The organism is Aurantimonas aggregata, from assembly GCF_010500835.1.
In the GTDB taxonomy this organism is placed as follows: domain Bacteria; phylum Pseudomonadota; class Alphaproteobacteria; order Rhizobiales; family Rhizobiaceae; genus Aurantimonas; species Aurantimonas aggregata.
In genome coordinates this window covers 54,621-109,453 of record NZ_JAAAMJ010000004.1, presented here as the reverse complement: position 1 = coordinate 109,453, position 54,833 = coordinate 54,621, and the positions used below count along the sequence as shown (strand labels likewise).

Genomic DNA, 54,833 nt, shown 5'->3' with positions numbered 1-54,833 from the left:
CCGACCCGATCTCGTTCCAGCTCTACTCGGCCCGCAACTTCCCGCCCGACGCGGCAGTGCTGCCAATGCTCGCCGCCTGCGGCTACACCAATGTCGAGACCTACCGGCCGCAGTACGACGACGCCGAGGGCTTCCGCCGGCTGCTCGACGAAAACGGCCTCACCGCCAAGAGCGGGCATTTTGCCCTCGCCATGGCCGAGACCGAGTTCGACCGCGTCGTCACGATCACCCGCACGCTCGGCATCGAGACGGTGGTGATCCCCTATATCGTCCCGGAAGAACGCCCTGCCGACCGCACCGGCTGGGAGGCGGTCGGCGAGCGCCTGGCCAAACTCTCCACCGACTTTGCCGACGAGGCGCTTCAGCTTGCCTGGCACAACCACGATTTCGAGTTCGTCGCCCTGCCGGACGGCTCCTATCCGATAGAGCATCTGCTGGCGCCGGGCGTCCTCTGGGAGGCGGACGTCGCCTGGATCGCCCGGGCGGGCGCCGATCCGGAGCCCTGGCTGAAGCGCTATGCCGGGCGGATCGCGGCGGTGCACGTCAAGGACATCGCGCCGGAGGGCGAGAAGCTCGACGAGGACGGCTGGGCCGATGTCGGCGACGGGGTCGTCGACTGGGCGAAATTCTGGCCGCTTGCCGCACGCTCCGGCGCAGCCCTGATGATCGCCGAGCACGACAACCCGTCAGACCTTAAGCGCTTCGCCCGCACCAGCGCCGAGCGCATGGGCGCCCTCGCCGCCTCCAGCAACTGAACCGGAAGAACCGCCATGGTCACGCGCATCGGCCTCATCGGCTGCGGCAACATCTCCGACATCTATCTCCTCAACGCCGCCCGCTTTCCCGGTATCGAATTCTCGGCCTGCGCCGACCTGCGGCCGGCGGCGGCAGCGGCGAAGGCCGAGAGCTATGGCATCGAAGCCCGCAGCGTCGATGAACTGCTCGCCAGCGACGACGTCGACATCGTCCTCAACCTGACCATCCCGGCCGCCCATGCCGAAATCTCGCTGGCGGCGCTGGAAAGCGGCAAGCACGTCTATTCCGAAAAGCCGCTGGCGACCTCGGTCGCCGACGGCGAGGCGATCCTCGCCGCTGCCGGATCCCGTGGCCTGCGCGTTGGCGCCGCGCCCGACACCGTGCTCGGCGCGTCGATCCAGGAGGCGCGCCGCCAGATCGACGCCGGCATCATCGGCAAGCCGCTGCTCGGCGTCGCTTCGGTGCTGTCGCACGGCATGGAGAACTGGCACCCCGACCCGACCTTCTTCTTCAAGCCGGGCGGCGGACCGGTGCTCGACATGGGCCCCTATTACCTCTCGACCCTCGTCAACCTGCTCGGGCCGGTGAATTCCGTCCAGGCGAGCGGCCAGGTCGGCTTCGAGACCCGAACCGTCACCACGCCGCATTCGCCGATCCTCGGCCAGACGATCCGCGTGGAAGTGCTCTCGACGGTACAGGCGCTGCTGGAATTCGACAGCGGCGCACAGGTGACGTTCCTCGCCAGCTGGGACGTCTGGAAGCACGGTCTGCGCCCGCTGGAGTTGCACGGCACGGACGGCTCGATGCGGGTCCCCGACCCGAACTGGTTCGGCGGCGTCGTCGAGACCGCCGTCGAGCGCGGCGACTGGAGCAGCACCGCCACGGACCATTTCGTGTTCGGCGCCGCCAACTGGCCACTTGCCGACCCGGTGCACGCCAACTATCGCGGTGCCGGCATCGCCGAGATGGCGCAGGCGATCGCGCAGGGCCGGCCGCACCGGGCGAATGGCGAGGTCGCGCTGCACGTGCTGGCGGTCATGGCCGGCATCCTGGAAGCCGCGGGCAGCGGCGCGCGCGTCGCCATCGGCCCCCGCTGCACCCGCCCGGACGCGCTGGGCGAAGCCGAGGCCCTGACCCTGACCGGCGGCACCCGTGCCGGCATGACATCGCAGCCGAGCCTGCCGTTCGCCGAGCAGGACGCCTAGACCAACCGGGTCGTGCCGGGAGGGATGATCGCGACACCAGCGCTGCCGTTGCCGGCGCCTACCCGGCGCCGCGCGCCGTGCTTCGGGCCAGTGCCGACAGCAGATCGGTGCGGGTGACGATCCCCACGATCCGGTCGCCCGCCATGACGGGCACTGCTTCTTCACCACCATCGGAGAGCAGTGGCAGCAGCGCCGCCACAGGCGTCTCGGGCGTCACCGAAGGAAGCCCCGTGGTCATGACGTCGTCCGCATGCAGGACGTCGGGGGTGCGGTCCCGCCGGATGGCCGCCATCGCCCTGCCGAAGCCGGCCTTGTTGCGCAGAGGCTCGTGGCGCGCCTGGCGGATCAGGCCGAGCTGGAAGACGACGCCAAGCAGGATGTCGCCAGGACCGACCACCGGGATCGAACTGAACCCGTGCCTGCGAAACAGGTCCGTGACCGCCGCCAACCGTGTGTCGGAAGGCACGGTGACGAGATCGCGCGACATGATCGCGCCGCAGGTCATCTCGCGAAGCGCGTGTCCCGCGGCCACCTGTTCGGCAGCGGCGATCAGCCGAGCGAGGTCCTCGACGCCGAGATTGGCGGACTGGCGGTAATTGGCGAGGATGCGCGCCAGTTCGTCCGGCGACAGCCCCAATCGCTGCTGCGGCGCCTTGTCGGCCGTCGCGTGCGGACCATCCGATTGCGCCTGCCGGAACGGATAGACCCGGCCGTTCAGGCGATGCCAGACGATCGCCAGAAGCACCAGGGACACCGTGCCGAGCAGGACCGGTCCGACCACGAAGTAAAGGCCCAGCGTGTCGAGCATGGCGGGATTCAACGCGGCGGTCAGCGCCACCGCTCCGCCCGGTGGATGCAGCGCGCGGGCGAGATACATGCCGCCGATCGCCAGGCCGACCGCCGTCCCGATGGAAAGAGCCGGGTCTCTCGTCACCTGGTGGACGGCGAGCGCCGCAAGCGCCGAGATGGTGTTGCCGACGATGGCGGACCACGGCTGGGCAAGAGGGCTGTTGGGCAGGGCGAAGAGGATGACCGCCGTCGCCCCCATCGGCGCGATCAGATAGGCGCCGCCAGCGAGCCTGGCGCCGAATCCGTGAAGCAGCGCTGCGCCGAGGAGCAACGCCAAACCGGCGCCGAACGCCCCGATCGCCGCATCCCGCAGGCGGGCCGGGCCGATCACCGGACCGAAGGGCCGCAAAGCTCGGCGCAACCCGACGCCCGGCCGGTCGTCGGCGTCCCTCGTCCTGCTGATCATGTCGGTCCTTTGCGCGGATGAGCGCCCAATGACCGGTCATCTAGCCTAACAATTGAGCAGACAAAACCGATTATGTGCCCATGCGTTGATCAGCCGACAGCTGTCGGCCGCGCCGGGGCGCGCGACACCGCGGCCACCGCGGACCTTGCGTCGCGGGTGGCGGGGCGCCGGCCTCCTCAGCGGCTCAGCAGGCGGTCGTAATCGGAAACCAGCAGGTGCAGCGGCGGCTCGTCTTCCTCGATGGCGGCGAAGCGGCCGATCGGCTCGTGGAAGACATTGTCTGTGAGGTCGTCGTTGACGGTCGAGACCTCGCCGATCAGCACGTCCGCGCCCTCGCCCCAGAAGGCGTGCCAGACACCGGGCAGCAGCGTCACGCTCTCGCCCGGGGCAAGGGCCAGCAAGCCGCCAGCCGGCAGCGTGCGCGGGATACCGTCGGTCATCACCGACACTTCGGCCGTCCTGTCGGGATCGCCGTCCGCATCGGACATGAACAGCTCCAGCACGAGTTTTCCACCGCCGCGGTTGATGATGTCCTCCGCCTTCACGACGTGGCGGTGCATCGGCGACAGCTGCTCCTTGCGGCTGATCATGATCTTCTCGGCGTAGAGCATGCCGCGGCCGCGCATGAGGTCCTCGGCCCGGCCGTTGCGCACGGTGAACAGGAACAGGCCGAGTTCGTCGAATCGACCCTGGCCGTAGTCGGTGATGTCCCAACCGAGCCGCGCCTCGACGATGCCCGAAAGATCGTGCCGCCGCCGCTGCATCTCGTCGGGCGCCAAATAGGCGAAGGGCGGCATGACATAGCCGAAGGAACGGATGAAGGCGTCGCCCTCCTCCAGGATCTGGTTCACACGCGAACGCTTCATGCCCGTCTCTCCCCCACCGCACGCCGGCAGCGCCCGCCCGGGTACCGCCGGGCGGGAACATGACGAGCCAGGGCCGCCTTGTCGAGGCCGCGCCGCCTTACAGAGACGGCTGCTGCGCCGGCAGGTCGGACGGCGGGATGACCGGGGTCGTGCCAGGATCGGCATCCGGCGCCGGCGCCTCGATGCCCGTGTCGCCCGTCGTCGGCGGGGTCAGGACGCTCTCGCAATCCTGCAACTGCATCGTCAGGTCGTCCTGCCCGGCGGCGCCCTCGCTCGGGGCGGCGCCGGGCGCGCAGGGATCGTCCTCGGGCGGCATGTCGGGCGCAGTCGATTCCGGCGCCGGAACCTCCGGCGGCGCGTCGGGCAGCGGCTGGCTCTGGGCGAACACGGGGCCCGCCGCGAAGGACAGGCAAACGGCCGCAAGTGGCAGGGAAAATCGGCGAAGGGTCATGTCGGCTCCTCGGATCATACGTCCGCCGCGCGGCGAACCTTGCGCCGGCAATCCGACGCGGTCCCAAGACCAACGCTCGACCGGCATCGAGGCTCCCTCGCGCAAGTCAATGATCTGTCATCGATTTAGCCGGCGTGGCAGACGGCAGCGGCGTCGCGCGCGATGACCGCCTCCTCGTCCGTCGGCACGACCAACACGGTCACACGGCTGCTGTCGGCGCTGATCCGGCCGTCACCGACGTCGTTGCCGGCCGGATCGACGACGACGCCCAGAAAGGCGAGCCGCCGGCCGATCGCCGCGCGGATGTCCGGCTGGTGCTCGCCGATGCCGCCGGTGAAGACCAGCCGGTCGAGGCCTGCAAGGCTCGTCGCCATGACCGCAATCTGCTGCGCCGCGCGATGGACGAACAGGTCGACCGCGTCCCTTGCCCCGGCGCTGTCATGGCCGAGGAGTTCGCGCATGTCGCTCGACCGGCCGGAGACGCCGAGCAGGCCCGAGCGATGGTAGAGCATCTCCTCCAGCTGGTCGGCGCCGTAGCCGTGCTCGCGCATCAGGTAAATGAGAACGCCCGGGTCGAGCGTGCCGGGACGCGTGCCCATCAGCAGCCCGTCCAGCACCGAGAACCCCATCGTCGTGTCGACGCTCCTGCCGTCCTTCAGCGCGCAGAGGCTGGCGCCGTTGCCGAGATGGGCGACGACCGTCCTGAGACCCCGGCTGCCCGGCTCGAGCGCTTCCAGGCGATGGGCGACATAGTCGTAGGAAAGCCCGTGAAATCCGTAGCGGCGGATCCCCTCCGCCTCGAGTTCACGCGGCAGGCCGTAGCGCGTGGCGGGGCCGGTCATGGTCCGGTGGAACGCTGTGTCGAACGACGCCGTCTGGCGCAGGTCCGGGCGGATCGCCGCCAAGGCGCGGATCGGGCCGAGGCAGCGCGGCTGGTGCAGCGGCGCGAGCGGCGTCAGTCTGTCGATCGCCGTAATGCGCGCCGGCGTCAGCCGCACCGGGTCGGCGAAGTCGGGCCCGCCGTGGACGACGCGGTGGCCGACGGCGATGAGGCCGCCGCTCGCCTCCTCCGCCCAGGCGAGCAGCCGCGCGAAGGCCGGTGCCGGATCATCCGACGCACCGGCCAGCGTCTCGTCGAGCCCCGGCGTTCCGTCGGAGCCCTCGGCGGACAGGCGCCACGCCCCCGCCTCGGCCTTCACTGCGCCGCGTGCCACCGCCTCCGGCATCGTCGCTGCGTCGGAAACCCGGTGCAGCCCGAACTTGACGCTGGACGAGCCGGCATTGAGGCTGAGGACCAGATCCGCCATCAACCGGCCGTCCCGCAGAGCAGCACGCCGTCAGTCGCCGGCATCGGCCGCCGTCGCATAGGGCCAGCCCCAGTCCTGGATCTCCGGCATGTCGACGCCCTCCGCCTCGACATAGAGCCGGTGCGCGGCGAGCCGCTCCTCGCAATGGCGGATCGTCGCCCGGCCTTCCTCGCCGCCCTGGTCCGGCAGCCGGCGCACCGCCGCGATGACGAGATGGAAGCGGTCGAGCTCGTTCAGCACCGTCATGTCGAAGGGCGTCGTGGTCGTGCCCTCCTCCTGATAGCCGTGGACGTGGATGTTGCCGTGGTTGGCGCGCTTATAGGTCAGCCGGTGAATGAGATACGGGTAGCCGTGATAGGCGAAGATCACCGGCCTGTCGGTGGTGAACAGCGCGTCGAAATCGGCGTCGTCGAGGCCGTGCGGGTGGCGGTCCTTCGGCTGCAGCGCCATCAGGTCGACGACGTTGACGAAGCGGATGCGCAGGCTCGGCATCTTCTGGCGCAGGATGTCCACCGCCGCCAGCGCCTCGATGGTCGGCACGTCGCCCGCCGCCGCGATGACCACGTCCGGCGTCTCCCCGTCCGCGACGTTGCAGGCGAAGGGCCAGCTGCCGACGCCGGTCTCGCAGTGCCGCTTGGCTTCTTCCATCGTGAGCCATTGCGGCGCCGGCGCCTTGCCGGCGACGATGACGTTCACGCGGTCGTAGGTGGCGAGGCAATGGTCGGCGACGCAGAGCAGCGTGTTGGCATCGGGCGGGAAATACAGCCGGACGACGTCGCTCTTCTTATTGGCGACGAGGTCGACGAAGCCCGGGTCCTGGTGGCTGAAGCCGTTATGGTCCTGCTGCCAGACATGCGACGAGAGGAGATAGTTGAGCGAGGCGATCGGCGCCCGCCATTCGATCCCGCGCGTCACCTTCAGCCATTTGGCGTGCTGGTTGAACATCGAGTCGACGATGTGGATGAAGGCCTCGTAGCAGGCGAACATGCCGTGCCGGCCGGTCAGCAGGTAGCCTTCCAGCCAGCCCTGGCAGAGATGCTCGCTGAGGATCTCCATTACCCGCCCCTCGTCGGCGAGATGCACGTCGTAGGGCTCGATCCGCTCCATCCAGGCGCGCTCGGTCACCTCGAACACCGCGTCGAGGCGGTTCGACGACGCTTCGTCCGGGCTGACCAGGCGGAAATTGCGGGCGTCCTTGTTGCGCACCATCACGTCGCGGAGATAGGCGCCGAGCACCCGCGTCGCCTCGCCGCGCGCGCCGCCCGGCGTCGGCACGTCGACGGCATGGGCGTCGACCGGCGGCAGGTCGAGCTCGACCCGCAGCCGGCCGCCATTGGCCGCCGGGTTCGCGCCCATGCGCCGGTCGCCGTCGGGGACGAGCGCCGTAAGGTCCGGCATGAGGCTGCCGTCCTCGGCAAACAGCTCCTCCGGCCGGTAGGAGCGCAGCCAGTTCTCCAGGATCTGGCGATGGCCCGGATCGCTGTGGACCCCCGACACCGGCACCTGGTGGGACCGCCAGAAATCCTCGACCATCTTGCCATCGACGACGTCCGGGCCGGTCCAGCCCTTGGGCGAGCGCAGGACGATCATCGGCCAGCGCGGCCGCTCGTTGTCGCCGCCGGAACGCGCCGCCTGCTGGATCGCGGCAATCTGGTCGAAGGCCTCGTCGAAGGCTGCCGCCATCAGCTGGTGCATCACCGCCGGATCTTTGCCCTCGACGAAGATCGGCTCGTGGCCGTAGCCGACGAGCAGCGAGCGCAGTTCCTCGGGCGGCATGCGACCGAGGATCGTCGGGTTGGCGATCTTGTAGCCGTTGAGGTGGAGGATCGGCAGCACCGCGCCGTCGACGCGCGGATTGAGAAACTTGTTGGAATGCCACGAGGCCGCCAGCGCGCCGGTCTCGGCCTCGCCGTCGCCGATGACGCAGGCGGCGATCAGGTCGGGCGAGTCGAAGACCGCGCCATAGGCATGCGCCAGCGCATAGCCGAGTTCGCCGCCTTCGTGGATCGAGCCGGGGGTCTCGGGCGCCGCATGGCTCGGGATGCCGCCGGGAAACGAGAACTGCCGGAACAGCTTGTGCATGCCCGCGGCGTTCTGCGGCACGTCCGGATAGATCTCGCTGTAGGTGCCCTCGAGCCAGGTATTGGCGACCATGCCGGGGCCACCATGGCCAGGCCCGCAAATGTAGAGCACCGACAAATCCCGGTCGCGGATGATGCGGTTGAGATGGGCATAGACGAAGTTCAGGCCAGGCGTCGTGCCCCAGTGCCCGAGCAGCCGCTTCTTGACGTGCGTGACAGCCAAGGGCTCGCGCAGCAGCGGGTTGTCGAGCAGGTAGATCTGCCCGACCGAGAGATAGTTCGCGGCGCGCCAGTAGCGGTCGATGCGGTCGAAGTCATGATCGGTCATGGGCGGGAACGTCTCCGTCTCTGGCTTCGGGACAGTGGCGCGGCGAGATCGCGCTGCTGCCTGTCGTTTCGACGACTATTTCGCGATGCACGCGCCGTCGTTGATCTGGATCAGGCGCTCGCCGCATCAACCGGCCCCTCTCGGTGGCTGCGACGAAATACACCGGGGCGTCGCGGAACCAGCCATGGCGTCGTTGCTTCCTGTCCTGTCGATCGCTCCGCAGGAGTGCGCCATCGGCCTGACAGACTGGTGAATGCGAGGAGCGGCGAATGCGGGAGATGTATGTCCGCGCGGTTTCCAGCGCCAGCCGTCGCGCCGTGCCGGCATCGGCCTGCGGCAATGGAAAGTCGACTGGCCAACCAGCTCGCGCTGCTGCCCGCCGATCTGCATGACGATGGCGGCTGTTCGCTCGCCCCGGAAGCCTTGATCGAACGTCATGCGCCGGACGAGCCGGATGCGCCCGCAGCCGTGCCGGTCGAGGCGGCGATGGCGGACGTTAGCTCGACTGATCAACGAAATGATGGTTGCCGCCCATGCGGGCGGCGAAGGCCCGGCAGCAGCGCGGCTGACCGCCATGGCCAACGCCACGCGTTCGGCCGTCGAGGCCGCGGCGATGACAGTCCTCGAGGATGCCGAGCGCGCCGTCGGCGCCGGCGGCTTCATCGTACCGCATCGGCTCGAACGGCTGGTCCGGGACCTGCGCACCTATCTGCGCCAGCCCAATCCGGACGGGGCGCTGCGCGCCGCCGGCCTCGCCATGGCCAAGGGCGAATGGCAACCGAGCCGCGCCGGGCAAGAGCGGCCTCACATGATGCTGATGCAACCGGAAACGGTGACGGCAGAACGCGTCCTGATCGTCGCTCCCCACCCGGACGACGAGACGCTCGGGTGCGGCGGGCTGGCGGCGAGCTTCGCGCGGCTCGGCCGGCAGATCCACACGCTGTTCGTCACCGATGGCGGCGCCTCGCATCGCCGGTCGGCGCAATGGCCGCGGGAGCGGCTTGCCGCGCAGCGCGAGACCGAGGCGCAGGCCGCGCTCGTCGCGCTCGGACTCGATCCGGCCGCGGCGACGTTCCTGCGGCTGCAGGACGCCGCGATGCCGCCGCACGGCTCGCCGGCCTGGCGCGCAGCGGCGGTCGCCGTCGCCAATCTGGTGGAGCGGTTCGATCCGGACCTCGTCTTGCTGCCATGGCGTCGCGATCCGCATTGCGACCACCGCGACAGCTGGCGGCTGGTCACCGAGGTCTTGGCGCAGCGAAGCCCGCGGCCCGCGACGCTGGAATACGCGATCTGGCTCGACGAGCTGGGCGAAGCGGACGACGCGCCGCGGCCCGGCGAGATGGAGGTTGTCGCCTTCGATGTCAGCGCGGCCGCCGACACAAAACGCTGGGCCGTCGCCGCGCATGTCTCGCAGACCAGCGATCTCATCGCCGACGACCCGGAAGGCTTCCGGCTGACGGCGGAAACGATCGATCGCCTGACCGGCTCCGTCGAGAAGTACCTCCGCCCATGCGACGGGTAATCGACGCCGACGGCTTCGAGGCGAAGTTCGCCGCCGACCCCGACCCCTGGAACTACGCCGCCTCGCCCTTCGAGGTGTGGAAGCGGGACGTCCTCCTCAAAGCGTGCGGCGACCGGCACTATGGCCGCGGGCTGGAACTCGCCTGCGCCAATGGCGAGACGACGCGGCTCCTGGCCCACCATTGCCGACGCCTCACGGCGGTCGACGCCTCGGCCACGGCGCTGGAAGTGGCCCGGCGCCGCAATGCCGGCACTGCCCGCATCACCTTCCGCCACGCGCTGCTGCCGCGCGACATGCCGCGCGGCCCGTTCGACCTGATCGTCGCGTCCGAAATCCTCTATTACCTGAAGCCTAACGATCTCGCCGCTTTGCTGCCGAAGCTGCACGCCGCGTTGGCGCCGGGCGGGCGGATCGTCTTTCTCCACCACGTGCTGGACTTCGACGACGCGGCGATCCGCCCGGCGCAGGCGGTTGCGGCAGCCGAGCGCTGGTTTGCCGCCGTCGCCCCGCTTCAGGTGGTGCGGCAGACGGGACGTTTCCGGGTCGCTGCCTTCGAGAAGGGCCGGTAGCACCCGGTGAACTCCGGGCAGCGACCCTGATTGACCGAGATCAAGGAACCCACGAGCCCCTTCGTCATGCTCCTGCCAGGTCACGACCGGTTCGAGAGCCGGCCGCACGGTCACGAAGGGCTCGCCAAATGGTCACTTTCCTTCCCCTTATCGCCTTGGCGTTGCTCGGCGCCCTGACGCTCGCCTCGATGGCCATGGCGATCGTGCGGCGTCGGCCCCGGCTGGTGCCCGTCCGTCGCCGGCATCCGGCGCGAGGACGCTGAGCCATGGACGCGCAACTGACGCCCTTCGCGCTGCAATCGGTGCCGCGCTACACGTCCTATCCGACGGCAGCCGAGTTCACCCCGGCGGTCGGCGCGGCGCAGCACGCCGCCTGGCTGAGCCGGGTCGACCCCGACGAGAGCGTCTCGCTCTATCTCCACGTCCCCTATTGCCGCGACCTCTGCCATTATTGCGGCTGCCACACCAAGGCGACGCATCGCAACGAGGTCGTCACGGCGTACCGGGAGAGCCTGGAGGCCGAGATCCGGCTGGTGTCGCGGCATTTGCCGGGGCGGCTGAAGGCCGCCCGCATCGCCTGGGGCGGCGGCACGCCGTCGATCCTCGGGGCTGACGGCCTCGCTGCGGTCATGGCAGTGCTGGAAGAGGCGTTCGACCTCGGCGGCCTCGAAGAACACGCGATCGAACTTGACCCGCGCTTCGTCGACGCGGCATTGGCCGGCCGCCTCGCCGATCTTGGCGTCAACCGGGTGAGCCTTGGGGTGCAGGATCTCGATCCGATCGTCCAGCTCGCCATCGGCCGGGTCCAGCCGGAAGCCCTCGTGGCCGCCGCCGTCGGCCATCTGCGCGTCGCGGGGATCGAAGGGCTGAACATCGACCTGATCTACGGCTTGCCACATCAGACAGAGGCGTCGGTGCGGGCGACCTGCCGCCAGGTCGCGGCGCTCGGGCCGGACCGCGTCGCCTGCTTCGGCTACGCCCACCTGCCGCAGCGCAAGGCCAACCAGCGCCTGATCGACGAGGCCGCCCTGCCCGACACGCTCGAGCGCTTCCGCCAAGCAGCGGCCGTCGCCGAGGTGTTCAGCGGTCGCGGCTACCAGGCGATCGGCCTCGATCACTATGCGCGGCTCTGCGACAAGCTCGCCGTCGCCGCCCGGCAGCGTCGCCTGCGACGCAACTTTCAGGGTTACACCGACGACGACAATCGGACGCTGATCGGATTCGGCGCCTCGGCGGTGTCGCAGCTGCCGGACGGTTTCGTCCAGACGACGGCGCCGGTCGCCGACTACCGCCGCTGCATCGCCGAGGGCATCCTGCCGACCGCGCGCGGCATCGCCGTCGGGCCACAGACGCGCCAGCGCGCGATCATCATCGAACGGCTGATGTGCGATTTTCGCGTCGATCTCGACGAGGTCGGCGGGATCGGCCGTTATGGCGACATCGCCGCCCGGCTGGCGCCATACGAGGCCGCCGGCCTCGCCACCCTGTCAGGCGGCACGCTTCGGATGACCGCGAAGGGCCGGCCCTTCGTCCGGCTCATCGCCGCCTTGTTCGACGAGGCCCGCAGCGCCGGCGAAACGTCCTTCAGCCGGGCGATCTGAGGCAGCTTTCGGGGACGGGGGCGGCGTCCTTCCGGGAATCCGACCAACATTTGCGCCCGCCCCTCGTCCTGATTATCTTTCAATCACACTGATGAAGGGCGATTGAATGGCTGGTGATACCAAAGTGCTCACTACTCATGTTCCGCTGGCACTCGCCGAAAAGGTTGATGCTATTGCGATGCGGCTCGACCGTTCGCGGGACTGGGTCATGAAGCAGGCGCTTGCAGCTTGGGTAGATGAAGAAGAGATCCGCCATCAGATGACCCTCCAGGCACTGGATGACGTAGACGCCGTCCGCGTGATCGACCACCAGACTGTGCGGGCGTGGGCCGATAGTCTCTCGTCTGACGAGAAGCTGCTGCCGCCTCGCGCATGAAAATCAAATGGACGGAGAAGGCGTCCTCGGATTTGGTGCGGCTCTATGAGCATCTGCGCCCGGTAGTGCCTGTGCCGGCAGCGCGGGTCGTGCAGCAACTAGCTCGCGCGCCCGAACGTCTGCTCGACTATCCGCGCCTCGGAGAAAGGCTGGAAGCCTACGAACCGCGCGATGTTCGCCGTATTCTCGTCGGCAATTACGAGCTGCGCTACGAAATCGAGAGAGAGAGAGAGACCATCTTTATTCTTCGTCTCTGGCACTCCCGCGAAAACCGCGGCATCGGCCCGGAGGATTGAAACCTACTTGGCGGTCCTAAGCCGCCGCGGCCACCGTCCCGCTCCGCCAGACGCGTCGCACCGTTTCAACGAAGGCCGCGGTGATGTCGGAGGTGCGGCGGCCGCTTAGCGAGAACAGCTCGAAGGTACAGACATAGCCGATCTCCTTCGGCCGGATCGCCCTGAGCTCGCCTGCGGCCACGGCGGCGCGCGCATAATGATCCGGCAGGAGGCCGATGAACCGGCCGGAGCGGATCAGGATCATCTGCGGCTCGATCTGATAGACCGTCGCCTCGACCCGCCAGTCGACCGAGCGCAGCGCATCTTCCTCGCGCCAGTAGCCGCGATGGACGAAGGGCAGCGCGGCGAGCACGTCATCCGACAACGAATCGTCCGGGGTGCCGAATTCGGGGTGCGTCCGCCCGCAATAGAGGCTGTGGCGTTCCTCGTAGAGCGCGTCGTACTCGATCCCCTCGACCCGGTCGCGATGGCTGCCGATGGCGCAGTGATAGAGCCCGTCGGCGACCTTCTGCTGCATGTCCTGCGGGCGTTCCTGACCGAGCACCAGCCGCACCTGCGGCGCGACGCGGCCGAACTCCGCGATGACGTCGGCGAGGCGGTTGGCGGGGTCGGTCCAGATCGCGTCGAGGACGCCGATCCGCAATTCGCCGCGCAACTCGCCCCGCACCGCGGCGACGTCGGCGGTGAAATCCTGCAGCGCCTTGTCGAGCTGCCGCGAGGCCTCCCACACCGCCTGCCCGCGTTCCGTCAGGCGAAAGCCGCCCCGGCCGCGATGGCAGAGCGTGAAGCCGAGCCGCTGTTCGAGGGCCGCCATGTGGTTGCTGATCGTCGACGAGCCGACGTTGAGCTCCGGCTCGGCGGCGGCGAAACCGCCGTTCCGCACCACCGCGTCGAAGACCTGCAACAGGCGCAGATCACTTCCAGAAACCCGCATGAGCGCGCCCTTCACTTTGAAGATCATCAAGGTTCGGATTGATAGGCGGTTATTCAACCAGACGTCCAGATGCCTAGCTTCCGGGCAGGTGTTATGGTTGACCATCATGAGGGCACCACTTCCCACGCCCGGAGGCGCCCGACGCATGCCCAGACCGACACCCAATCCGCGCCTCGCGGCCGTCGAGCCGGCGCCGATCGCCCGCGCCTTCGGCTGGCGCGATTCCTATGACGGCCGTCATGGCCCGCTGATCGACTGCAGCCAGGCGGTGCCGGACCATGCCCCGCCGCCGCCGCTCGCCGAGCGGCTCGGTGCGGCAGCCGCCTCGGCGGACGCGGCGCGCTACGGCCCGATTCTCGGGGACCCGGCGCTGCGCGACGTCTACGCCAGGCAGGTCTCCGAGTTCTACGGCGTCGATATCGGCCCCGGCCGGGTCGCGATCACCGCCGGCTGCAACCAGGCCTTCTTTGCCGCCATGCTCGGCGTCGCCACGGCCGGCGACGCAGTCGTCCTGCCGGTGCCGTGGTATTTCAATCATCAGATGTCGCTCGCCATGACCGGCATCGAGCCGCGCCTGCTGCCGGCGACCGAAGCCGACGGATTCCTGCCGACGGCCGATGGCCTGCGCGCCGTGCTCGACGACAAGTGCCGCGCCGTCCTGCTGGTGAGCCCGAACAATCCGACCGGGGCGATCTATCCGCCGGAACTGCTCACCGAGATCTTCGACATCTGCGTCGAGCGCGGGCTCTATCTGATCCTCGACGAGACCTATCGGGACTTCCTGCCGCCGGGGTCGGGCGCGACGCACGATCTGTTCTCGCGCCCGGAAGCCGCCGATCATCTCGTCAGCCTCTACAGCTTCTCCAAGGCCTATGCGATTCCGGGCCACCGGCTCGGCGCGATCATCGCCGGCGAGCCGTTCCTGGCATCGATGCAGAAGGCCATCGACTGCATCCAGATCTGCCCGCCGCGTCCTGGCCAGGCGGCGCTCGTCTGGGCGATCCCGGCAATGGCCGACTGGCGGCGCGAGAGCGCGGCCGCGATCGCTGCCCGCGGCGAGGCCTTCGCCGCGGCGATCGCCGGCATCGACGGCTGGGAGATCGTGCAGATCGGCGCCTATTTCGCCTATGTCCGCCATCCCTATGAAGGGGTCCCGGCGGAAGACATCGCCGCGGCGCTGGTGCGCGAACTCGGCATACTGGTGCTGCCCGGCAGCTTCTTCGGCCCCGGCCAGGAAGCCTATCTGCGCTTCGCCGTCGCCAATGTCTCGGCCGACCGCATCACCGAGATCGCCCGCCGCCTGGCCATCGGCCTCGGCGCCGCGGCAGCGCCTGAAACAAGAGAGACGATCGATGGATAAGGAAAAACTGGCGGCGTTGCGCGAGCGCTTCGCCGGCGACAACGAGCGGCGCATCTACGATGCGGGCTTTGCCGCCGTAGCCGACCGGCTGTTCGACCCGAAGGGCACGCGCGTCGCGTCCTATGCCGGCCTGCCGACGCTTCTCGACGCGCCCTATCGCGCCGTCGACTGGTCGGCGCCGGACCTCGCCGGCCTCGACGTCGCGCTGATCGGCGTGCCGATGGATCTCGGCGTCACCAACCGCAACGGCAGCCGCTTCGGGCCGCGGGCGATCCGCACCATGGAGCGGGTCGGGCCCTACAACCACCAGCTCAAGACCATGCCGACGAAGGAACTCAACGTCGCCGATATCGGTGACGTGCCGTTCCGCAGCCGCTTCGATCTGGCGACCTCGCACGAGGACATCCAGCGGACCGCCGCCGCGATCGTTTCGGCCGGCGCCCTGCCGCTCTTCGTCGGCGGCGACCATTCGATCTCGCTGCCGATCCTGCGGGCGCTGGGCGCCGAGCGCCCGGTCGGCATGATCCACATCGACGCCCATTGCGACACGTCGGGTCCGTTCGACGGCTGCAAGTTCCACCATGGCGGCCCGTTCCGGCAGGCGGTGCTCGACGGTGTCCTCGACCCCGAGCGGACGATCCAGATCGGCATCCGCGGCTCGTCCGAATATCTCTGGGAGTTCTCCCACGAGACCGGCATGAGCGTCATCCACGCAGAAGACATCGCCGGACTCGGCATCGACGCCGTCGTCGCCAAGGCGCGCGCGGTGGTCGGCGACGGCCCCGTCTACGTCTCCTTCGACATCGACAGCCTCGACCCGGCCTTCGCGCCCGGCACCGGCACGCCGGAAATCGGCGGCCTGACGACGCGCGAGGTGATGGCGATCCTGCGCGGCCTCGCCGGCATCGCCATGATCGGCGGCGACGTGGTCGAGGTGGCGCCGCAATACGACGCGACGACCAACACCGCCCATGCCGGCGCGCAGATGCTGTTCGAACTTCTGAGCCTCGTCCCCTTCACGCCGGGCCGGAACTGATAACGCCTACCCGACCCCCCAACCGGAGACACGACCCATGACGACACGACCGCCCTTCAGTCTCAACCGACGCGTCCTGCTCGCCGGCGCCACCGCCGCCGGCGCCAGCCTGGCGATGCCCTCCATCCTGCGCGCCCAGGACAGGTCGCTGAAGGTCGGCGTCTATGGCGGCTATTTCAAAGACTCCTTCGACAAGAGCATCTTCCCCGAGTTCACCAAGGCGACCGGAATCGCGGTCGAAAGCGTTGCCGAGCCGACCGGCGAAGCCTGGCTCGTCCAGCTCGAGCAGGCGGCGCGGGCCGGCATGGCGCCGGCCGACGTCTCGATGATGTCGCAGGTCGCCATGCGAAAGGGTCTCGCCACCGAGCTCTGGGCACCGCTCGACGTCTCGAAGATCACCCGCGCCGACGACGTGCTCCCGCCATTCACGGTCAAGTATCCGAACGGCGACGTCGCCGGCATCGGCGCGGTGGCCTGGTACATCAACCTCGTCACCAACACCGATACCTACCCTGAGGCGCCGGAAAGCTGGGCGGCCCTCTGGGACCCGGCCAACGAAGGCAAGCTCGGCCTGCTGGCGCTGGTCTCCAACTCGTTCCTGCTGGAAGTGACGGCCACCACCTTCTTCGGCGGCACCGACATCCTGTCGACCGACGAAGGCATCCTGCAGGTAATGGACAAGCTCGCCGAGCTGAAGCCGAACGTGCAGCTCTGGTACCGCGACGAGGCGCAATTCGAGCAGGCGCTGAAGTCGGGCGAGATCCCGATGGGCCAGTACTATCACGACGTGACGGGCCTCGCGGCGGCCGACGGCTTCCCGGTCCGCTCGACCTTCCCGAAGGAAGGCGGCATCTCCGATTCCGGCTGCTGGGCGGTATCCAAGGCGTCCGAGAAGCTCGAGGAGTCGCTGACCTTCATCGACTACATGACGCAGCCGGAGATCCAGGCGGTCCTCGCCCGCCAGGTCGGCACCGCGCCGGTGATCAAGCGCGAGTTGCTCGACCTCACCGACGAGGAGTTCGCGGCGGTGTCGTCGGAGATCCCGCCGATCGTCCCGCGCTACGACCTCTATGTCGACAAGGCCGACTGGCTGAACCAGAAATGGACCGAGCTGATCGTCGGCTGATCGGCCTTCCAACCACCAATCCGGCGGCGGGCACGCTGCCGCCGGAACCTAGAGCAAGGACAGTTTCACGCATGAGCGGGCTCGAACTCGTCAACGTCACCAAGCGCTACGGCAGGGTCGCCGCCGTCGACGACGCGTTGCTGTCGGTGCCGCCCGGCTCGTTCGTCTGCCTGCTCGGGCCCTCCGGCTGCGGCAAGACCACGCTGATGCGGATGATCGCCGGCCTCGAGACGCCGACCAGCGGCGACATCCGCTTCGAGGGCGAGACGCTCGGCGACCGGCCGGTCCACAAGCGCGATTTCGGCATGGTGTTTCAGTCGCTGGCGCTGTTTCCGCATCTGTCGGTGGGCGACAACATCGCTTATCCGCTGAAGATCCGCGGCCAGGGCAAGGCCGAGCGCGAAGCCCGCGTCGCCGAACTGCTCGACCTCGTACGCCTGCCCGGCGTCGCCGACCGGCCGGTGGCGCAGCTCTCCGGCGGGCAGCGCCAGCGCGTCGCCATCGCGCGGGCCCTTGCCGTCTCGCCGAAGCTGTTCCTGCTCGACGAGCCGCTGTCGGCGCTGGACGCCAAGCTGCGCGAGGCAATGCAGGTGGAGTTGCGGCAGCTGCAGGAGCGGCTCGGCATCACCACGATCGTCGTCACCCACGACCAGCGCGAGGCCATGACCATGGCCGACACGATCGTCGTCATGCAGGGCGGAAAGATCCAGCAGATGGACCGGCCGATCGACATCTATCGCCGCCCGGCCAACGCCTTCGTCGCCGACTTCCTCGGTCAGACCAATCTGCTGACCGTCCAATCAGCCGGCGGCGCCGCCTCGGTTGCCGGCGCCTTGATCCCCGGACTTGCGCTGCCCTCCGGGCAGAACGGCGGCGAGATCTCCGTGCGGCCCGAGAGCGTCTCGATCGAGCCCGAGGGCGCGGCGCCGATCGCTGCCACCGTGGAGTTCGTCCGCGACATGGGCTCCAGCGTCGAAGTCTATCTCGCCACCGCAGCCGGCCGGATGATCGCCATGCGCCCCGCCGGCCAGAACAACCTTGCCGTCGGCGACAAGGTGTCGCTCGGTCTCGACCCGGCGGCGATCGTCTTCTTCCCGGCCGGGAGCCGCGCATGAGCCGCGCCGCGTCAGGCGATTCGCGGTGGGTGCTGCTGTTTCCGGCGCTGATGCTGCTGGCGTTCTTCGTCGTGCCCTTCGGCCTGATGATCGCGGTGTCGCTGTTCCAGCGCGTCCAGGGCGGCTTCTACGAGCCGATCGTCACCACCGCCAATTATGCCCGCTTCCTCAGCCTGTTCTTCGGCAAGATCCTGCTGTTCTCGCTCGGCCTGTCGGCCCTGGTGGCAGCGATCTGCATCGCGGTCGGTGCGCCCTTCACCTATCTCCTGACCCGGCTGAAGCGCCGCAGCCAGGTGCCGTGGCTGGTCGCGCTGCTCGCGGTATTGTCGCTGTCGGAGGTGATCATCGGCTTCGCCTGGTCTACGCTGCTCAGCCGCACCGCCGGCATCTCCAACCTCTTGGTCGCCATCGCGCTGATGGACGCGCCGGTCGCCTGGACCCCCGGCTTCGGCGCGGTGCTGGCCGGCATGGTCTACCAGGCGCTGCCCTATTCGGTGCTGGTGCTCTACCCGTCCTTCTCGCGGCTCGATCCGTCGCTGGCGGAAGCGGCGAAGACGCTCGGCGCCTCGCCCGTCCGCGCCTTCCTGACGGTGGTGCTGCCGGCCCTGCGCACGACGCTGATCGCCACCTTCATCATCGTCTTCGTCTTCGCCCTCGGCGCCTATCTGTTGCCGCAGCTGCTCGGCCGGCCGGAGCACTGGACGCTGTCGGTGCTGATTACCGACCAGGCGATCTACCAGTCCAACATGCCGTTCGCGGCAGCCATGGCGGTGTTCCTCGTCGTCGCCAGCCTCCTGCTGGTGCTGCTGACGACGCTGCTCGGGCGGCAGGGACGGCCGGCATGAGCACCGCAATGTCCCGGCTGTTCTTCGCCCTCGTCGCGCTGTTCCTCGCCGCGCCGCTGATCGTCATCGCCGGGGTCTCGGTCAACGAGATGCGTAGCCTGACCTTTCCGCCGGTCGGGTTCTCGCTTTCCTGGTACGGCGAGATCTTCACCGATCCCGGCTGGCGGAGCGCGCTGACCACCTCGGTGCTGATCGCGCTCGGCGCGGCGACGCTCGCCGTCGCGATCGCGCTGCCCATCGCCTATTCGCTTTGGCGCAAGGTCTCGGCAGTCGGCCGCATCATCCAGACGCTCGGCATCTCGCCCTTCGTCCTGCCGCCGGTGATCACCGCCCTCGGCGCGCTGAGCCTCTGGGCGACGGTCGGCGCCTATGGCGCCTGGTACACGGTGGTGATCAGCCACGCGATCTTCTTCACCAGCCTGCCGCTGGTGACGATCTCGCTCGGCTTCTCCACCATCGACCGCGAGGTCACCGAGGCAGCGCGCACCATGGGCGCCGACGACCGGACGATCCTGACCACCATCGTCCTGCCGATGATCGTTCCCTACATCGTCTCGGGCTTCGCCTTCGCCTTCGTCCTGTCGCTCAACGAGTACATCGTCGCCTACATGACCGTCGGCTTCACGCTGGAGACCGTGCCGATCAAGATCTTCAACGCGCTGCGCTACGGCTACACGCCGACCATGGCGAGCATCTCGATCCTGTTCGTCGCCGTCGCCGTCGCGGTGTTCGGGACGGTCGCATGGTTCGGCGACCTGCCGAAGCTGCTCGGCGCCTGGCGCGCCGGGGACGAGCGTTGAGGGTCGCCGCCTTCCAGCTCGATGCCGGGCTCGGATCGCCGGAAGCGCGCCTTCGGGAGATCGAAGCCTGCATGGCCCGCGCCGACGGCGCGGACCTCGCGGTGTTCCCGGAGCTCGCCTTGACCGGCTACGGCGCCGGCCCGGTCATCGCCGACGGTGCGTCGCCGCCGGAAGCAGCGCTCGCGCCGCTGCAGTCGCTTGTCGACCGGCATGGTACGGCCATGGTGATCGGCCTCGCCGTCGCCGCCGAGGGAAAGCCGGTGAACGCCGCCGCGATCCTGCGCCCCTCCGCCGAGCCGGCGGTCTACGCCAAGCGCATGCTTTATGGCGACTACGAGAAGGACCTGTTCGAGGCCGGCCATGCCGAACCCCCGATCGTCGAGATCGGCGGTCTCGCCTGCGGCGTGCTCGTCTGTTTCGACGTCGAGTTTCCCGAGCTCGTCCGCTCGCTGGCGCTGCGCGGCGCCGAAGCGGTGATCGTTCCGACGGCGCTGCCGAAGAGTGCCGGCGCGCGCTTCATCGCCGAGCACCTGGTCCGGGTCAGAGCCTTCGAGAACCAGATCTTCCTCGTCTATGCCGACCATTGCGGCGCCGATTCCCGCTTCGCCTACCAGGGCCTGTCGAGCATCGTCGCGCCTGACGGAAGCGCGCTCGCCGCTGCCAACGACACGGATGCGGCGATGCTGATCGCCGACCTCCAGCCTGCCGCCTATGCCGAGTGCCGGGCGCAGAACCCCTATCTGGCGGAGCTGCGGCAGGCAGGCCTCGCGCCGAAGTGCGATTGACCAGAAACCGCGGCCGCTATTTGTAGGGGTCAATCCGTCCGCACGTCTCGAAAGCGTCCATGCCCCTGCATCTTCCCAAGAAAGTCGCCGTCTTCGTCAGGGACGACCTGCGGTACTGGATCACGACCCGCGTCGAGATCACCACGCTGGTCGCCGCGCTGATCATGGCAGCCGCCGTCTGGGCCTTCGTCTCGATCGGCGGCGAGGTGCTGGAGGGCGATGCCAAGGGCCTCGATACCGAGATCCTTCTGTCGATGCGCAGCGCCACGGACCCGTCCGACCCGCTCGGACCCCGCTGGTTCGAGGAACTCGGCCGCGACATGACCGCGCTCGGCGGCAACGGCGTCCTGATCATGCTGACCTGCTTCGTCGCGCTCTATCTGTGGCTGTCGGACCGGCGACGCTCGATGTGGCTGGTGCTGGCCGCCATCGTCAGCGGCCTTGCCATGAGCCAGCTGCTCAAATGGGGCTTCTCGCGGCCACGGCCGGACCTCGTGCCGCACGGCTCGCATGTCTACACGGCAAGCTTTCCGAGCGGCCACGCGATGATGTCGGCGGTGACCTACCTGACGCTGGCGATTCTCGTCGCACGGGTGCAGAAACACTGGAGCATCAGGGCCCTGTTCATCGCAGTCGCGGTGTTCCTGACCATCCTCGTCGGCATAAGCCGGGTCTATCTCGGCGTGCACTGGCCAAGCGACGTGCTGGCCGGCTGGACCGCCGGCGCGGCCTGGGCCGTGCTCTGGTGGATGGTGGCCAAGTGGCTGGAGCGCCGGGGCGCGGTCGAACCGGAGGCGGAGGATGACGTGCCGATCCGGGGTCCGGCAAAGCTGTAATCGGCACCAGGCTACGGGCATCGACCTCAGGCATCATCACCATGCAGCGAGGCCCCGCCGCCCTCCACGCAACCCGCCTGTGCACGAGGTGTCGCAATTGTGACGGCCGGGTTGCGATTATGTCATCGCTATGGAATTGATCATGCCTCCTGACGCGGCGTTCCTGACAGTCCCCGCAGCAGCAACCAACCGGGCATCCAACAAGCACCGACAAAAAACGGCGGGCCATGGAATATTTTCTCCAGCAGCTGATCAACGGGGTCACCCTCGGATCGATCTACGGTCTCATCGCCATCGGCTACACGATGGTCTACGGCATCATCGGCATGATCAATTTCGCCCATGGCGAGATCTTCATGCTCGGCTCGTTCATCGCGCTGACGGTGTTCCTCGCACTCGCCGCCCTCGGCATCACCTTCCTGCCGGTGGTGATCCTGATCATGATCATCGTCGCGATGCTGTGCACCGCGCTGTGGGGATGGACCATCGAGCGGGTCGCCTATCGCCCGCTCCGCGGCTCGTTCCGCCTCGCCCCGCTGATCACCGCCATCGGCATGTCGATCTTCCTGCAGAACTTCGTGCAGGTGACCCAGGGCGCCCGCGTCAAGCCGCTGCCGCCGCAGATCCAGGGCACCATCACGCTGCTCGACGGGCCGGGCGGGATCGCCGTCCAGATCTCCTACATGCAGATCATCATCATCGCGATGACCATCGTCCTGATGACCGCCTTCGCGCTGATCATCTCGCGCACCTCGCTCGGCCGCCAGCAGCGCGCCTGCGAGCAGGACCGCAAGATGGCCTCGCTGCTCGGCGTCAACGTCGACCGGACGATCTCGCTGACCTTCGTGATGGGCGCCTCGCTCGCCGCGGTCGCCGGCATGATGTACCTGCTCTATTACGGCGTGATCGACTTCTACATCGGCTTCATCGCCGGCGTTAAGGCGTTCACCGCGGCGGTTCTCGGCGGCATCGGCTCGCTGCCCGGCGCGATGCTGGGCGGGCTCGCCATCGGCCTCATCGAGACGTTCTGGTCGGGCTATTTCTCGGTCGAGTACAAGGACGTCGCCGCCTTCTCGATCCTCGCCATCGTGTTGATCTTCATGCCCTCCGGCCTGCTCGGCCGACCGGAAGTCGAGAAGGTCTGAGATCATGGCAAGCCCTGTATCCCCGACCTCTTCCAACCATCCCGAAGGGGCGGAACTGGAATCCGAGGCACGTCGCGACTCGATGCGCGGCGAGCCACCTTTCTCCGAAGCACCCGCCAAGGACAGCCGGCTCGTCGCCTCGCTGAAGGAGGCCGGCATCACCGCGGCGATCATCGCCGGCCTGACGCTGTTCTTCTTCGCCTTCCGCACCGACATCGCGGTGGGCGGTCTCAGTCTGACGACCCGGCCAGACCTGTGGGTGGTGTGGATCGGCATCGCCTTTGCAGCGCGCTTCCTGTTGTCCTACTTCGTCTTCCACGCCGAACGGCCGGTCACCGGCTGGTTCAAGCGGACCAAGGGTGCCGGCACCCGCCACGTCCCGCTCGGCAAGGTCGTCGGGGTCATCCTGCTGCTGGTCGCGCTGGTGCTGCCGTTCCTGATCGACACGTTGCTGCCGAGCCAGAACCGCTATCTGATCGACCTCTCGATCCTGATCCTGACCTACGTCATGCTCGGCTGGGGCCTCAACATCGTCGTCGGCCTCGCCGGCCTGCTCGACCTCGGCTACGTCGCCTTCTATGCGGTCGGCGCCTATTCCTTCGCGCTGCTCGCCCAGAATTTCGACCTCGGTTTCTGGGTCTGCCTGCCGATGGCCGGGCTGTTCGCCGCGCTCTGGGGCGTCATGCTGGGCTTCCCGGTGCTGCGGCTGCGGGGCGACTATCTCGCCATCGTGACGCTCGCCTTCGGCGAGATCATCCGCGTCGTCCTCTTGAACTGGTCGGACTTCACGGGCGGGCCGAACGGCATTCTCGGCATCCCCAAGCCGAGCCTCTTCGGCCTGGAATTCAACCGCGGCGAAGGCTCGTTCTCTGACTATTTCGGCCTCGAATATTCGACCGTGCAGCGCTTCGTCTTCCTCTATTACATCATCCTGGCGCTTGCCCTCCTGACCAACTTCGTCACCATGCGGATGCGCAAGCTGCCGGTGGGACGCGCCTGGGAGGCGCTGCGCGAGGACGAGATCGCCTGCCGCTCGCTCGGCATCAACACGGTCAACGTCAAGCTCACGGCGTTCGCCACCGGCGCGATGTTCGGCGGCTTCGCCGGCTCGTTCTTCGCCACCCGCCAGGGCTTCATCTCGCCGGAGAGCTTCACCTTCATCGAATCGGCGATCATCCTCGCCATCGTGGTGCTCGGCGGCCTCGGGTCGCAGCTTGGCGTCGTCATCGCCTCGGTGGTGATGATCGGCGGCATCGAGCTGCTGCGAAACCTGACGGCGCTGCAGGCGGTGTTCGGCGCCGGCTTCGACCCGACGGAATACCGCATGCTGATCTTCGGCCTCGCCATGGTCGGCATCATGGTGTGGAAACCGCGCGGCCTGATCTCCACGCGCTCGCCGTCGATCGTCTACAAGGAGAAGAAGGCTATCAGCGCCGACATGGTCGCCCAGGGCGAGGGTCACTGATGTTGAATGAGACCACGCAACGCTGGACCAAGGACCCGGTCCTCACGGTCGAGCACCTCACGATGCGCTTCGGCGGTCTCGTCGCCGTCGACGATCTCTCCTTCGACGTCGGTCGCGGCGACATCACCGCGCTGATCGGGCCGAATGGCGCCGGCAAGACCACGGTGTTCAACTGCGTCACCGGCTTCTACAAGCCGACCGAGGGCCGGATCACCATGCGTCGCGGCCGCGAAGTGCCGGCCGCGACGGTGGAAACGCTCACCAGCAGCGGCCGGCAGTACCGGCGCGACGAAAAGGGCTCGGTGTTCCTGCTCGAGCGGATGGCCGACTTCCGCATCACCGCGGTTGCCGGCGTCGCCCGCACCTTCCAGAACATCCGCTTGTTCGGCGGCATGACGGTGCTGGAGAACCTGCTCGTGGCGCAGCACAACGTGCTGATGCGCGCCTCCGGCTACACGATCGGCGGGCTGATCGGCCTGCCCGGCTATCGCCGCGCCGCCGCCGCCGCCAAGGACAAGGCGATCGACTGGCTGCGGCACACCGACCTGCTCGACCGTGCCGACGATCCGGCCGCCGACCTGCCCTACGGCGCCCAGCGCCGGCTGGAGATCGCCCGGGCGATGTGCACCGATCCGTCGCTGCTCTGCCTCGACGAGCCGGCCGCCGGCCTCAACCCGCGCGAATCCGCCGAGCTCAACACGCTGCTGCGCTACATCCGCGACGAGCACGACGTCTCGGTGCTGCTGATCGAGCACGACATGGGCGTTGTCATGGAAATCTCCGACCACGTCATCGTGCTCGACTACGGCAAGAAGATCTCCGACGGCAGCGCCGACAAGGTGCGCAACGACCCGAAGGTCATCGCCGCCTATCTCGGCGTCGACGACGAGGAAGTGGAAGCCGTCGAGGCGGATCTGGAAAAGGTGAGCGCCGACGTCAGCGCCATCCGCATGGACGGAGGCACGGCATGAGCGCGATCGAGGCGACGAGCCCGGCGGGCGAGCCGCTGCTGGCGGTGCGCGGCGTCCAGACCTTCTACGGCAAGATCCAGGCGCTGCGCGGCGTTGACGTCGACGTCCACGAGGGCGAGATCGTCACGCTGATCGGCGCCAACGGCGCCGGCAAGTCGACGCTGATGATGACGATCTGCGGTAATCCGCGTGCCAGCACCGGGCAGATTCTCTATCGCGGCGAGGACATCACCCATCTGCCGACCCACGACATCATGTCCAAGTCGATCGCCCAGTCGCCGGAAGGCCGCCGGGTGTTCGCGCGGATGACGGTGATGGAAAACCTCCAGATGGGCGCGATCCTGGAGGATGACGGCTATTTCGACGACGATCTGCGCAAGGTGTTCGAGCTGTTCCCGCGGCTGAAGGAGCGGCGCGGCCAGCGCGGCGGCACGCTGTCGGGGGGCGAGCAGCAGATGCTGGCGATCGGCCGGGCGCTGATGAGCCGGCCGAAGCTGCTGCTGCTCGACGAGCCGTCGCTCGGCCTCGCGCCGCTGATCGTCAAGCAGATCTTCGAGGTCATCCGCGAGCTGAACCGCAACGAGGGGCTGACCGTCTTCCTCGTCGAGCAGAACGCCTTCCACGCCCTGCGCCTGGCGCATCGCGGCTACGTGATGGTCAACGGCGCGATCACCATGACCGGCAGCGGGCGCGAACTGCTCGCCCGCGACGAGGTCCGCAGCGCGTATCTCGAGGGGGGAGCCCACTGATGGAATCGGAACTGGCACTCCTCTGGGAAGTCTCGATGGCCGAGTTCATCTTCGTCACGGTGATCCTGGGCGGCGGCGGCGGCTGGATGATCGGGCGGTCCACCGCGCTCACCTGGAGCGGCTGGGGCCTCCTGGCCTTCTACCTCTTCCTGCTGACGCTCGCCGTGCGGTTCATCCATTTCAGCCTGTTCGGCGGATCGTTCTTCCTGCCGTTCTCGACGTTCGATACCGCGCTGCATTACGGAATCGTCGACTATCTCGTGCTGTTCGCCATCGCGGCGGCCGGGCGAAGCTATGTCCGTAACCGCCAGATGGCGCGGCAATACGGCTTTCTTCACCAGGATCGCGGATAGGCTGCCGCTTTCGACGGCAACGATGAAATTATGGGCCGACGCTATTCCAACCCGGCGCGATCCGGTCTTTAATCCCGCCCAGGTAGGGCACGACGAATACCTGCTCGCGACCTGCGGGTCGCTCCGAATTTTTCAACAGGGATGGTTCTCATGAAGAAGACACTTCTAGCCGGCGCGGCGCTCAACCTCGTCTTCGCAGGCTCGGCCTTCGCCGAGATGACGATCGGCGTCGCCGGCCCGATGACCGGACAGTACGCGAGCTTCGGCGAGCAGCTCCGCGTCGGCGCCGAGCAGGCTGTCGAGGACATCAACGCCGCCGGTGGCGTCAACGGCGAGATGCTCAAGCTCTCGATCGGCGACGATGCCTGCGATCCGAAGCAGGCCGTCGCGGTCGCCAACAGCTTCGCCGGCGAGGGCGTCTCCTTCGTCGCCGGGCATTTCTGCTCGGGCTCCTCGATTCCCGCCAGCCAGGTCTATGCCGACGAGCAGATCATCGAGATCTCGCCGGCCTCGACCAATCCCGACTACACCGACAAGCGTCCGGGCGACGGCATCTTCCGCGTCTGCGGCCGTGACGACCAGCAGGGCGAAGTCGCCGGCGCCTACATCGCCGAGAACTTCCCGGACGCCAAGGTGGCGATCATCAACGACAAGACCGCCTACGGCAAAGGTCTCGCCGACCAGACCCAGAAGTTCTACGAGGAAGCCGGCAAGACCCCGGCCCTGCTCGAGAGCTACACGGCCGGCGAGAAGGACTACACGGCCCTCGTCACCAAGATGAAGGAAGCCGGCATCACCCTCGTCTATGTCGGCGGGTACCACACCGAAGCCGGCCTGATGGCGCGCCAGATGCGCGAGCAGGGCATGGATACGGTCATCATGTCCGGCGACGCGCTGGTCACCGACGAGTACTGGGCGATCACCGGCGATGCCGGCCAGGGCACGCTGATGACCTTCTCCCCGGACCCGCGCAAGAGCGAGGCCGCCGCGCCGGTCGTCGAGAAGCTCAGCGCCAAGGGCCAGACCGCCGAGGGCTACGTGCTCTACACCTACGCGGCGATCCAGGCCTGGGCCGATGCCGTCAACACCGCCGGCTCGACCGAGTATGACGCCGTCGTCACGGCGCTCAACGACGGCACGTTCGACACGGTCATCGGCGAGCTCTCCTTCGACGACAAGGGCGACGTCACGTTGCCCGGCTACGTCGTCTACGAGTGGAAGGACGGTGCCTACGACTACGTCGAGTCCGGCACCTGATCACGCGATGACGGGGCGGGCGTAAGCCTGCCCCGCTGAGACGGAAAGCCCTGGCGCCTGGCGCCGGGGCTTTTTCGTTTGCGCTGACCGGACCTGCCGTTTCGCCCACGACGCCATCTGCCAGGCTTTTCGCAACGACCCTCACCCGTTCGCGCGTCGCCCGTCCACCCTCTCCCGCAAGCAGGAGGAACGGCGCCTTTACTCCCCGTGCCGGAAAACCGGCGGGCGCTTCTCGCGAAAGGCGGCCATGCCCTCCTTCTGGTCGCCGCCGGCGAAGAGGGCGTGAAAGATCCGCCGCTCGTGCAAGAGCCCCTCGCGCAGCCCCACCTCGAAGGCGCGGTTGGTGGCTTCCTTGGCGGCGAGCGTCGCAGGCTTGGAGAAGCCGGCGATGGTCCGGGCCACCCCAAGCGCCTCGTCCATCAACTGCTCGGCTGGCACCAGCCGCGACACCAGGCCGATCCGCTCGGCTTCGGCGGCGTCGATTATCCGGCCGGTGAGGATCATGTCCATCGCCTTGTACTTGCCGACGGCGCGGGTCAGGCGCTGCGAGCCGCCCATTCCGGGGATGACGCCGAGCTTGATCTCCGGCTGGCCGAATTTCGCCGTATCGGCCGCCACGATCACGTCGCACATCATCGCCAGCTCGCAACCGCCGCCGAGCGCGAATCCCGATACGGCCGCGACCATCGGCGTGCGCACCCGCTCGAGCGCCTCCCAGTCGGACAGCCAATCGGCGAGCATCAGCTCCATCGCCGAGCGGTCCTCCATCTCCTTGATGTCGGCACCGGCGGCGAAGGCCTTGTCGGAACCCGCGATAAGGATCGCGCCGACGTCCGGATCGCGGTCCAGCGCGGCGGTTCGGCGGACGATCTCGCCCATCACCGCCGCATTCAGCGCGTTGAGCACCTTCGGCTGGTTGAGTGTCAGGATCGCGACGCGCCCCTCGCGGCTTTCCAGAACGATGTCGGCTTCGGTCATGGCGATGCTTCCCTCCTCCCGCCCGCCGCACTCGCGAGCCGCGGCGGCGCTCCTTCTTCGTGCGAGAAATAGCATGTCTCGCCCGAACCGGCAGGCGGAACGCGACGAAACCTTTCCTCCCGCCCCGGCCCGCTTTATCAAGCATTCAGTCGTAACCAGCAGCCACGAGTCGTCCATGTCCCGCATCGTCTACGTCAACGGCGCCTATCTTCCGGAAGCCGAAGCCACGATCTCGGTCTTCGACCGCGGCTTCCTGTTCGCCGATGCGGTCTACGAGGTGACGACGGTGCTTGGCGGCAAGCTGATCGACTTCCACGCCCACATGGCGCGTCTCGACCGCTCGCTGTCGGAACTCGACCTGACCGCGCCGGCGAGCCATGACGATCTGCTGGCGATCCACCGCGAACTCGTGACGCGCAACGGCGTCGACGAAGGCCTGATCTACATGCAGGTGACGCGCGGCGCCGCCGATCGCGACTTCCTGTTCCCGGCGAAGGTCACGCCGCCGTCGCTGGTGCTGTTCACCCAGGCGATGGCGCTTCGCGACAAGCCAGCGGCCCGCACCGGTATCCGCGTGGCCTCGGTGCCGGATTTGCGCTGGGGCCGCCGCGACATCAAGACCGTCCAGCTGCTCTACCCGTCGATGGCCAAGATGGAAGCCGTCCGCCAGGGCGCCGACGATGCCTGGCTGGTGGAGGATGGTGTCGTCACCGAGGGCACGTCCAACAACGCCCATATCGTCACCGCCGGCGGCACGCTGATCACCCGCAACCTCTCTCACGCGATCCTGCACGGCATCACCCGTGCCGCAGTGCTGCGGCTCGCCGCCGACAGCGGGCTGACGATCGAGGAGCGGCCCTTCACGCTGGACGAGGCGAAGGCCGCCAGGGAAGCATTCGTCACCTCCGCCTCCTCCTTCGTGATGCCGGTGATCTCCATCGACGGGATGGCGATCGGCGATGGCACGCCCGGCCCGGTCGCCCAGCGGCTGCGCGAGATCTACATCGAGGAAGCCGACCGCACCGCGATCTGAGCCGGGCACCGCCGCCGACTTTCGTTTGTTGCGTTTTGGTTTCGCTTCTCGCATCTTCTGCGGGAGGATGAGGAATGCCGATGCTCTCCGATCGCCAGCAACAAATTCTCGAGCTTGCCAAGCGGGCCGGCCGCGTAGCGGTCGACGATCTCGCCGGCCGCTACGCGGTGTCGGTGCAGACGATCCGCAAGGATCTCAACGAACTCTGCGACCAGCGCCTGCTGGCCCGGATCCATGGCGGCGCGGTCCTCTCCTCCGGGGTGGAGAATGTCGGCTACGACGCCCGCCGGATGATTGCCGCCGACGAGAAGGCGGCGATCGGCCGGGCCGTCGCCGACCTGATCCCGGACCGCGCCTCGCTGTTCGTCAATATCGGCACGACCACCGAGGCGGTGGCGCATGCGCTGCTGCGGCATGGCGGGCTGATGGTGATCACCAACAACATCAATGTCGTGACCGCCATGCGGCCGTATCCGGAGATCGAACTGGTGATCGCCGGCGGGGTCGTGCGCCGCTCGGATGGCGGCATCGTCGGGGAGGCCGCCGTCGACTTCATCCGGCAGTTCAAGGTGGATTTCGCGGTGATCGGCGTCTCGGCGATCGATGTCGACGGGTCGCTGCTGGACTTCGACTATCGCGAAGTGCGGGTGGCGCAGGCGATCATTTCCAACGCCCGCCACGTCATCCTCGCCGCCGATTCCTCGAAATTCGAGCGCAGCGCGCCGGTCCGGATCGGCCATCTCAACCAGGTGCATTCCTTCGTCACCGACGCCGCCCCCGCGGCGATCCGGCAGATCTGCCGCGACACCGATGTTCGCCTCGTCGAAACCACCCCGACCACGGCTGAAACCGACGCCTGGGCCACGGCCGATGCGGGATGAATTTCGTTTGACCTTCGATTTGGTTTCGTCATAAGCTTCGCCACGTTCGCATGTGCGCCATGAATGCTGCATTGCGAAAGCCTGGGGAGGCTCTGCTGGATTTCGACGTCTTCATCATCGGTGGCGGCATCAATGGCTGCGGCATCGCCCGCGACGCCGTCGGGCGCGGCTATCGCGTCGGTCTCGCCGAGATGAACGACCTCGCCTCGGGTACCTCCTCCTGGTCGACCAAGCTGGTGCATGGCGGCCTGCGCTATCTCGAGCAGTATGAATTTTCGCTGGTTCGGCACGCGCTGCAGGAGCGCGAGGTGCTCTGGTCGATCGCTCCGCACATCATCCGGCCGCTGCGCTTCGTGCTGCCGCATCACGCCGGCCTCCGCCCCGCCTGGCTGCTGCGGACCGGCCTCTTCCTCTACGACCATATCGGCGGTCGCAAGACGCTGAAGCCTACCACGACGGTGGACCTCGACGGACCGCTCGGCGCGCCGCTGAAGGATGATTATCACAAGGGTTTCGAGTATTCCGACGCCCGCGTCGACGACGCGCGGCTGGTCGTCCTCAACGCCCGCGACGCCGCGGCTCGCGGCGCGACGATCATGGTCCGCACCAAGGTGGTCGAGGCACGGCGCCAGGACGGCGCCTGGCAGATCACCCTGCGCGACACCGAAAGCGGCCTCACCCGCACGGTGACGGCGGCCTTCCTCGTCAATGTCGGCGGTCCCTGGGTCGACGAGATCATCCGCGGTGCCATGGGGCGCAACGAGGCGCGCCACGTCCGCCTCGTCCAGGGCTCGCACATCGTTACCCGCAAACTCTACGAGCACGACCGCGCCTACATCTTCCAGAACGAGGACGGCCGGATCATCTTCGCCATCCCCTATGAGGAAGACTTCACCCTCGTCGGCACGACCGACCGGGACTACGAGGGCGACCCGGCCAAGGTGGCGATCACCGAGGAGGAGACGAGCTACCTCCTCGGCGCCGCCAGCGAGTATTTCAGGCAGCCGGTGACGGCGGACGACATCGTCTGGACCTATTCCGGCGTGCGGCCGCTCTACGACGACGGCGCCACCAAGGCGCAGGAAGCCACCCGCGACTACGTGCTGAAGGTCGAGGGCGGCCGCGACGAGGCCAAGGTCCTCAACTGCTTCGGCGGCAAGATCACCACCTATCGCGTCCTCTCGGAGGAAGTGCTGGCGAAGATCGAGGACACGCTCGGCGCCCGCGGCAAGCGCTGGACGGGGACCCGCCCCCTACCCGGCGGCGATTTCGCGGTGGACGGCCTCGCCGCTTTGGAGGATCGTCTGCGCCAGGCCGTTCCCGGCTTTGACGAGCGCACCGTCCGCCGCATGGCGCGATCCTACGGCACCGACGCACTCGCCGCGGCCGGAAACGGTGCGCCGGGCGGCGACCTCGGCCACGGGCTGCACGAAGCCGAGATCGACTGGCTCACAAGCAACGAGTGGGCGCGCACGGCGGAAGACATTCTGTGGCGCCGGACCAAGCTCGGCCTGCGCTTCAGCGACGGCGAAACGCAGCGTCTTGCGGCGCACATGGAAGAACTGGAAGCACGACGGAAGATCGCGGCCGCCTGAGCGCCGCATGGGAGATGTCTGGGAGGACAGTTTGCTCGAATTGCAGAACGTCAGCCGCACCGTCGGCGGCGAAAAACACATCATCGATATCTCGCTCAGGCTCGAGCGCGGGTCGCTGAACGTCCTGCTCGGGCCGACGCTCGCCGGCAAGACCAGCCTGATGCGACTGATGGCCGGGCTCGACGCGCCGACGAGCGGGCGCATCGTCATGGACGGCAAGGACGTCACCGGCCTGCCGGTTCGCAAGCGTAACGTCGCCATGGTCTACCAGCAGTTCATCAACTACCCGTCGCTGACGGTCTACGAGAACATCGCCTCGCCGCTGCGCATCCAGCGCCGGCCTGCGCCCGAGATCGACGCGGAAGTGCGCAAGGCCGCCGAGCTGATGAAGCTCGGTCCCTTCCTCGACCGCACGCCGCTCAACCTTTCGGGCGGACAGCAGCAGCGCACGGCGCTGGCGCGCGCTCTGGTGAAGAACGCCGAACTGGTGCTGCTCGACGAGCCGCTCGCCAATCTCGACTACAAGCTGCGCGAGGAACTGCGCGAGGAACTGCCCCGGCTCTTCGCCGAGACCGGCGCGGTCTTCGTCTACGCGACCACCGAGCCACACGAGGCGCTGCTGCTCGGCGGCCGCACGGCGACGATGTCGAAGGGACGCATCACCCAGTTCGGCGAGACGGCCGAGGTTTATCACCAGCCGCACGACCTCCTGACCGCCCGCACGTTCTCGGACCCGCCGCTGAACGTCGTCCAACTGACCAAATCGGCCGGCCGTTTCACCTCGAAGAGCGGCGTCGCCTTCCCGGCCGCGCCTACCCACGCCGGACTGCCCGACGGTGCCTACAGCGCCGGCATCCGCCCGCACCGGCTGACGCTCGGCGGCTCCGACGGCACCGGCTTCGACGCGACCGTGGTGCTGACCGAGGTCACCGGGTCGGAGACCTTCATCCATGCCGATCTCGGCGGCGAGCGGATCATCGCGCTGGTGCATGGCGTGCGCCGTCTCGATGCCGGCGAGCGGGTACGGCTGTCGTTCGAGCCGTCGCGCGTCCTCTTGTTCGACCCGGACGGCGCCGCCGTCGCCGCGCCCGCGCGACTGGCGGCCTGAGGAGATCTGATGGCCCGCATCCGCCTCGATCATATCCGCCATGCCTACTCGCCGGCGCTCGCCAGGGCCGGTACCTTTGCGCTGCGCGAGGTCGACCACGCCTTCGAGGACGGCGGCGCCTATGCGCTGCTCGGGCCATCCGGCTGCGGCAAGACCACGCTGCTCAACATCATCTCCGGCCTCCTGACGCCGTCCGAAGGCAAGGTCCGCTTCGACGACCGCGACGTGACGATGCTGACGCCGGAAGCCCGCAACATCGCGCAGGTCTTCCAGTTTCCGGTGATCTACGACACGATGACGGTGCGCGAGAACCTCGCCTTCCCGCTGAAGAACCGCAAGCTGCCGAAGGCCGAGATCCAGACGCGCGTCGCCGAGATGCTCCGCCGCATCGGGCTGGGGGAAAAGGCCGACCGCAAGGCGCGCGGCCTCACCGCCGACGAGAAGCAGAAGATCTCGCTCGGCCGCGGCCTGGTGCGCTCCGACGTCAACGCCATCCTGTTCGACGAGCCGCTGACGGTCATCGACCCGCACATGAAGTGGCAGCTGCGCTCGGAGCTGAAGCAGCTGCACCACGAATTCGCGATGACGATGATCTACGTCACCCACGACCAGACCGAGGCGCTGACCTTCGCCGACAAGGTGGTGGTGATGTACGACGGCGAGGTCGTGCAGATCGGCACGCCCGAAGAGCTGTTCGAGCGGCCGCGGCACACATTCGTCGGCTATTTCATCGGCTCGCCCGGCATGAACGTGCTGCCGTGCCGGCTCGAGGCCGGCGAGGCGGTCATCGCCGATGCACGCATCGCGCTTTCCGGCCTCGCCCCGGTCGCCGCCGGGCAGAAGACCGAGCTCGGGATCCGGCCGGAATTCGTCGAGATCGTGCCGATTGGCGACGGCATTCCGGTGAGCGTCACCAAAGTCGAGGACGTCGGCTCGGAGCGGATCGTGCGGGCTTCGCTGTCCGGCCATCCGCTCAGCGCGATCGTGCCGGAAGGCGCCGCCATCCCCGCCGACGCGGCCGTCCGCTTCGCGCCGCATGCGCTCAATGTCTATGCCGATTCCTGGCTGGTGGAGAGGGCCTGAGACATGGACAAGACCTGGAACAACAAAGCCTGGTTCATGGTGGTGCCCGTCCTGTTGCTGGTCGCCTTCTCGGCGGTGATCCCGCTGATGACGGTGGTCAACTATTCGGTGCAGGACACGTTCGGCGCCAACCAGTTCTTCTGGGCCGGCACCAGCTGGTTCGAGGACATCCTCACCTCCCCGCGCTTCCACGACGCGCTGCAGCGCAATTTGCTGTTCTCGGCGATCATTCTCGCCATCGAGATCCCGCTCGGTATCCTCGTCGCCCTGTCGATGCCGAAGAAGGGCATCTTCGTGCCGATCTGTCTCGTGCTGATGGCGCTGCCGCTGCTGATCCCCTGGAACGTCGTCGGCACGATCTGGCAGGTGTTCGGGCGTACCGACATCGGCCTTCTCGGCTACACGCTGACGGCGATTGGCTTCGACTACAATTACGTCCAGGACCCGTTCGACGCCTGGGTGACCATCATCCTGATGGACGTCTGGCACTGGACGAGCCTCGTCGTGCTGCTCTGCTATGCCGGCCTCGTCTCGATCCCGGACGCCTACTACCAGGCGGCGAAGATCGACGGCGCCTCGCGCTGGGCGGTGTTCCGCTACATCCAGCTGCCGAAGATGGGCCGCGTGCTGCTCATCGCCGTGCTGCTGCGCTTCATGGACTCGTTCATGATCTACACCGAGCCGTTCGTCCTCACCGGCGGCGGCCCCGGCAACTCGACGACGTTCCTGTCGATCGACCTCGTCAAGCTGGCGATCGGCCAGTTCAATCTCGGCGAGGCGGCGGCGATGTCGCTGGTCTATTTCCTGATCATCCTGGCGCTGTCCTGGGTGTTCTACACGGTGATGACCAATGCCGGCACCGACCAGAAGACGACGGGAGCGCCGGAATGAGCGACCAGGCGACGACCCATCGCAGCCTGCCGGCCGCGGCCCATTCGGAGACCGCGATCGCGGCCCGCTCGCGGGCAAAGACCGGGCGCTTCCGCTGGAAGGCGCTGATCCCGACGATCTACATCATCTTCCTGCTCCTGCCGATCTACTGGCTGGTCAACATGAGCTTCAAGACCAACCAGGAGATCCTGAGCGGCCTGACGCTGCTGCCGCAGAATCCGACGCTGCGCAATTACGCGGTCATCTTCACCGATCCGTCCTGGTACAATGGCTACATCAACTCGATCATCTACGTGGTGCTGAACACGGTGATATCCGTGTCGGTGGCGCTGCCGGCTGCCTACGCCTTCTCGCGCTACCGGTTCCTGGGGGACAAGCACCTGTTCTTCTGGCTGCTGACCAACCGCATGGCGCCGCCGGCGGTGTTCGCGCTGCCGTTCTTCCAGCTCTATTCGGCCTTCGGCCTGATCGACACGCATATCGCCGTGGCGCTGGCGCACTGCCTGTTCAACGTGCCGCTGGCGGTCTGGATTCTCGAAGGCTTCATGTCGGGCGTGCCGAAGGAGATCGACGAGACCGCCTATATCGACGGCTATTCCTTCCCGCGCTTCTTCTTCAAGATCTTCACGCCGCTGATCGCCAGCGGCATCGGGGTCGCGGCGTTCTTCTGCTTCATGTTCTCCTGGGTCGAGCTCCTGATCGCGCGGACGCTCACGGTGACCGACGCCAAGCCGATCTCGGCGATCATGACGCGGACGGTGTCAGCGTCCGGCATGGACTGGGGCGTCCTCGCCGCCGCAGGCGCCCTGACCATCATCCCCGGCGCGATCGTCATCTGGTTCGTTCGCAACTACATCGCCAAGGGCTTCGCCCTGGGGAGGGTGTGATGTGGGCCGCTGACTCTTCCTTGGCGCAACGCCCCCTCGCCCTTCGAGGCTCGCTTCGCTCGCACCTCAGGATGAGGGGGCGGGGAGACGCCGGAGCCGTGTCTCTTCGCTCATGTCAAAACGGCGGACCCCTGAGAGATCTGCACCGGTCGGTCCTCGCGGAAGCCGCGACGGTCCCTCCATTCCCTCATCCTGAGGTGCGAGCGAAGCGAGCCTCGAAGGGCGAGGGAATGGCGGCACCGCGCCGAAGCCCGGCTTCACTCCTTCTTCCCGACCAGATGCCCGCGTCGCGAAAGTTCCGGCAGCCCCACATAGTTCATCGCGATCAGCGTCTCCTTCTTGCGCCGGTTCCACCCCTTGATCTGCTTCTCTCGTGCAATCGCATCCAGCAGCCGATCGTAGGTTTCGGTGAAAACCACGGTGACGGGGCGCCGCTTGAAGGTGAAGCTGTTCGGATTGGGATCGTTATTGTGCTCCCAGACCCTCGCCTCGATCTCCTGTCTGGTGAGCCCGGTGTAGTAGCTGCCGTCAGCGCAGCGCAGGATGTAGACGGTCGCTTCCATCGCGCATCATCCCCCCCTGGCACTGCTCGCAGCTTGGTGGGAGAAATCCCCGCTGACAAGCGACCACCGCAGGGCGCCTGCCGCCCCCTCGCCCTTCGAGGCTCGCTGCGCTCGCACCTCAGGATGAGGGGGCGGGAAAGCGCGGCGCCATCATCGCGATGGTCAAACGCATCAGATAGACGGAATAACGCAGTCCCCTCGCTCGGAACGCCGCCGGCTGCGATAGTGCCCCCGTTCCCTCATCCTGAGCTCGCCGAAGGGTCGAGGCGAGAGGCTCCGCCAGTTCCCTCAATCGACAATGTCCTCGATGCCGAGCTTCAGCGCGGCGGCCAGGGCCTTCAGCGTCGACAGCCGCGGGTCGATCTTGCGGCTCTCGATGTCGCTGACGCTCGCCGCCCGCACCCCCGCTTTCGCCGCCAGTTCCGCCTGCGTCATGCCGAGCGACTTGCGCCACCCCGCCAGCGGGTGGAGCCCCTCGTTCCAGATCTGCTCGGCAATTTCCGCCGGCATAGCAGGCGCGTCGGGATAATCGATCTCCGCCTGGCGGATCAGGGCGATATCGCCAGAATCCTCGATGAGGTCCTCATATTCGGCGCGGGTCATGACGATCAGGCTCTCGCCCTTGAGATTGACTGCCTCGTTCATCGTGTGTCCTCAACGGTAGGCTTCGCGGCGATGGGCGACACGAAGCACAAGCATGTGGTTTTGCAGAACGAACAGCGCGCGCCAGACGCCGATCCTCATCCGGTACTCCTCGAGACCGGACAGTTTCTTCACATCGCCCTACCCAGTCTCGGCATAGCGCCAGAGCTTAGCCTTGATGGGGTCGCTGTCGCGTCTCGGCATCTTGCTCAGCGCCTTTTCGGCGACGGGATGAATGACGACCTTCATCATGAGATCCGCTTTAGCGTTTTTGCGACATACGTAGAAACGCAAATTTCGGCGAGTCTGGCAATCGGAACGGGATCGATCACCGTTGCGCCGGCGACCGACAAACTCTGCCCGAAACGATCGCGCGCCGCGGGAATACTCGCCAGCGACCGGCGCCGTTCGGACCAGCCACGGCGATCGGCCGCAGCGCAAGGAGCCCTTCGATGATCGAACTGTCCTGGATGGCCTGGACCTGGCCGACCGCGATCTTCTTCCTGGTGATCTTCGCGCTGATCGCCGCCATGGGCGTATGGGAATATGCCGTGCCCGGCGGGTCCCCGCGCGTCGGCATCCTGCGTTTCGAGACCACACGCGGCGACCGGCTGTTCGTGTCGCTGCTCGGCTCGGCCTTCATCTGCCTCGGCTGGCTGTGGGCCACCGACCTGTCGCTCTGGTACGCGCTCGCCGTCTGTGCCGGGTTCTTTCTTCTCGTCTTCCGTCTCGTCTGACGAGACGGCTGCTGCCCCTGCCGCGTCTCGACCGGTCGACGCGGATCAGCCAATCAACCGACCGGCTCCATCTGGGAGGATAGACAACATGAAACACATACTGATGAGTACGACGGCGGTGCTTGCCATCACGCTCGGCGCAGGCCCGGCCTTTGCCGACATGGAGGCGGCGAAGTCGTTCCTCGACGCCGAGATCGGCGACATGTCCGCCCTGTCCCGCGAGGAGCAGGAACAGGAGATGCAGTGGTTCATCGACGCCGCCGAGCCGTTCCAGGGCATGGACATCAAGGTCGTGTCGGAAACCATCACCACGCATGAATACGAGTCGAAGGTGCTGGCCCCGGCCTTCACCGCGATCACCGGCATCAAGGTGACGCACGATTTGATCGGCGAGGGCGACGTCGTCGAGAAGCTGCAGACGCAGATGCAGTCCGGGGAGAACATCTACGACGCCTATGTCAACGATTCCGACCTGATCGGCACCCACTGGCGCTACCAGCAGGCGCGCAGCCTCACCGACTGGATGGAGAACACGGGCAAGGACGTCACCAATCCCGGCCTCGACCTCGACGACTTCATCGGCACGTCCTTCACCACCGCGCCGGACGGCCAGCTCTACCAGCTGCCCGACCAGCAGTTCGCCAACCTCTACTGGTTCCGCTACGACTGGTTCAACGACGAGAAGAACAAGGCCGATTTCCAGGAGAAATACGGCTACGAGCTCGGCGTGCCGGTCAACTGGTCGGCCTATGAGGACATCGCCGAGTTCTTCACCGGCCGCGACATGGGCGAAGGCCCGGTGTACGGCCACATGGACTACGGCAAGAAGGACCCCTCGCTCGGCTGGCGCTTCACCGATGCCTGGCTGTCGATGGCCGGCAACGGCGACAAGGGCATCCCGAACGGCGTGCCCGTCGACGAATGGGGCATCCGCGTCAACGAGAACTCGCAGCCTGTCGGCTCCTGCGTTGCCCGCGGCGGCGACACCAACGGCCCCGCCGCCGTCTATTCCATCACCAAGTATCTCGACTGGCTGAAGGCCTATGCGCCGCCGGAGGCCCAGGGCATGACCTTCTCCGAGGCAGGGCCCGTGCCGGCGCAGGGCAAGGTCGCCCAGCAGATCTTCTGGTACACCGCCTTCACCGCCGACGCGGTCAAGGAAGGCCTGCCGGTGGTCAACGAGGACGGCACGCCGAAATGGCGCATGGCCCCCTCGCCGCACGGCGTCTACTGGAAGGAAGGCATGAAGCTCGGCTACCAGGACGTCGGATCCTGGACGCTGATGAAGTCGACCCCGGACGAGCGCGCCAAGGCGGCCTGGCTCTATGCCCAGTTCGTCACCTCCAAGACCGTCGACGTCAAGAAGAGCCATGTCGGGCTGACGCTGATCCGCGAAAGCTCGATCCGCCACGACAGCTTCACCGAACGGGCGCCTGAGCTCGGCGGGCTGATCGAGTTCTACCGCTCGCCGGCCCGGGTGCAGTGGTCGCCGACCGGCACCAACGTGCCGGACTATCCGAAGCTCGCCCAGCTCTGGTGGCAGGCGATCGGCGATGCGGCCTCCGGCGCCAAGACGCCGCAGGAAGCGATGGACACGCTCTGCGCCGAGCAGGAGAGCATCATGGAACGGCTCGAACGGGCCGGCATCCAGGGCGACATCGGCCCGAAGCTCAACGAAGAGCAGGACATGGAATACTGGGTCGAGCAGGCCAAGGCCAACGGCACGCTGGCGCCGCAGCTCGCGGTCGAGAACGAGAAGGAACAGCCGATCACCGTCAATTACGACGAGCTGGTGAAGAGCTGGGCCGACGCCACCGCGACAGCGCCGACCGAAGGGGACACGACCTCCGCGACGCCGGCAGCCGCGCCCGCCCAGTAAGCGGCCGCCACGAACAGACCGAGGAGAAGGCCGGGGTGTCCCCGGCCTTCTCGCATCCGCGCCGCGGACGCGCGCCTTCCCCGTTCCGCTCGGATCGCGGCGGCGTTCGCGCGACAGGGAACACCCACATCGTCAGGAGCTGCCAATGTCCGGCTACGTCCTCGCCATCGACCAGGGCACGACCTCCTCCCGCGCCATCGTCTTCGACGACGGGTTCCGGGTCGTCGGAATGGGCCAGGAGGAATTCCCGCAGCATTTCCCCCGCTCCGGCTGGGTCGAGCACGATCCGGAAGACATCTGGTCGTCGGTTGTCGCCACCGTCCGCTCGGCGCTGGCCGACGCCTCGCTGTCGGCCGCCGACATCGCGGCGCTCGGCATCACCAACCAGCGCGAGACGACGCTGATCTGGGACCGCGACAGCGGCAAGCCGATCCACAACGCCATCGTCTGGCAGGACCGCCGCACCGCCGAGATCTGCCAGCGCCTCGTTTCCGAGGGCAGCGAGCCGGCGATCACCGCGAAGACCGGCCTGATCGTCGACCCGTATTTCTCGGGCACGAAGATTGCCTGGCTCCTGGACAATGTCGACGGGGCGCGGGCGAAGGCCGAGGCGGGCAAGCTCGCCTTCGGCACCGTCGACACGTTCCTGCTCTGGCGCCTCACCGGCGGCCGCGTCCACGCCACCGACGCCACCAACGCCTCACGGACAATGCTCTTCGACATCGAAGCGAACGACTGGGACGACGAGCTGCTGCGCCTTCTGAACGTGCCGCGGACGCTGCTGCCCGCCGTCGAGGACTGCGATGCCGAATTCGGCACCACCGACGCCGCTCTGTTCGGCGCGGCCATCCCGATCCGCGGCATCGCCGGCGACCAGCATGCGGCGACGCTGGGCCAGGCCTGCTTCGAGCCGGGCATGGTCAAGTCGACCTACGGCACCGGCTGCTTCGCCGTGCTCAACACCGGTGCCGAGCGGATCACCTCGCACAACCGGCTGCTGACGACGATCGCCTATCGCCTGGCGGGCAAGACCTGCTTCGCGCTCGAGGGCTCGATCTTCGTCGCTGGCGCGGCCGTGCAATGGCTGCGCGACGGGCTGCAGGTCGTCGCCCGCGCCGAGCAGACCGGGCCGATGGCAGCACGCGCCGACGAAGCACAGGACGTCTACATGGTGCCGGCCTTCACCGGCCTCGGCGCGCCGTGGTGGGACGCCGAGGCACGCGGCGCGATCTACGGCCTGACCCGCAAGACCGGCCCGGACGAACTGGCCCGCGCCGCGCTGGAGGCCGTCTGCTTCCAGACTGCCGACCTCCTCACCGCCATGCGCAAGGACTGGCCGGGCGCCTCGGACACGATCCTCAGGGTCGATGGCGGCATGGTCGCCTCGGACTGGACGATGCAGCGCCTCGCCGACCTTCTCGACGCGCCTGTCGATCGCCCGGTGGTGCTGGAGACGACGGCGCTCGGCGCCGCCTGGGTGGCGGGACAGAAGGCCGGCGTCTGGCCCGACATGGCCGGCTTTGCCCGGCGCTGGCACCTCGAGCGCCGCTTCACGCCGCAGATGGACGCCGTGACCCGCGGCCGCAAGCTCACCGGCTGGGCCGATGCGGTGCGGCGGACGCTGACGGCCTAGGGCGAGCGATCCCGGCCCCGAGGACAAGCCGGGTGGCTGCAGAACCGATCACCTTTCGCCTCTCGACAACGGAATATCCCCATCTTACCTTGGGGATATTCCGCACGGAGGCCGCCATGCCGCTCTACGTCAAAGACCGCGAGGTCGGCGAACTCGCCGATCGCCTCGCTAGGCTTAAGAAGACCAGCAAGACCGAGGCGGTGCGCCAGGCACTTCGGTCAGAGTTGGAGCGGAACACGACGACGGAGTCGAAACCGCCGAAGGTCGATGCGCAAACGCAGGCCTACGTCGATAAAGGCCTGAATATCGCTCGCGCGATACGAGCCAGGTATCCGGCGGGTGGCCAGGGCCTGCCGGTGACCAAGGAATGGATCGACAGCCTCTACGAGGACGATTGATGTTCGTCGATGCCTCCGCCCTTTGCGCTTTGATGCTCGAGGAGGAGGACGCCGCGGCGATCCTGGCGCGGATGAAGTCGGCGGATCGACTGCTCGTCTCACCGACGGTGATTTGGGAGACGGTCGTCTCCTGCTCACGCCGCGTCGATTGGCAGCTGGAGAGCGCACAGGCCGCCGTTCAGGCTTATCTGGCGGAGATGCAGATTACCGTCGTCGCCATTCCACCCGAAGCGGCCGCTCTCGCCGTCGAGGCCTACGCCCGCTACGGCAAGGGCCGGCACAAAGCCGGCCTGAACTTCGGCGACTGCTTTGCCTATGCCTGCGCCCGACATTTCGACGTGAAGCTGCTCTACAAGGGCGACGACTTCGCCCAGACCGATATCGCGACGGCCTGAGAGGAAGGCCGTGGCGACGGCGGCGCGATGAGGACGCAGCCGGGATGCGTCAGGCGCGTCCACCCGTTGACCTTTGCCGCCCGATCCGCTTGACGTGCCGCACGCGGGCCGGCGCAGCGCCGGATGACTCCCGCCCCTGCAAGAGACCCGTCATGGCCACCCGAGACATCGTTTTCATCGCCCTTTTCGCCGCCCTGATGGCCGTGCTCGGCGCCTTTCCGCCGCTGATGATCCCGGCACTCGGCATCCCGATCACGGCGCAGTCGATGGGGCCGATGCTGATGGGCGGCATCCTCGGCGCCCGCCGCGGCGTCCTGTCGATGCTGCTGTTCCTGGCGCTGGTCGCCATCGGCCTGCCGCTGCTCTCCGGCGGGCGCGGCGGCCTCGCGCCCTTCGTCGGGCCTTGGTCGGGCTTCATCTATGGCTGGGTCGCGGCGAGCCTCGTCATCGGCTGGCTGACCGAGCGATTCTGGACCCGCCTCTCCTTCCCCGCCGCCTTCGCCATCGCCGTCCTCGGCGGCATCGGCGTGATCTATGCCGTCGGCGTGCCGTGGTATTCGGCGATGTCCGGCATGGGGCTTCGAGAGGCCTTCATCGGTTCGGCCGTTGCCTTCATCCCCGGCGACCTGATCAAGGCGGGCGTCGCGGCGGCGGTGATCGTCGCGGTGCGCCGCGCCTATCCGCTGATCGCGCCGCGCCGCGCCCGCTCGGCCTGAGGCGCGATGCGCCCGGCCGCCCGGTGATCGTTCTTCGCGGCATCTCGGTCGAGCGCGCGGGGCGCCTGGTCCTCGCCGATCTCGACCTGACGCTCGCCGAGCGCCGGATCGGCATCATCGGCGCCAACGGCTCCGGCAAGAGCACCTTCGCCCGGCTGCTCAACGGGCTCGTCCTGCCGACGAATGGCGAGATCAGCGTCGACGGCCTCGACACGAGGGCGAAGGGCAAGGAGGTCCGCCGCCGCGTCGGCTTCGTCTTCCAGAACCCCGACAACCAGATCGTCTACCCGACCGTCGGCGAGGACCTCGCCTTTGGCCTCAAGGGTCGCGGCCTCGACAAGGCGGAGATCGCCGTGCGCGTCGGCGCCGCGCTCGACCGCTTCGGGCTTGCCTGCTTCGACGACCGGCTGGCGCATGAGCTCTCCGGCGGCGAGCGCCAGATGGTGGCGCTGGCCGGCGTCATGGTCACCGAGCCGGCCTGGCTGGTCATGGACGAACCGACGACGCTGCTCGACCTGCGCAACACGCGCCGGGTGATGGACGCCGTCGCCGCGCTCGAGCAGCATGTCGTCTTCGTCACCCACGATCTCGACCTGCTCGCCGACTTCGACCGCGTGCTCGTCTTCGAGGCCGGCCGCCTCGTCGCCGACGCCGCCCCGCCCGAAGCGGTCGACGCCTACCGCGCGATCGCCGGATGATTGCCGGGCTCTACCGGCCGGGGACGAGCCCCGTGCATCGCGCCGGGGCCGGCACCAAGCTGGCGCTGCTGCTCGGCCTCGGCACGCTGCTCTTCGCGATCGGCGACGTCGCCCTGGCGGCCGTTGCGCTGGCCGTCACGCTCGCCACCTTTGCGTCGGCCCGCATCCCGGCCCGCGTCGCCTTCGCACAGATTCGTCCGGCGCTTTGGATCCTCGGGATCCTCTTTGCGGTGCAGCTCTGGCTGGTCGGGCTCGAACCGGCGCTGCTCCTCGTCCTGCGCTTTGCCGCCTTGATCCTCGCGGCTTCGCTGGTCACGCTCACCACCCGCACCGCGGAACTCGTCGCCGTCATCGAGTGGGCGCTGGGGCCCCTCGGACGCCTCGGCGTCGACGTCACCAAGGTGAGCCTTGCGCTGTCGCTGGCCATCCGCTTCATTCCCGCCGTCGCCGCCATCGTCGAGGAGGTGCGCGAAGCGCAGCGCGCCCGCGGCCAGGACCGCAGCATCGTCGCGCTGGCGGTGCCGGTGATCGTGCGTCTCCTGAAGATGGCCGACGAGATCGCCGAGGCGATCGACGCGCGTTCCTGAGGCGGGAAATATTCCCTATGTCTTGCCAAACGCTCCTGAAAGCGAGACGGCGGGGCGGGGTCCGCGCTAGAAAGCTTGCGGGCACGCCACGACGATTTCGGGAGGATCGTTCATGCGATGGCTTCACGCGACACTCGCCGCTTTACTGGTCCTGCTGGTCTCGACGCTCGGTGCGTCGGCGCAGCAGCCGGCAGCGCCCGAAACGCTGCGGGTCGGCATCCTGCAATACGGCACGGTGAACTGGGAACTCGACGCGATGACCCGCAACGGCATCGATGAGCGCCACGGCGTCGACGTCGAGCTGGTGCCGTTTGCCGGCGAGGATGCCTCCGCCGTCGCCCTGCAGGCCGGCGCGGTCGACATGATCGTCTCGGACTGGCTGTGGGTCTCGCGCCAGCGTTCTGCCGGCGCCGACTTCACCTTCGCGCCCTATTCCACCTCGGTGGGCTCGATCATGGTGCCCGGCGACAGCGCGATGCAGGCGCTGACCGATCTGCGCGGCAAGACGCTCGGCGTCGCCGGCGGTCCGCTCGACAAGAACTGGCTGCTGATCCAGGCACTGGCCCAACGCGACGGCCTCGACATCGCGGCCGAGAACGAGATCGTCTACGGCGCGCCGCCGCTGCTGACGGCCAAGGCGGAATCCGGCGAGCTCGATGCCGTGCTGAACTACTGGCACTACGCCGCCCGCCTCGAGGCGCAGGGCTTTCGCACGCTGATCTCCGGCACCGAGGCGGCAATGGCGATGGGCACGGCCGGCCCGGTCGCGGCGATCGGCTGGGTCTTCCGCGACAGTTTCGCAGCCGAGCATCCAGAGGCCATCGAGGGTTTCCTCGCCGCCGACGAGGAGATCAAGGCGCTGCTGCAGGAATCCGATGCGGAATGGGTGAAGCTCGCGCCGCTGGTGAAGGCCGAGGACGAGAAGACCCTGGCGACGCTGCGCGACCGCTACCGCGAGGGCATCCCGACTCGCAGCGCCGAGGAAGAGATCGCCGACACGCGCGCGCTCTATCGCCTGCTGGCCGAGATCGGCGGCGAGCGGCTCGTCGGCCCGTCGCCGGAACTCATCGAGGGAACCTATTTCACCGGGCGCAAGAATGGCACATGATGCCGCCGTGGCCGGTCACGGCCGGGCGGAAAACAGGGCACTGCCAAGCCTGATCGTCGGGGCCTCTCTGGCAGTGCTGCTCGCCGTCTGGTGGGTCGCCGCCTCGATCGCCGACAGCCGTGTCCTGCCCTGTCCGGCCGCCGTCGCCGAGGCCTTCTGGCGCGACGCATTGACCGGCGAGATGTTCTTCCATCTCGCCATGACGCTGTTCCGGGTCGCCGCCGCCTTCCTCCTCGCCATGGTCTTCGGCTCGATCATCGGCGTCGCGCTCGGCATGAGCCGGCAGGCCAACCGCTTCTTCGATCCGTGGCTGATCCTCTTCCTCAACATCCCGGCGCTGGTGGTGATCGTGCTGGCCTATATCTGGTTCGGCCTCAACGAGATCGCGGCGATCGGGGCGATCGCCGTCAACAAGATCCCGAACGTCGTGGTCACCATGGGCGAGGGTGCCCGCGCCCTCGATCGGCAGCTGGCGGAGATGGCGTCGGTCTATCGTTTCGGCCGCATGAAGACCCTGCGCCACGTCATCGTCCCGCAGCTGCAGCCGTATTTCGCCGCGTCCTCGCGGTCGGGCCTGTCGCTGATCTGGAAGATCGCCCTGGTGGTCGAGCTGCTCGGCCGCTCCAACGGCGTCGGCTTCCAGATCCACCTCTATTTCCAGCTCTTCGACGTCGCTTCCATCCTCGCCTATACGCTGGCCTTCGTCGTCGTCATGCTCATGATCGAGTTCCTGCTTGTCCAACCGCTTGAAGCCCGTGCGACGCGCTGGCGCCGCTGACATCCTCGACATCGCGATCCGGAACAAGGCGTTCCGCGGCGCCGATGGCGGGCTGCTCGCGGCGATCGACGAGGTGGCGTTCGCCGTGCCCGCCGGCAGCTTCACGACGCTGATCGGCCCCTCCGGCTGCGGCAAGACGACGACGCTGCGCATCGTGCTCGGCCTCGACACGGATTTCGTGGGACACGTGACGCTGCCGGGCGCGACACCGCGCGTCGCCGCGGTCTTCCAGGAGCCGCGCCTCCTGCCCTGGCGCACCGTCGAGGAGAATGTCCGGCTCGCCCTGCCGCCCGAACTGGAAGGCACCGACCCGACGGACCTCTTCGCCATCCTCGGCCTCGATACGATGCGCTCGCGCTTTCCGGGCGAGCTGTCGCTCGGCCTCGCCCGCCGCGCCGCGCTGGCCCGCGCCTTCGCCGTCGAGCCGTCGCTGATCCTTCTCGACGAGCCCTTCGTCTCGCTCGACGAGATGACCGCTAGCCGCCTGCGGGCGCTGCTGACCACCGTCTGGTCGGCTCGGCCGACCACCGCGCTGATGGTCACCCACAACCTCCGCGAGGCGGTGGAATTGTCCGACCGCATCGTCTTCCTGACGCCGCGCCCGGCCACGGTCCGCGGCATCCACGAGATCACCACGCCCCGCCCCGCTCGCGACGCCGCCTGGCGCGAGCGCGAATTGGCCGAACTGGACCGGCTGTTCCCGGGGGTGTTGTAGCGGCCGATGGCTCCCGCCCGTCGCACACCGTAGCGCCGCGGAGGCGCACCGTGGCCGGCAAAGCCGCTCCCTCCCTGACGGCGTCATCCCCGGGCTTGACCCGGGGACCCATGCCAAGCCCTCGAAGCTGCCAAACCGGTGCCGAAGGCGGGCCTTTCCTTCCTCGGACAGGTGGCGCCACCGCAGAGGGCGCGGCGGCAGAGCTTGAACGGACGGTCGCGCTATCCGATCAGGACTGCGGGACGAACTCCGTCTCGATTTCCAGCGTCACCTCGCTGCCGACCGGGCCGACGAGCTCCTCGATGCCGTATTTCGTGCGGTCGATAGTCATCGTGCCGGAAAAACCGATCGCCGGCTGCTCCGTCATCGGATGCGGGTTGAGCGCCGTGTTGAAGGTCACGTCGATCGTTTCCTCGTGCGTCTGGCCGAGGAGCGTCAGATCGCCGGTAACGACGCCGGTGTTGTCGCCGGTTACCTCGATCTGAGTGGAGACGAAGGTCGCCTCGGGAAACGCTGCCGCATTCAAAAACATGTCGCTGGCGATCTCCGCGTCGAAGTCCTTGTCGTCGGCCGGGTAGTTCGTGTCCACCGAAGCCGGATCGATCGTCGCCGTCAGGCTGGACTGGGTCACGTCCGCCGGATCGAGTTCGAGCGTCGCGGAAATATCGGTGAAGCGACCGATGTAGGTCGACAAGCCGAAATGGTCGACCTTCCACAAGACGTTGGTGTGCAACGGGTCGCTGACATAGGTGCCGGCCGGAACATCGATGGCCTGGGCGAAAGCCGAGCCGGTCATAAAGACGATGGCGGCGGGGATGAGCATGGTGCGCATGGGAGGTTCTCCTGAGAAAATCGGGTCGCGGCGCAGAAACTACGCTGCCGAGGCTCGAGGGAAAGCGGCTGTGGCGCGACGCACCGTTCAGGGGGACACGGGTGGGCAATCTCGGCCCCGACCGGCAGTGCCGCCTGATCCGCGGTCGTTTGTCGGCCCTGCTGACCACGTCCGACACCGCTCCGCCGGGACGTCGCGCTGCGCTTCATGCTTGACCTGCAATGGCCTACGGCCGACTTTCCATTCCATGAATCCGATTCGTTCCGTGTGCGTCTATTGCGGGTCCTCCGCCGGGCGCGATCCCCATTACGTCGAAAGCGGCCGGCGGCTCGGCCGCGACATGGCCGAGGCCGGCATGCGGCTGGTCTATGGCGGCGGCACGCGCGGCATCATGGGTGCCGTCTCGGACGGCGTCGTCGCCGGAGGTGGCCAAGTGACCGGCATCATACCGCGCTTCCTCATCGACATGGAGGCGACCGAGCGCGAGCTGAAGCGGCTCGACGAACTCGTCGTCACCGAGGACATGCACGAGCGCAAGCACCTGATGTTCCAGCGCTCCGACGCCTTCGTGGCGCTGCCCGGCGGCATCGGCACGCTGGAGGAGCTGGTCGAGATCATGACCTGGAGCCAGCTCGGCCGGCACGCCAAGCCGATCGTCATCGCCAATGTCGGCGGGTTTTGGGATCCGCTCGCCCGACTCTTCGACCACATGAGAGACGAGGGCTTCATCCACAGCGCCCATCAGGTGCAGCCGATCGTCATCGACGACGTCGCCGACATCGTGCCGCGGCTGGCCGCGTTGCAGCTGCCCGAGGCCGACGAAGGCCGCGCCGAGATCATCGAGCGGCTCTGACCGCGAAATCCCGTCCTTTGGCGTTTATCGGTTGCGTTCGGCGTCTATCGGCCTAGATGCGGACATGCGGCAAACGCCGCCCTCCCCGATTCTGCGACATCGCGACAAGGACCCGCCCTCTCATGGCCGAAAAGCGCTCGACCCCGACGATCGAAGTCCGCAACGCGACGAAACACGACGTCGATGCCATCATCGCGCTGTCGTCCAAGGTATTTCGCGAGGAGATCGGCTACACGCGCGGCATGATCCTCGGCCAGCTCTCGGCCTTTCCCGAGGGCCAGTTCGTCGTCGTCTATGAGGGCGACATCGTCGGCTATGCGGCGACGATGATCCTGCCCGAGGAGAAGGCGCTCGCCCAGCACAGCTGGGCCGAGGTCACCGGCGGCGGCTATGCGGCGATGCACGACCGGCGCGGCGAATGGCTCTACGGCACCGAGGTCTGCGTCGATCCGGACCGGCGGCGCCTGCGGATCGGCAAGCGGCTGTACGATGCGCGGCGCCGGCTCTGCCAGGATCTCGACCTCAAGGGCATCGCCTTCGGTGGCCGCATCCCCGGCTATCGCCGCAACGCCAGCCGCTACCCCTCGGCCGACGCCTATCTGGATGCGATCCGCGCCGGCGAGGTGAAGGATCCTGTGGCGTCCTTCCACCTTGCGGCCGGCTTCGAGCCGGTGCGCGTGCTCGAGAACTACTACCCGAGGGACGAGGCGTCGCGTGGCTTTGCCGCGCTGATGGTCTGGCGCAATCCCTATTACGATCCGTCGCGCGATGACCAGCCGGTCAATCGCGGCAATCCCGACGTCGTCCGCGTCGTCACTGTGCAGATGAAGGCGCGGCGTATCGGCCAGCCGCAGGATTTCTACGACGCGGTGGAATATTTCGTCGACGTCGCGTCCGAGTATGGCGGCGACTTCGTGGTGTTCCCGGAACTGTTCACGCTGATGCTGCTGTCCTGCGAGGCCGAGGAGTTGAAGCCGGAGGCGGCGATCGCCCGCCTCACCGAGCACACGCCCGACTTCGTCGAGCGGCTGACCGCGATGGCGATCCGCCGCAACATCAACATCATCGGCGGCAGCCACGCGACCCGCACCGAGGCCGGCGCCATCCAGAACCTCGGCTACGTGTTCCTGCGCGACGGGTCGGTGCATGTGCGCGAGAAGATCCACCCGACGCCGAACGAGCGCCAGAACTGGCAGATCAAGGGCGGCGACCGGGTCGAGACGATCGAGACCGATTGCGGGCCGATCGGCGTGATGATCTGCTACGATTCGGAGTTCCCGGAGGTCGCGCGACGGCTCACCGACCAGGGCGCGCGGATCCTCTTCGTGCCGTTCAACACCGACACCCGCCACGGCTATCTGCGCGTGCGCTACTGCTGCCAGGCGCGGGCTATCGAGAACCAGTGCTACGTCGTGACCTCGGGCATGACCGGCAATCTCGGCAATGTCGACAATCTCGACATCGAATACGCCCAGTCGGCGATCTTCACGCCGTGCGACTTCCCCTTCGCCCGCGACGGCATCGCCGCCGAGGCGTCGGAGAACATCGAGATGGTGACGGTTGCCGACCTCAACCTCGCGACGCTCAACTGGGCCCGCTACGAGGGTTCGGTGCGCAATCTGCGCGACCGGCGGCTGGACCTCTACCGCACCCGCTGGTCCGACGGCGGCTGAGACGCCTTAGCCGGCAGGCGCAGTTTCGAGCGCCTGCCGCGCCTGCCGCGCCCACCGCTCGGCCCGCGTCGAGCGAAACAGCGCCACCGTGTAGAGGATCAGCGCCGCCCAGATGAAGGCGAAGGCGACCAGCTGCCAGGCGCTGAACGGCTCGCCGAAGACGAACACTGCCGTCAGGAAGATCAGCGTCGGCACGCTGTATTGCAGGATGCCGATCGTCGAATAATGCAGGAGCCGCGCGCCGGACGCGTAGAGGATGAGCGGGATCGCCGTCAGCGGCCCTGCCCCCACGAGCATCACGGTCTCCCAGCCATTGCCGAGGAAGTGGCCTTCGGTCGGCAGGAAGGCGATGAGCAGCAGGCAGGGCAGCGCCAGGATCGCCACCTCGAGGAAGAACCCCTCCGAAGCGCCGACCGGCACCATCTTGCGCAATAGGCCATAGGTTCCGAAGGTCACGGCGAGGATCAGCGAGATCCACGGCAGGCCGCCCGCCTTGAAGGTCAGGATCGCGACGCCGATCGATGCGAGCCCGATCGCCACCGACTGGGTGCGGTTCGGCCGCTCCCCCAGCACCAGCGCCCCGAGCAACACGTTGACCAGCGGGTTGATGTAGTAGCCGAGCGCCGCCTCGATCGCGTGGCCGGAGACGATGGCGTAGACATAGGTGCCCCAGTTCACCGAGATCAGCATCGCTGTGACGGTCGCCAGCGCCAGCGTCCGCAGGTCGGTGAAATGCCGCCAGACGCCGCCCAGCAGGCCCTGCCACCACAGGATCAGCAGGGCGAAGGGGATTGCCCAGACGACCCGGTGCCCGACGATCTCGAGCGGCGAGACGTTCTCGAGCAGCTTCATGTAGATCGGCAGGATCAGGCCCCAGATCGCGTAGGCGCCGAGGGCGTAGGTGAATCCCCGACGCTGTGCGGAATCGCCCGCTGGCATGGCTTGGGTCCAATGGTGGTTGAGGGTCAGAGCGGTCTAGCAGACGCTCGCTGCACCGCCACCCGAATTAAGGTTATCTCTGCAATCACCATCGCTGATGGATGGGGCCCTCAGCCGTCGGCGAAACGGTCCGTCGCCTCGATCAGATGGTGCAGGATACCGGGCTCTGAGAACGCGTGGCCGGCGCCCTCGACCAAGTGGAACTCAGCCCGCGGCCAGGCCTTGCCGAGTTGCCAGGCGATGCGCGCCGGACAGGGCATGTCGTAGCGGCCGTGGATGATCGCCCCCTCGATCTCCCGCAGCCTGCCCGCGTCGCGCAGCAGCTGGCCTTCCTCCAGCCATCCGGCATGGACGAAATAATGGTTCTCGATCCGCGCGAAGGCGAGCGCGAAGGATGGATCGCCAAACTGTCCGCCGACCGCCTCGTCCGGCAGCAGCGTGATCGTCTCGCCCTCCCAGAGGCTCCATGCAAGGGCGGCTTCGGCCTGCGCCGCCTTGTCCTCGCCGACGAGGCGGCGGCGATAGGCCGCCATCATGTCGCCGCGCTCGGCTTCCGGGATGGGCGCCAGGAATCGTTCCCATTTGTCCGGGAACATCTCGGACACGCCGAACTGGTAGTACCAGGCGAGCTCAGCCTTCGTCAGCGTGTAGATTCCCCGCAGGATCAATGCACTGACCCGCTCGGCATGAGTCTCGGCATAGGCCAGCGCCAGGGTCGAGCCCCAGGAGCCGCCGAAGACCAGCCATTGGTCGACGCCGACCATGACCCGCAGCCGCTCGATGTCGTCCACCAGGTGCCAGGTCGTGTTGGCTTCCAGCGACGCGTGCGGGGTGGAGCGCCCGCAGCCGCGCTGGTCGAAGATCAGGACGTCGTAGCGGGACGGATCGAACAGCCGGCGATGCACCGGCGACGCGCCGCCGCCCGGCCCGCCGTGCAGGAATACCGCCGGCGTACCGCCCTTGGTGCCGCAGCGCTCCCAGTAGATCCGATGGCCGTCGCCGACATCCAGCATGCCGTGCTCGTAGGGCTCGATCTCGGGATAGAGACCGCGCAATTCCCCGTCCTGCCTGCTCATGCTCTTGCCTGTTCGTCGGAGTCGGGCGCGTCGGCGTGCTGGCAGGATTCAATCGAGCGCAGAAACGCCTGCGCCTCCTCATCGTCTTCGGTCCGGCGCGCCGGCAGCTCATGCAAGCGGTCGACATAAGCGATCTTGCCCTCGACGCCGAACTGGAGCGTCGGCAGGATCGCGGCAGGATCGTCGAAGGCGCCGATCGCGAGGCCGACGCCGTCCGGCGCCTCGTAGGTCAGCGGCGTGCCGCAGGACGGGCAGAAGCCGCGCGTCACATGGTTCGACGAGCGGAACCGCGTCGGCTCGACCTTCGTCCAGACCAGCGCGCCGTCCGGCACGGACACCAGCGGCGCGAAGAAATTGCCGAAGGCCTTCTGGCACATGCGGCAATGGCAGATCGACGCCTTGCCGAGGTCGCCCTCGACGCGAAAGCGCACGGCGCCGCACTGGCAGCCACCGGTGTGAAAACTCATGACGGTCAGGCTCCGTTGAAACAGCTCAGGTGATCTTAGTGCGTGGCCCGCCCGCCGCCAGCCTCAGGCCTTGCCGGCGAAACGATCCGTCGCCTTCAGCAACTCGTTGAGGATGCCGGGCTCGGCAAAGGCGTGCCCTGCCCCTTCGACCATGCGGTAGTCTGCGCGCGGCCAGGCCTGCGCCAGCTGCCAGGAGGTGATCGCCGGAGTCACCACGTCGTAGCGGCCCTGGACGATGACGGCCGGAATGTCCCGCAGCCGCTCGACATTGTCGATCAGTTCGCCCTCCTCCAGCCAGAGATCGTGCGAGAAGAAATGGTTCTCGATGCGGGCAAAGGCGATCGTCCCGTCCGAGACCGGGCCGGAGGACGCGCCCTCCCCGCCGCGGCCGGTCCGCATCGTCACCGTGGCGGATTCCCAACCGGTCCAGGCCCGCGCCGCCTCGGCCCGCACCGCCCGGTCGGGGTCGTTCAGCCGCCGTCCATAGGCCGCCAGCAGGTCGTCCTGTTCGGCATCCGGGATCGGTCCGAGCAGGTTCTCCCAGCGATCGGGGAAGAGCCGGTTGGCGCCCGCCTCGTAGAACCAGTCGAGTTCGGAGCGCCGGCCGGTGAACACGCCGCGCAGGATCATGCCGCTGACCCGCGTCGGGTGCCGCTCGGCATAGGCCAGCGCCAGCGTCGCGCCCCAGGAGCCGCCGAACAGCAGCCAGCGATCGGCACCGGTGAGGATCCGCAGCCGCTCGAGATCGGCGACGAGATGCCAGGTGGTGTTGGCCTCCAGCGAGCCGAGCGGCGTCGAGCGCCCGCAGCCGCGCTGGTCGAACAGAAGGATGCGGTACCTGGCCGGATCGAACAGCCGCCGGTGCTGCGACGAGGCGCCGCTGCCGGGCCCGCCATGCAGGAACACCACGGGCAGGCCGTCCGGATTGCCGCAGAGCTCGTAATAGATCTGGTGGCCGTCGCCGACGTCGAGCCGCCCGGTCCGGTAGGGCTCGATGGCGGGATAGGGCTTGCGGAAGGAGTCGGTCATGCTGAAGCTACTAGGGCGATTCCCGCGAATTTGCACCACCGCAAGCTGCAATCCCCTTCTGCACCGTGCTTGCCGCTACCGCTGGAAATGGCTATATTTTCTGTACATTTTTCGGAAGGCTTCCTCATGGCAGACAAGACCGTGACGGCGACCCAGTTCAAGGCCGACTGCCTCAAGCTGATCGACGCGATGAACGCCAGCGGCGAACCGGTGACCGTCACCCGCCATGGCAAGCCAGTCGCGCGGTTGGTGCCGGTAGAGGCGGACATTCCCCAGCCATCGCTGTTCGGCTCGATGAAGGGTACGATCCATTACGCTGACGACCTGATCGAGCCGGCGGCGGACCCCTTGGATTGGGAAGCGCTTCGTTGAGCTTGCTCGATACGCATTGCCTCATCTGGTACCTGAACGGCGACACACGGATGGGGCCAAAGACGAGAGCGCGAATAGAGGCGGATTGGGGTTCAGGCAGTGGCGCCGCCGGCATTGCTGCCATGACGCTCTGGGAAATTGCGATGCTCGTCTCCAAGGGCCGCCTCAGCGTCGGTCAGGATCTCGGCAGCTGGTTCGCCTCGCTGCTCGGCGACGGTGGGGTGCAACTCCTCGCCTTGGATGCCCGTGTCGCGGTAGACAGCGTGAGCTTGCCGGGCTCGTTCCACAGCGATCCGTCCGACCGCCTGATCGTCGCCACGGCCAGGTGCCATGACATGCCCCTTCTGACCGCCGACCGTGCCATCCTTGCCTATGGCGCCGAGGGCCACGTGCAGGCAATCAACGCAACGCTCTAGGCGGGCGCAAGCGTCGCCGCGGTTGCGCGCTGCGGGTACCGTCTCTCTCGCCCGGCGTTATCCTCCCGGAGCTCGACCGTCGGCTCTTGTTTCCACCGTCAACGGCGCCTGCGTGGCAGGGAGGCACGTCGCCGCCCGCAGCGTGAACGGCGCTGACTGGATCCTCGGGACGGGGCCCGAGGATGACGTCCATGGGATGGATCGGCCGTTCACCGACGGTGGCGGAGCGGCCTGGTTCTGCAGCGTCAGGCATTGCCCATGGGAAGGGTTTCCCGCGACGACAGCGACAAGAATGGGTCTGCGCCCATCACGGCCGTCATCCTCGGGCCCGTCCCGAGGATCCAGGCCTCGGGATTCAACCGCAGGCGCAGAAGGTCGAGCTGGTAGCATCCCCCAAGCCAGCCCGCCGCGCTCAACGGTCGCGCCACCCCTCGCAGATGCGCCCGCTCCCTCCCCGCGGCGTCATCACCGGGCTTGACCC

General features: G+C 67.7%; 58 protein-coding genes (1 of these 58 only partly in view). 44 read left to right on the top strand and 14 right to left on the bottom strand.

Translation table 11 applies throughout. The features are described from left to right. Window positions 1–755 carry the 3' portion of a sugar phosphate isomerase/epimerase family protein gene (locus GTW51_RS08395; RefSeq protein WP_163043466.1) on the top strand. 10 nt of this gene lie to the left of the window's left edge, so only the last 755 of its 765 coding nucleotides appear in the window; its start codon lies off the left edge, out of view; the stop codon is at window positions 753–755. 15 nt (window positions 756–770) lie between these two features. Further along, complete coding sequence (locus tag GTW51_RS08390; RefSeq protein ID WP_163043465.1) at window positions 771–1,961, top strand: Gfo/Idh/MocA family protein; 1,191 nt, start codon at window positions 771–773, stop codon at window positions 1,959–1,961. Between the two features lie 58 nt (window positions 1,962–2,019). Here GTW51_RS08390 and GTW51_RS08385 read toward each other — a convergent pair whose 3' ends face one another. From GTW51_RS08385 to GTW51_RS08365, 5 genes are all read right to left on the bottom strand, one after another. Continuing rightward, entirely contained in the window at window positions 2,020–3,216 is a 1,197-nt protein-coding gene (locus GTW51_RS08385) for an HPP family protein (RefSeq protein ID WP_163043464.1), read from the bottom strand. Window positions 3,217–3,392: 176 nt separating this feature from the next. Further along, window positions 3,393–4,082: a D-lyxose/D-mannose family sugar isomerase gene (locus tag GTW51_RS08380; RefSeq protein ID WP_163043463.1), complete on the bottom strand. Its 690-nt coding sequence runs from the start codon at window positions 4,080–4,082 to the stop codon at window positions 3,393–3,395. A 97-nt stretch (window positions 4,083–4,179) separates the two neighbouring features. Further along, complete coding sequence (locus GTW51_RS08375) at window positions 4,180–4,533, bottom strand: hypothetical protein (protein ID WP_163043462.1); 354 nt, start codon at window positions 4,531–4,533, stop codon at window positions 4,180–4,182. Between the two features lie 125 nt (window positions 4,534–4,658). After that, on the bottom strand, window positions 4,659–5,840 hold the full coding sequence (locus GTW51_RS08370) for an acetate/propionate family kinase (RefSeq protein ID WP_163043461.1): 1,182 nt from the start codon (window positions 5,838–5,840) through the stop codon (window positions 4,659–4,661). Window positions 5,841–5,870: 30 nt separating this feature from the next. Then, window positions 5,871–8,249 carry a phosphoketolase family protein gene (locus tag GTW51_RS08365; RefSeq protein ID WP_163043460.1) on the bottom strand — a complete coding sequence of 793 codons (2,379 nt, stop codon included), beginning with the start codon at window positions 8,247–8,249 and terminating at the stop codon, window positions 5,871–5,873. A 517-nt stretch (window positions 8,250–8,766) separates the two neighbouring features. On the opposite strand from GTW51_RS08365, the gene GTW51_RS08360 reads away from it, so the two are divergent. The 5 genes from GTW51_RS08360 (at window position 8,767) to GTW51_RS08340 (ending at window position 12,613) form a co-directional block, all read left to right on the top strand. Continuing rightward, window positions 8,767–9,771, top strand: coding sequence for a PIG-L deacetylase family protein (locus tag GTW51_RS08360; protein ID WP_163043459.1), 1,005 nt, complete (start codon window positions 8,767–8,769; stop codon window positions 9,769–9,771). Beyond that, a complete protein-coding gene (locus tag GTW51_RS08355) occupies window positions 9,759–10,340 on the top strand; it encodes a class I SAM-dependent DNA methyltransferase (protein WP_163043458.1) in 582 nt (193 codons plus the stop codon). The genes GTW51_RS08360 and GTW51_RS08355 overlap by 13 nt, the downstream gene beginning before the upstream one ends. A 266-nt stretch (window positions 10,341–10,606) precedes the next feature. Beyond that, window positions 10,607–11,941 (top strand): oxygen-independent coproporphyrinogen III oxidase, encoded by a 1,335-nt coding sequence (gene hemN, locus GTW51_RS08350; RefSeq protein WP_163043457.1) that lies wholly within the window; start codon window positions 10,607–10,609, stop codon window positions 11,939–11,941. Between the two features lie 106 nt (window positions 11,942–12,047). Then, on the top strand, window positions 12,048–12,317 hold the full coding sequence (locus tag GTW51_RS08345) for a CopG family ribbon-helix-helix protein (RefSeq protein WP_163043456.1): 270 nt from the start codon (window positions 12,048–12,050) through the stop codon (window positions 12,315–12,317). Then, the gene (locus tag GTW51_RS08340) at window positions 12,314–12,613 is read left to right on the top strand and encodes a type II toxin-antitoxin system RelE/ParE family toxin (RefSeq protein WP_163043455.1); all 300 of its coding nucleotides are present in this window, start codon (window positions 12,314–12,316) and stop codon (window positions 12,611–12,613) included. Before GTW51_RS08345 ends, GTW51_RS08340 begins: the two co-directional genes overlap by 4 nt. Before the next feature lie 16 nt (window positions 12,614–12,629). On the opposite strand, the gene GTW51_RS08335 is transcribed toward GTW51_RS08340, so the two are convergent. Further along, entirely contained in the window at window positions 12,630–13,574 is a 945-nt protein-coding gene (locus GTW51_RS08335; protein WP_203565968.1) for a LysR family transcriptional regulator, read from the bottom strand. 118 nt (window positions 13,575–13,692) lie between these two features. On the opposite strand from GTW51_RS08335, the gene GTW51_RS08330 reads away from it, so the two are divergent. The 14 genes from GTW51_RS08330 to GTW51_RS08265 all read left to right on the top strand — a co-directional run bounded on the left by GTW51_RS08330 (window position 13,693) and on the right by GTW51_RS08265 (window position 27,390). Further along, window positions 13,693–14,907, top strand: a complete 1,215-nt coding sequence (locus tag GTW51_RS08330; protein WP_163043454.1) for an aminotransferase — start codon at window positions 13,693–13,695, stop codon at window positions 14,905–14,907. Continuing rightward, window positions 14,900–15,943: an agmatinase gene (gene speB / locus GTW51_RS08325; protein WP_163043453.1), complete on the top strand. Its 1,044-nt coding sequence runs from the start codon at window positions 14,900–14,902 to the stop codon at window positions 15,941–15,943. The genes GTW51_RS08330 and speB overlap by 8 nt, the downstream gene beginning before the upstream one ends. Before the next feature lie 37 nt (window positions 15,944–15,980). Further along, window positions 15,981–17,069, top strand: a complete 1,089-nt coding sequence (locus GTW51_RS08320; RefSeq protein ID WP_163043452.1) for an ABC transporter substrate-binding protein — start codon at window positions 15,981–15,983, stop codon at window positions 17,067–17,069. Between the two features lie 71 nt (window positions 17,070–17,140). Continuing rightward, window positions 17,141–18,184 carry an ABC transporter ATP-binding protein gene (locus GTW51_RS08315; RefSeq protein ID WP_163043451.1) on the top strand — a complete coding sequence of 348 codons (1,044 nt, stop codon included), beginning with the start codon at window positions 17,141–17,143 and terminating at the stop codon, window positions 18,182–18,184. After that, on the top strand, window positions 18,181–19,029 hold the full coding sequence (locus GTW51_RS08310; RefSeq protein WP_163043450.1) for an ABC transporter permease: 849 nt from the start codon (window positions 18,181–18,183) through the stop codon (window positions 19,027–19,029). The genes GTW51_RS08315 and GTW51_RS08310 overlap by 4 nt, the downstream gene beginning before the upstream one ends. Continuing rightward, a complete protein-coding gene (locus GTW51_RS08305) occupies window positions 19,026–19,829 on the top strand; it encodes an ABC transporter permease (protein ID WP_163043449.1) in 804 nt (267 codons plus the stop codon). Before GTW51_RS08310 ends, GTW51_RS08305 begins: the two co-directional genes overlap by 4 nt. After that, window positions 19,826–20,614, top strand: coding sequence for a nitrilase-related carbon-nitrogen hydrolase (locus GTW51_RS08300; protein WP_163043448.1), 789 nt, complete (start codon window positions 19,826–19,828; stop codon window positions 20,612–20,614). The genes GTW51_RS08305 and GTW51_RS08300 overlap by 4 nt, the downstream gene beginning before the upstream one ends. A 59-nt stretch (window positions 20,615–20,673) precedes the next feature. Then, window positions 20,674–21,450, top strand: coding sequence for a phosphatase PAP2 family protein (locus GTW51_RS08295; RefSeq protein WP_163043447.1), 777 nt, complete (start codon window positions 20,674–20,676; stop codon window positions 21,448–21,450). 227 nt (window positions 21,451–21,677) lie between these two features. Continuing rightward, window positions 21,678–22,595: an ABC transporter permease subunit gene (locus GTW51_RS08290; protein ID WP_163043446.1), complete on the top strand. Its 918-nt coding sequence runs from the start codon at window positions 21,678–21,680 to the stop codon at window positions 22,593–22,595. Between the two features lie 4 nt (window positions 22,596–22,599). Beyond that, window positions 22,600–24,060 carry a high-affinity branched-chain amino acid ABC transporter permease LivM gene (livM, locus tag GTW51_RS08285; protein WP_163043445.1) on the top strand — a complete coding sequence of 487 codons (1,461 nt, stop codon included), beginning with the start codon at window positions 22,600–22,602 and terminating at the stop codon, window positions 24,058–24,060. Next, window positions 24,060–25,031, top strand: a complete 972-nt coding sequence (locus GTW51_RS08280) for an ABC transporter ATP-binding protein (protein ID WP_163043444.1) — start codon at window positions 24,060–24,062, stop codon at window positions 25,029–25,031. Before livM ends, GTW51_RS08280 begins: the two co-directional genes overlap by 1 nt. Then, window positions 25,028–25,780 carry an ABC transporter ATP-binding protein gene (locus GTW51_RS08275; protein ID WP_163043443.1) on the top strand — a complete coding sequence of 251 codons (753 nt, stop codon included), beginning with the start codon at window positions 25,028–25,030 and terminating at the stop codon, window positions 25,778–25,780. The genes GTW51_RS08280 and GTW51_RS08275 overlap by 4 nt, the downstream gene beginning before the upstream one ends. Further along, a complete protein-coding gene (locus tag GTW51_RS08270) occupies window positions 25,780–26,133 on the top strand; it encodes a DUF6867 family protein (protein ID WP_163043442.1) in 354 nt (117 codons plus the stop codon). Before GTW51_RS08275 ends, GTW51_RS08270 begins: the two co-directional genes overlap by 1 nt. A 150-nt stretch (window positions 26,134–26,283) precedes the next feature. Further along, on the top strand, window positions 26,284–27,390 hold the full coding sequence (locus tag GTW51_RS08265) for a branched-chain amino acid ABC transporter substrate-binding protein (RefSeq protein WP_163043441.1): 1,107 nt from the start codon (window positions 26,284–26,286) through the stop codon (window positions 27,388–27,390). 198 nt (window positions 27,391–27,588) lie between these two features. Here GTW51_RS08265 and GTW51_RS08260 read toward each other — a convergent pair whose 3' ends face one another. Then, window positions 27,589–28,368 carry an enoyl-CoA hydratase gene (locus tag GTW51_RS08260; protein WP_163043440.1) on the bottom strand — a complete coding sequence of 260 codons (780 nt, stop codon included), beginning with the start codon at window positions 28,366–28,368 and terminating at the stop codon, window positions 27,589–27,591. 175 nt (window positions 28,369–28,543) lie between these two features. Between GTW51_RS08260 and GTW51_RS08255 the strand changes: the two genes are divergently transcribed. The 7 genes from GTW51_RS08255 to GTW51_RS08225 all read left to right on the top strand — a co-directional run bounded on the left by GTW51_RS08255 (window position 28,544) and on the right by GTW51_RS08225 (window position 35,846). Further along, the gene (locus GTW51_RS08255; protein WP_163043439.1) at window positions 28,544–29,401 is read left to right on the top strand and encodes a D-amino-acid transaminase; all 858 of its coding nucleotides are present in this window, start codon (window positions 28,544–28,546) and stop codon (window positions 29,399–29,401) included. An 80-nt stretch (window positions 29,402–29,481) separates the two neighbouring features. Beyond that, complete coding sequence (locus GTW51_RS08250) at window positions 29,482–30,282, top strand: DeoR/GlpR family DNA-binding transcription regulator (protein WP_163043570.1); 801 nt, start codon at window positions 29,482–29,484, stop codon at window positions 30,280–30,282. Between the two features lie 59 nt (window positions 30,283–30,341). Then, window positions 30,342–31,877, top strand: coding sequence for a glycerol-3-phosphate dehydrogenase (gene glpD, locus GTW51_RS08245; protein WP_163043438.1), 1,536 nt, complete (start codon window positions 30,342–30,344; stop codon window positions 31,875–31,877). Between the two features lie 31 nt (window positions 31,878–31,908). Beyond that, window positions 31,909–32,985: an ABC transporter ATP-binding protein gene (locus GTW51_RS08240; RefSeq protein WP_163043569.1), complete on the top strand. Its 1,077-nt coding sequence runs from the start codon at window positions 31,909–31,911 to the stop codon at window positions 32,983–32,985. 9 nt (window positions 32,986–32,994) lie between these two features. Continuing rightward, complete coding sequence (locus tag GTW51_RS08235) at window positions 32,995–34,068, top strand: ABC transporter ATP-binding protein (protein WP_163043437.1); 1,074 nt, start codon at window positions 32,995–32,997, stop codon at window positions 34,066–34,068. Between the two features lie 3 nt (window positions 34,069–34,071). Further along, a complete protein-coding gene (locus GTW51_RS08230) occupies window positions 34,072–34,959 on the top strand; it encodes a carbohydrate ABC transporter permease (protein WP_163043436.1) in 888 nt (295 codons plus the stop codon). Further along, a complete protein-coding gene (locus tag GTW51_RS08225) occupies window positions 34,956–35,846 on the top strand; it encodes a carbohydrate ABC transporter permease (RefSeq protein WP_246232787.1) in 891 nt (296 codons plus the stop codon). The genes GTW51_RS08230 and GTW51_RS08225 overlap by 4 nt, the downstream gene beginning before the upstream one ends. A 257-nt stretch (window positions 35,847–36,103) precedes the next feature. On the opposite strand, the gene GTW51_RS08220 is transcribed toward GTW51_RS08225, so the two are convergent. Further along, window positions 36,104–36,409 (bottom strand): GIY-YIG nuclease family protein, encoded by a 306-nt coding sequence (locus GTW51_RS08220; RefSeq protein WP_163043435.1) that lies wholly within the window; start codon window positions 36,407–36,409, stop codon window positions 36,104–36,106. Window positions 36,410–36,697: 288 nt separating this feature from the next. After that, the gene (locus tag GTW51_RS08215) at window positions 36,698–37,054 is read right to left on the bottom strand and encodes a helix-turn-helix domain-containing protein (protein ID WP_163043434.1); all 357 of its coding nucleotides are present in this window, start codon (window positions 37,052–37,054) and stop codon (window positions 36,698–36,700) included. Window positions 37,055–37,084: 30 nt separating this feature from the next. On the opposite strand from GTW51_RS08215, the gene GTW51_RS08210 reads away from it, so the two are divergent. The 12 genes from GTW51_RS08210 (at window position 37,085) to GTW51_RS08155 (ending at window position 46,695) form a co-directional block, all read left to right on the top strand. Then, window positions 37,085–37,507 (top strand): DUF1841 family protein, encoded by a 423-nt coding sequence (locus GTW51_RS08210; protein ID WP_163043433.1) that lies wholly within the window; start codon window positions 37,085–37,087, stop codon window positions 37,505–37,507. After that, a complete protein-coding gene (locus GTW51_RS08205; protein ID WP_163043432.1) occupies window positions 37,504–37,788 on the top strand; it encodes a DUF2160 domain-containing protein in 285 nt (94 codons plus the stop codon). The genes GTW51_RS08210 and GTW51_RS08205 overlap by 4 nt, the downstream gene beginning before the upstream one ends. Window positions 37,789–37,876: 88 nt before the next feature. Further along, window positions 37,877–39,667, top strand: coding sequence for an ABC transporter substrate-binding protein (locus tag GTW51_RS08200; RefSeq protein ID WP_163043431.1), 1,791 nt, complete (start codon window positions 37,877–37,879; stop codon window positions 39,665–39,667). Window positions 39,668–39,812: 145 nt separating this feature from the next. Continuing rightward, window positions 39,813–41,300 carry a glycerol kinase GlpK gene (gene glpK / locus GTW51_RS08195; protein ID WP_163043430.1) on the top strand — a complete coding sequence of 496 codons (1,488 nt, stop codon included), beginning with the start codon at window positions 39,813–39,815 and terminating at the stop codon, window positions 41,298–41,300. Between the two features lie 116 nt (window positions 41,301–41,416). Next, window positions 41,417–41,698, top strand: coding sequence for a type II toxin-antitoxin system VapB family antitoxin (locus GTW51_RS08190; RefSeq protein WP_163043429.1), 282 nt, complete (start codon window positions 41,417–41,419; stop codon window positions 41,696–41,698). Then, complete coding sequence (locus tag GTW51_RS08185) at window positions 41,698–42,093, top strand: type II toxin-antitoxin system VapC family toxin (protein ID WP_163043428.1); 396 nt, start codon at window positions 41,698–41,700, stop codon at window positions 42,091–42,093. Before GTW51_RS08190 ends, GTW51_RS08185 begins: the two co-directional genes overlap by 1 nt. A 152-nt stretch (window positions 42,094–42,245) precedes the next feature. Beyond that, the gene (locus GTW51_RS08180; protein ID WP_163043427.1) at window positions 42,246–42,809 is read left to right on the top strand and encodes a biotin transporter BioY; all 564 of its coding nucleotides are present in this window, start codon (window positions 42,246–42,248) and stop codon (window positions 42,807–42,809) included. A 23-nt stretch (window positions 42,810–42,832) separates the two neighbouring features. Next, window positions 42,833–43,507, top strand: a complete 675-nt coding sequence (locus GTW51_RS08175) for an ATP-binding cassette domain-containing protein (RefSeq protein ID WP_163043426.1) — start codon at window positions 42,833–42,835, stop codon at window positions 43,505–43,507. Then, on the top strand, window positions 43,504–44,094 hold the full coding sequence (locus GTW51_RS08170; RefSeq protein WP_163043425.1) for an energy-coupling factor transporter transmembrane component T family protein: 591 nt from the start codon (window positions 43,504–43,506) through the stop codon (window positions 44,092–44,094). The genes GTW51_RS08175 and GTW51_RS08170 overlap by 4 nt, the downstream gene beginning before the upstream one ends. Window positions 44,095–44,206: 112 nt before the next feature. Further along, window positions 44,207–45,202, top strand: coding sequence for an ABC transporter substrate-binding protein (locus GTW51_RS08165; protein ID WP_163043424.1), 996 nt, complete (start codon window positions 44,207–44,209; stop codon window positions 45,200–45,202). Then, window positions 45,192–45,980 carry an ABC transporter permease gene (locus GTW51_RS08160; protein WP_163043423.1) on the top strand — a complete coding sequence of 263 codons (789 nt, stop codon included), beginning with the start codon at window positions 45,192–45,194 and terminating at the stop codon, window positions 45,978–45,980. Before GTW51_RS08165 ends, GTW51_RS08160 begins: the two co-directional genes overlap by 11 nt. Beyond that, a complete protein-coding gene (locus GTW51_RS08155; protein ID WP_163043567.1) occupies window positions 45,958–46,695 on the top strand; it encodes an ATP-binding cassette domain-containing protein in 738 nt (245 codons plus the stop codon). The genes GTW51_RS08160 and GTW51_RS08155 overlap by 23 nt, the downstream gene beginning before the upstream one ends. Window positions 46,696–46,924: 229 nt before the next feature. Here the strand turns inward: GTW51_RS08155 and GTW51_RS08150 are convergent, their stop codons facing one another. Then, complete coding sequence (locus GTW51_RS08150) at window positions 46,925–47,527, bottom strand: YceI family protein (RefSeq protein ID WP_163043422.1); 603 nt, start codon at window positions 47,525–47,527, stop codon at window positions 46,925–46,927. 247 nt (window positions 47,528–47,774) lie between these two features. Here GTW51_RS08150 and GTW51_RS08145 point away from each other — a divergent pair, with 247 nt between their 5' ends. Continuing rightward, complete coding sequence (locus GTW51_RS08145; RefSeq protein ID WP_163043421.1) at window positions 47,775–48,380, top strand: LOG family protein; 606 nt, start codon at window positions 47,775–47,777, stop codon at window positions 48,378–48,380. Between the two features lie 122 nt (window positions 48,381–48,502). Further along, window positions 48,503–50,053, top strand: coding sequence for a bifunctional GNAT family N-acetyltransferase/carbon-nitrogen hydrolase family protein (locus GTW51_RS08140; protein ID WP_163043420.1), 1,551 nt, complete (start codon window positions 48,503–48,505; stop codon window positions 50,051–50,053). Window positions 50,054–50,059: 6 nt separating this feature from the next. On the opposite strand, the gene rarD is transcribed toward GTW51_RS08140, so the two are convergent. The 4 genes from rarD to pip (GTW51_RS08120) all read right to left on the bottom strand — a co-directional run bounded on the left by rarD (window position 50,060) and on the right by pip (GTW51_RS08120) (window position 53,564). Next, entirely contained in the window at window positions 50,060–50,992 is a 933-nt protein-coding gene (rarD, locus tag GTW51_RS08135) for an EamA family transporter RarD (protein WP_163043419.1), read from the bottom strand. A 110-nt stretch (window positions 50,993–51,102) separates the two neighbouring features. After that, a complete protein-coding gene (pip, locus tag GTW51_RS08130) occupies window positions 51,103–52,068 on the bottom strand; it encodes a prolyl aminopeptidase (RefSeq protein ID WP_163043418.1) in 966 nt (321 codons plus the stop codon). After that, window positions 52,065–52,535, bottom strand: coding sequence for a GFA family protein (locus GTW51_RS08125; protein WP_163043417.1), 471 nt, complete (start codon window positions 52,533–52,535; stop codon window positions 52,065–52,067). The genes pip (GTW51_RS08130) and GTW51_RS08125 overlap by 4 nt, the downstream gene beginning before the upstream one ends. 63 nt (window positions 52,536–52,598) lie before the next feature. After that, window positions 52,599–53,564, bottom strand: coding sequence for a prolyl aminopeptidase (gene pip, locus GTW51_RS08120; RefSeq protein WP_163043416.1), 966 nt, complete (start codon window positions 53,562–53,564; stop codon window positions 52,599–52,601). A gap of 126 nt (window positions 53,565–53,690) precedes the next feature. Here pip (GTW51_RS08120) and GTW51_RS08115 point away from each other — a divergent pair, with 126 nt between their 5' ends. Then, a complete protein-coding gene (locus GTW51_RS08115; protein ID WP_163043415.1) occupies window positions 53,691–53,936 on the top strand; it encodes a type II toxin-antitoxin system Phd/YefM family antitoxin in 246 nt (81 codons plus the stop codon). After that, a complete protein-coding gene (locus GTW51_RS08110) occupies window positions 53,933–54,352 on the top strand; it encodes a type II toxin-antitoxin system VapC family toxin (RefSeq protein ID WP_163043414.1) in 420 nt (139 codons plus the stop codon). Before GTW51_RS08115 ends, GTW51_RS08110 begins: the two co-directional genes overlap by 4 nt. The last annotated feature ends 481 nt before the right edge of the window (window positions 54,353–54,833 follow it).

Excerpts from the sequence above, each read along its gene's own strand:
- GTW51_RS08235 (WP_163043437.1), top strand. The coding sequence starts at position 32,995 with ATGGCCCGCATCCGCCTCGATCATATCCGCCATGCCTACTCGCCGGCG.
- GTW51_RS08180 (WP_163043427.1), top strand. The coding sequence starts at position 42,246 with ATGGCCACCCGAGACATCGTTTTCATCGCCCTTTTCGCCGCCCTGATG.
- GTW51_RS08215 (WP_163043434.1), bottom strand. The coding sequence starts at position 37,054 with ATGAACGAGGCAGTCAATCTCAAGGGCGAGAGCCTGATCGTCATGACC.
- GTW51_RS08220 (WP_163043435.1), bottom strand. The coding sequence starts at position 36,409 with ATGGAAGCGACCGTCTACATCCTGCGCTGCGCTGACGGCAGCTACTAC.
- GTW51_RS08190 (WP_163043429.1), top strand. The coding sequence starts at position 41,417 with ATGCCGCTCTACGTCAAAGACCGCGAGGTCGGCGAACTCGCCGATCGC.
- GTW51_RS08280 (WP_163043444.1), top strand. The coding sequence starts at position 24,060 with ATGTTGAATGAGACCACGCAACGCTGGACCAAGGACCCGGTCCTCACG.
- GTW51_RS08255 (WP_163043439.1), top strand. The coding sequence starts at position 28,544 with ATGTCCCGCATCGTCTACGTCAACGGCGCCTATCTTCCGGAAGCCGAA.
- GTW51_RS08140 (WP_163043420.1), top strand. The coding sequence starts at position 48,503 with ATGGCCGAAAAGCGCTCGACCCCGACGATCGAAGTCCGCAACGCGACG.
- GTW51_RS08230 (WP_163043436.1), top strand. The coding sequence starts at position 34,072 with ATGGACAAGACCTGGAACAACAAAGCCTGGTTCATGGTGGTGCCCGTC.
- GTW51_RS08385 (WP_163043464.1), bottom strand. The coding sequence starts at position 3,216 with ATGATCAGCAGGACGAGGGACGCCGACGACCGGCCGGGCGTCGGGTTG.
- GTW51_RS08335 (WP_203565968.1), bottom strand. The coding sequence starts at position 13,574 with ATGATCTTCAAAGTGAAGGGCGCGCTCATGCGGGTTTCTGGAAGTGAT.
- GTW51_RS08170 (WP_163043425.1), top strand. The coding sequence starts at position 43,504 with ATGATTGCCGGGCTCTACCGGCCGGGGACGAGCCCCGTGCATCGCGCC.
- GTW51_RS08115 (WP_163043415.1), top strand. The coding sequence starts at position 53,691 with ATGGCAGACAAGACCGTGACGGCGACCCAGTTCAAGGCCGACTGCCTC.
- GTW51_RS08330 (WP_163043454.1), top strand. The coding sequence starts at position 13,693 with ATGCCCAGACCGACACCCAATCCGCGCCTCGCGGCCGTCGAGCCGGCG.
- GTW51_RS08205 (WP_163043432.1), top strand. The coding sequence starts at position 37,504 with ATGATCGAACTGTCCTGGATGGCCTGGACCTGGCCGACCGCGATCTTC.
- pip (WP_163043418.1), bottom strand. The coding sequence starts at position 52,068 with ATGAGCAGGCAGGACGGGGAATTGCGCGGTCTCTATCCCGAGATCGAG.
- livM (WP_163043445.1), top strand. The coding sequence starts at position 22,600 with ATGGCAAGCCCTGTATCCCCGACCTCTTCCAACCATCCCGAAGGGGCG.
- GTW51_RS08160 (WP_163043423.1), top strand. The coding sequence starts at position 45,192 with ATGGCACATGATGCCGCCGTGGCCGGTCACGGCCGGGCGGAAAACAGG.
- pip (WP_163043416.1), bottom strand. The coding sequence starts at position 53,564 with ATGACCGACTCCTTCCGCAAGCCCTATCCCGCCATCGAGCCCTACCGG.
- glpK (WP_163043430.1), top strand. The coding sequence starts at position 39,813 with ATGTCCGGCTACGTCCTCGCCATCGACCAGGGCACGACCTCCTCCCGC.
- GTW51_RS08185 (WP_163043428.1), top strand. The coding sequence starts at position 41,698 with ATGTTCGTCGATGCCTCCGCCCTTTGCGCTTTGATGCTCGAGGAGGAG.
- GTW51_RS08370 (WP_163043461.1), bottom strand. The coding sequence starts at position 5,840 with ATGGCGGATCTGGTCCTCAGCCTCAATGCCGGCTCGTCCAGCGTCAAG.
- GTW51_RS08290 (WP_163043446.1), top strand. The coding sequence starts at position 21,678 with ATGGAATATTTTCTCCAGCAGCTGATCAACGGGGTCACCCTCGGATCG.
- GTW51_RS08225 (WP_246232787.1), top strand. The coding sequence starts at position 34,956 with ATGAGCGACCAGGCGACGACCCATCGCAGCCTGCCGGCCGCGGCCCAT.
- GTW51_RS08305 (WP_163043449.1), top strand. The coding sequence starts at position 19,026 with ATGAGCACCGCAATGTCCCGGCTGTTCTTCGCCCTCGTCGCGCTGTTC.
- rarD (WP_163043419.1), bottom strand. The coding sequence starts at position 50,992 with ATGCCAGCGGGCGATTCCGCACAGCGTCGGGGATTCACCTACGCCCTC.
- GTW51_RS08145 (WP_163043421.1), top strand. The coding sequence starts at position 47,775 with ATGAATCCGATTCGTTCCGTGTGCGTCTATTGCGGGTCCTCCGCCGGG.
- GTW51_RS08295 (WP_163043447.1), top strand. The coding sequence starts at position 20,674 with ATGCCCCTGCATCTTCCCAAGAAAGTCGCCGTCTTCGTCAGGGACGAC.
- GTW51_RS08340 (WP_163043455.1), top strand. The coding sequence starts at position 12,314 with ATGAAAATCAAATGGACGGAGAAGGCGTCCTCGGATTTGGTGCGGCTC.
- GTW51_RS08390 (WP_163043465.1), top strand. The coding sequence starts at position 771 with ATGGTCACGCGCATCGGCCTCATCGGCTGCGGCAACATCTCCGACATC.
- GTW51_RS08210 (WP_163043433.1), top strand. The coding sequence starts at position 37,085 with ATGGGCGACACGAAGCACAAGCATGTGGTTTTGCAGAACGAACAGCGC.
- GTW51_RS08125 (WP_163043417.1), bottom strand. The coding sequence starts at position 52,535 with ATGAGTTTTCACACCGGTGGCTGCCAGTGCGGCGCCGTGCGCTTTCGC.
- GTW51_RS08150 (WP_163043422.1), bottom strand. The coding sequence starts at position 47,527 with ATGCGCACCATGCTCATCCCCGCCGCCATCGTCTTTATGACCGGCTCG.
- speB (WP_163043453.1), top strand. The coding sequence starts at position 14,900 with ATGGATAAGGAAAAACTGGCGGCGTTGCGCGAGCGCTTCGCCGGCGAC.
- GTW51_RS08380 (WP_163043463.1), bottom strand. The coding sequence starts at position 4,082 with ATGAAGCGTTCGCGTGTGAACCAGATCCTGGAGGAGGGCGACGCCTTC.
- GTW51_RS08375 (WP_163043462.1), bottom strand. The coding sequence starts at position 4,533 with ATGACCCTTCGCCGATTTTCCCTGCCACTTGCGGCCGTTTGCCTGTCC.
- glpD (WP_163043438.1), top strand. The coding sequence starts at position 30,342 with ATGAATGCTGCATTGCGAAAGCCTGGGGAGGCTCTGCTGGATTTCGAC.
- GTW51_RS08265 (WP_163043441.1), top strand. The coding sequence starts at position 26,284 with ATGAAGAAGACACTTCTAGCCGGCGCGGCGCTCAACCTCGTCTTCGCA.
- GTW51_RS08165 (WP_163043424.1), top strand. The coding sequence starts at position 44,207 with ATGCGATGGCTTCACGCGACACTCGCCGCTTTACTGGTCCTGCTGGTC.
- GTW51_RS08320 (WP_163043452.1), top strand. The coding sequence starts at position 15,981 with ATGACGACACGACCGCCCTTCAGTCTCAACCGACGCGTCCTGCTCGCC.
- GTW51_RS08360 (WP_163043459.1), top strand. The coding sequence starts at position 8,767 with ATGATGGTTGCCGCCCATGCGGGCGGCGAAGGCCCGGCAGCAGCGCGG.
- GTW51_RS08310 (WP_163043450.1), top strand. The coding sequence starts at position 18,181 with ATGAGCCGCGCCGCGTCAGGCGATTCGCGGTGGGTGCTGCTGTTTCCG.
- GTW51_RS08200 (WP_163043431.1), top strand. The coding sequence starts at position 37,877 with ATGAAACACATACTGATGAGTACGACGGCGGTGCTTGCCATCACGCTC.
- GTW51_RS08250 (WP_163043570.1), top strand. The coding sequence starts at position 29,482 with ATGCTCTCCGATCGCCAGCAACAAATTCTCGAGCTTGCCAAGCGGGCC.
- GTW51_RS08270 (WP_163043442.1), top strand. The coding sequence starts at position 25,780 with ATGGAATCGGAACTGGCACTCCTCTGGGAAGTCTCGATGGCCGAGTTC.
- GTW51_RS08315 (WP_163043451.1), top strand. The coding sequence starts at position 17,141 with ATGAGCGGGCTCGAACTCGTCAACGTCACCAAGCGCTACGGCAGGGTC.
- GTW51_RS08260 (WP_163043440.1), bottom strand. The coding sequence starts at position 28,368 with ATGACCGAAGCCGACATCGTTCTGGAAAGCCGCGAGGGGCGCGTCGCG.
- GTW51_RS08275 (WP_163043443.1), top strand. The coding sequence starts at position 25,028 with ATGAGCGCGATCGAGGCGACGAGCCCGGCGGGCGAGCCGCTGCTGGCG.
- GTW51_RS08365 (WP_163043460.1), bottom strand. The coding sequence starts at position 8,249 with ATGACCGATCATGACTTCGACCGCATCGACCGCTACTGGCGCGCCGCG.
- GTW51_RS08355 (WP_163043458.1), top strand. The coding sequence starts at position 9,759 with ATGCGACGGGTAATCGACGCCGACGGCTTCGAGGCGAAGTTCGCCGCC.
- hemN (WP_163043457.1), top strand. The coding sequence starts at position 10,607 with ATGGACGCGCAACTGACGCCCTTCGCGCTGCAATCGGTGCCGCGCTAC.
- GTW51_RS08345 (WP_163043456.1), top strand. The coding sequence starts at position 12,048 with ATGGCTGGTGATACCAAAGTGCTCACTACTCATGTTCCGCTGGCACTC.